This window comes from Bradyrhizobium sp. NBAIM08, assembly GCF_020193935.1.
GTDB classification, from domain to species: Bacteria; Pseudomonadota; Alphaproteobacteria; order Rhizobiales; family Xanthobacteraceae; genus Bradyrhizobium; species Bradyrhizobium yuanmingense.
Window position 1 is genome coordinate 960,956 of sequence record NZ_JADYVR010000001.1, and the last position, 55,285, is coordinate 1,016,240.

The following is a 55,285-nucleotide window of genomic DNA, read 5'->3' on the forward strand; positions in this document are numbered from 1 at the left end:
GGCCGCCGCCGTCACGGCCAGGAAGACGAAGAACCTGACGGTGCCGAAACGCCGCGCCAACGCGCTGCCGAACGGCAAGAGCCACAGCACGTTGAAGCCGAGATGGGTGAGATTGGCGTGCAGCAGCGAATAGGTGACGAAGGTCCAGACCTTCGCCCCCGCCCCGCCCGGGATCTGCAGATTGAGCAGCGAGGAATCGTAGCGCTTCGGGATGAAGCCGAAGACGTCGATGGTCCAGTTCTCGAGCTCGGGCGGTAGCAGCACGTGCAGATGGATCACCGCCAGCAGCAGGATATAGGCGGTCAGCGCCGGAGGCAGCGTCAGGATCGGCTCGCGCGGAGCCTCCACGACGGCCGGCGGGCCCGGCTCAGGACCTTGCGGCGACGAATCTTGCGGGGAATCCAAGGCAGCTTCGCTTTCGGGCGACATCGGGGCGACAGACTTGGAGATAGGCGCCTTTGCCGTCCCTGCGCAAGTGCACAAAAGGAAAAGGCAGGGCCGAAGCCCTGCCTGTCCGTGTCGGTCTTCCGGTGGCCGGAGAGATAAGGCGTATCCCCACCCCTCCCCGCGGCCCGTGACCAAACTGTTTGACGCCCTGTACAGGCCCCGCCGAGAACCTGGAGAAAAGCGGCGAGGCTTGCGACCGCGGTCACCATAGCAGGCGCGCGGCCGGCACGAAGCTCATAGTTAATTTAACGTTAACGGCGTAAAGGCCGGCCCAAGAAGCCTGAAAACGCGCCGGCGGCATGGACGCTGCAAATCCCCTCCTGCACAACAACAGAAGGGATCGCGGGTGCACTGAAGCGGGACAAGTCTGTCCCTTCGAGGTTGCACCCCGGGGCGAGCGTTCAGTCATGAAACATCCGTCGAGCCGCGCGTTCTTCGCGTATTGGGACAAGAAGCGCGGCACTGCACGGGCTCCTGACCGGGCCGACATCGACCCGGCCGCGGTCCGCGGCCTGCTCGGCGACATCTTCGTGCTGTCCTGCGAGCCGAACCTCGGCTTCCCGTTCCGCGTCGCCGGCACGCGCGTCTGCGCGCTCGCAGGAACCGACCTCAAGGACCGCAGCTTTGCGGCGCTGTTCACAGAAGCAAGCCGCAGCGAGATCGAGGAGATCACGACGATCGTCGCCGACGAGGCACTGGGCGCGATCGCCGGCGTCACCGCCGCGCGGGAGGACGGCAGCAAGGCGCATCTGGAGCTCCTGCTGCTGCCCTTCAACGCCCGCCCGCATACGCCGGTCAGCGTCACCGGCGTGCTCGCGCCGTTCGACGACGAATGCGGCACGTTGTCCGCCTTCACCCTCACTTCCTGGCGCTACCTGCACCAGCCGGAGAAACTCCTGCCGCGCGCCATCCGCAAATTGCAGATCGCGCGCGGGCTGATGGTGTATGAGGGGCTGCGATAGAGCCCTGCAGACGTGCGGCGATCCTGCGATGGATCGTCGCGCAGCGTGACCGTTTTTGCCGGATTTGCGTCATTCCTGACGTCGATGCGACCGGATAGCTTCCGCGCCGCGTGAGACGAGCGGGTGACATCATGATGAGCTGGCGCAATCTGGCGTGGACTGCCCTCGGCGGCATGACATTGCTGGCAGGGATCGGCGCGACCTGGCTGCTCCTGCTGCCAGCCGCGCCAGCCTCGGGAACCGCGCCTGCGATTTCCAGAGACGAAACCGAATCGACCCTGGCGGCGCTGAAACCGCCGAAACGCAAGCGCCCCTTGATCGCCATCGTCGGCATCAACGACATGAGCGAGACCACCGATTACCTGATGCCCTACGGCATTCTCGCCCGCGCCGATATTGCCGACGTCCTCACCTTGTCGACGCAGCCAGGGCCCGTCACGCTCTATCCCGCCCTCAAGGTGCAGCCGCATGCGACCATCGCCGAGTTCGATGCCGCGCACCCCGATGGCGCCGACTACGTCATCGTGCCGGCGATGAGCCGCGACGACGACGCAACGGTCTTGCACTGGATCAGGAGCCAAGCCGGCAAGGGCGCGATTGTGATCGGCGTGTGCGTCGGTGCCACGGTTGTTGCCAACACCGGGCTGCTCGACGGCAAGCGGGCCACGACGCATTGGTATTCCGTGGGCGATCTGAAGAAGCATTCGACGATCCGCTACGCGGCGGACCGCAGGCTGGTCGTCGACCAGGGCGTCGCGACGACCACTGGCATCACCGCATCCATGCCGATGGCCCTCACCTTGATCGAGGCGATCGCCGGCCGCGCCAAGGCCGAGGCGGTCGCCGGCGACATCGGCCTTGCGCGATGGGACGCACGCCACCGCAGCGACGCGTTCAGCTTCACACGCCCCTTCGCGCTGACGGCGATCGCAAACACGCTCGCATTCTGGAAGCGCGAGCAACTCGGCATCGCGTTGACGCCTGATGTCGACGAGGTCTCGCTCGCCCTGATCGCCGATGCGTGGTCGCGCACCTACCGCTCGCGCGCCCTCACCTTCGCCGCCACGGCAGAGGCGCGGACCAGCCGCAGCGGTCTTCGCATCCTGCCGGACCGCATTGCCGGGAGCTGGCCGGCGGAGCAGGCTGTGCCGGATTCCGGCGCCTCGCCGCCGGCGCGGGCGCTGGACGAAACGCTGCGCGCGATCGAGACGCGCTATGGAGCACGCACGGCCGACTTCGTGGCGATGCAGCTGGAATATCCGCGATAACGACCGCCAGGATCTTTCCCGCTGCGCGCATCGCCGCGGCGGAATAGATTGGAAGGACACCACGGAACGACGGATCGACATGAGCAAGCCGCATTGGCGTCCCGCGCGCGCCTCCGACCTTCCTGCGATAAGCGCGATTGCGGCACGCATCCATCCGGCGTTGCCCGAACGCGAAGAGGTGCTGGCGGAGAAGATCAGGCTTTGCCCGGAGGGCTGCGGCGTGCTCGATACGGACCAGGGCATCATCGGCTACGGACTGGCACATCCCTGGATGCGGTACCGAATTCCGCCGCTCGACGGCTTTCTGCAAGCATTGCCCGATCGCGCCGACTGTCTCTACATCCACGACGTCGCCGTATTGCCGGAGTTCCGCGGCGGCGGCGTGCGCGCTTATGTCGGTGATATCGAGAAGCTGGCGCGTGCATCACGCATCAGAACGCTCGCGCTGGTCTCGGTCTACGGCACGCCGCCGCTATGGGAACGCGTCGGCTTTCGGACCGTGACGGCGGACGCCGAGTTGCACGCAAAGCTCGCATCCTACGGCGACGGCGCGACCTACATGCTGCGCGACCTCGCCGCGACGTAAGCCCGTCGCCGGGCAAATTGATCGGATTGCTTCGCAGGACGCCGTCAGGCTGCTTCACGCCGCCCCCGCGCGGAACGACTGCCTGCCCCCGGACTTCCCGTTTCGTAGACCCAGGCCTCCTTGGCAAACCACTCGTGCGTTGCCGCACACATCCCGCAATAGGTGCGAGAGAAGAACACTGCACTGCACCGAAATCGTTCGCGGTCCATCTCGATGCCGGTCGAAATGGCTCGGCCCGTTTCCGGGCACTTGATCATCACCATACCCATCTGATTTCCTCCAGCTCGGCATCCCTTCACGGAAAGGCGTCGCCGCCATCAGCCGGACGGCGTCTCTTCTGGCGAAGACGCTCGTCCGCCGATTCACGCGGCCGATAGCCTCGATTCAAGCTGCCCTGTGCAGAACCCGGTTGAAGCTCTTCTTGATCGGCTCGGCCGTCTCGGTCGCAACCTTCTGAGCAAGGTCCCAAAGCTCCCGGTTATGCCCGGAAGCCATTTCAAAGGTCCTGCGGCTGTGGGTGGTGGAGAGGTTCACGACATCCGCAAACGACCTCGCATCGGCCAGTTGGGACAGGAATTCCAGGGTGGAGCTGGTATTGATTTTCGATATTTCGATGACCTTGGTGCCGTAGTCGGCGGCACGCGTGGCATTGGTCGCACAGGCTTCGCGGAAAGCGTCGGTGATCTCCTCGGAAGCCGCCTTCATCTGCTCGAGATTTGCCTTGGCCCGCGCGGCGCCCTGCTCGGCAAGATCACCGAAGATCTCCTGGATATTGAAAAACGGCACGTCGAACTTGAGCCTTGCACCACCATTCCCACCCGCGGGAGTGGCATTCGTCTCGGCTTTCACATTGGCATCATGCATCGTCATTCCATCCTTTCACGCGAAACCAGATGTTGGATTGAAGACTCTCAGAAGCTCCCGGGTGCGGGCCGCACCGGGAAACCAGTGCCCCTACTCTCAAAATGGAGGGATGCTGCTGATGAGCTGCTCTCGCCCCCCTGCCGATGCCAACTATGACCAACCAGGATCGGACCTTCAGTTCGCTTTCAGACTCTCGACTTGATTAAATTCGATTCAAGCGACGCCTCGCCGCAGGCGCCGCTCTTGCCGCTTTGAGCTTGCCGAAAAGGATTCTGCCAACTCGAGAAGGCGCGGGCTCGCAGGCGCGTCCGGATGGCACCATGTTACTGATTGATTGCGCCATAGCGCACCGCGCGAGCCTTCGGCGGCGTTAGTCTGGCCGGGGCCGGAAAGCGGCAGATCAGCCCCGACGCTTCTTCTTCGCATTTTTCTCGGGCGCGCCCTTCGCAGGCCACGGCGTGACCGAAGGCTCTGCATGGCCGGGCTTGTTCTTGTGCTTCTTTTTCTTTGCGAAAGAACGCGCATCACCGAATTTCGACGCGCGCTCGCCCTGAGGCTTGCTGCGCGACTTGAATCCACTCGCCTCGCGCGGGCGATCCTCGCGCCGTTCATGATGAGCGCCGGCCTCGCGCTGCGGCGCGCGGGGGCGCTCCTGAGGAGCGTCTTGCCGGTCCGGCGCATCCGTCATCGGCTCGATCCGGATGCTGTCTTCCTTGTCGGGACGCTTGATCTTTGCCGCAAAGGATTCGGCGACCCGCTGGGAGATCTCGAACTCGGTGGTGGTGTCCATGATCCTGATGGCGCCGATGTCGCGCTTGTCGATGCCGCCGCGGCGGCAGATCATCGGCAGCAGCCAGCGCGCTTCGGCGTTCTTGCGGCGCCCGATGGCGGCGCGAAACCAGACGCTGCCATCCGCCATGGCGTGCTTCGAGGATTTCCCAGCCTTCGACCGCGGCTTGGCGCGGTCCTCGCCCTGTTCGGACCTATCACGCCCGCGTTCCGGCCTGCCGCTTCGCTCGCCGGGATCGATGATGTCCTCGGGCGACGGCAGCCGCGCGCGATAAAGCCGCGCCAGCGCGGCGGCGATGTCCTCGGCCGAGCGCTCGGCCAAGAGCGCCTGCGCCAGGGCCAGATCGTCGGGAGTGGTCTCCTCCGTGAACAGCACGTCCTTCATGCGTGCGTGATCGAGCTTGCGGATGTCATCCGCCTGCGGCGCCGTGCCCCAAGCCGCGTCGATCCCAGAGAGGTCGAGCAACAGCTCGGCGCGCCGCCGCCGCGCGGGCGGCACCAACAGGACACTCGTGCCCTTCCGGCCCGCGCGCCCGGTACGGCCCGAGCGATGCTGCATGACTTCGGCGTCGTTGGGCAAATCGGCATGGATGACGAGGTCGAGGCTCGGCAGGTCGATGCCGCGGGCGGCAACGTCGGTCGCGACGCAGACGCGCGCGCGTCCGTCGCGTAGCGACTGCAGCGCCAGGGTGCGTTCGTTCTGCGTCAATTCGCCCGACAGCGCGACCACAGAGAAGCCGCGCTCCAGCAGCGCGGCTTGCAAATGCCTGACAGCATCGCGCGTGCTGCAGAACACCAGCGCGCTCGGCGCCTCGTAGAAGCGCAGCACGTTGACGACGGCATGCTCGACGTCGGCGGGCGCGATGCGGATCGCGCGGTATTCGATATCGGCGTGGCCGCCCTCGTCGCCGGCGACCTCGATCCGGAAGGCGTCGCGCTGATATTGCCGCGCCAGCGCGACGATGCCGCGCGGAAACGTCGCGGAGAACAGCAAGGTGCGGCGCGTCTGCGGCGTGGTCTCGAGGATGAATTCCATGTCCTCGCGAAAGCCGAGATTGAGCATCTCGTCGGCTTCGTCGAGCACAACCGCGGCGAGCTCGGAAATGTCGAGACGGCCGCGCCGCAGATGATCGCACAGACGCCCGGGGGTGCCGACGACGATATGCGCGCCGGCGGCGAGCTCGCGCTGCTCGCGCCGCGGATCCATGCCGCCAACGCAAGAGACGACACGCCCGCCGGCATGCCCATAGAGCCAGGCCAGCTCGCGCTGAACTTGGAGCGCGAGTTCGCGGGTCGGCGCCACGATCAAGGCGAGCGGCGCGGCCGCTGGTGCGAACTGCTCGGCGTCATCGAGGATGTTCTTTGCGATGGCCAAGCCGTAAGCGACGGTCTTGCCGGAACCGGTCTGGGCCGAGACCAGGAGGTCGCGGCTGGTGGCCTCATGGGCGAGCACCGCGAGCTGGACGGGCGTCAGTGAATCATAGTTCCGCTCGGCCAAAGCGCGGGCGAGCGGCGGGGTAAGGGCCGGAAGAGACACGAGATGGGAAACCTTGTTTGATTCAGGCGCGCAAACGGTGAACCGGCGCCCCGAGCTGCGTGCGCGGCAAACGGCCCGACCGCACGCTGATTTGATCTGGGCGCTCTTTAAGCCAAGCGCCCGGAAATCACCATAGCCGTGATGCATGGCTTGACGGCGAGCCGCGCCTGAAGCTTGCAGCGGATTTTTGCGGCCAGCTCGATTAACCTTGGCGCGGCGGGATCGGCCTATAGCCGAGCCACGCTCACGTCTGGCGATATGGGGAATAAAGATGCGATTGGCGGTCATTTCCGACATCCACGGCAATCTCGCCGCGCTGGAGGCGGTGCTGGCGGATATCAAGACGCGGGGCGTCGATCGGATAGTCAACCTCGGCGACTGCGTCACCAGCCCGTTGTGGCCGAGGGAAACGTTCGAATTCCTCCAATCGCTGGCGTTGCCGACCGTGCGCGGAAATCATGATCGCTGGATCGAGGAGTTTCCGGACGACAAGCTCTCGCCGGCAGGTCTGTTTGCGCGCAACGCACTGACTGCAGAGCAGCGTCGTGCACTTCACAACCTACCCTCCCAGCTGCGACTGGACGACGGCATCCTGGCCTGCCATGGCACGCCCGACAGCGACACGGCGTGCCTGCTGGAGGACGCACTCGACGACGGCCGCTTCGTGCCGGCACGCCGCGACGTGCTGGAAGCACGCCTTGCGAGCGAGCCGGCGGCGCGCGTGGTGCTGTGTGGCCATAGCCACCGCCCGGCCGTCGTTCACGGGCCGCGCGAATGTCTGGTCCTCAATCCCGGCAGCGTCGGATGCCCTGTTTTCGCTGACATTCCCTTTGCCGCGAAACTGGAACACCGCTCGCCTCACGCCCGCTACGCGATCCTCACCAAGGGCAAAAGGGGCTGGCAGGTCGAGCTGCTGGCCCTCGAATACGACTGGGAGGCCGCCTCGGCGCGCGCGCTCGCCAACAACCGTCCGGACTGGGCGCACGCCATGTTGTCGGGATACGTCAAATAGAATTTCTCAGATCTCGGCGTACACCTCCAGCAGATTCCCGTCGGGATCGCGGAAGAACAGCGTGCGATGGCCGAAGGGCTGGTTGGTCGGCGGTGACAGCAGCGCCACGCCTTGCCGCACGAGTTCATCGGCGCACGCGTCGACCTCTGCAGCAGAGACCTTGAAGGCCAGCTGCAGCGAGGCGCTGCCCGCTGGCGTCGGTGCATCGCTGGCGGTGCGGCTCGGCCTTGCCAGCACCAACGTGTTGCTGCCGAGGCCGTACTCGATCCAGTTCGGCGACAGCTCGCGCGAGAGCGGAAAGGCGAGGACGTCTTCGTAGAAGCGGCGCATCGGCGCCATGTCGCGCACGAAGATGACCGTGTAGTCGATCGCGCGGATGGCGTGGAAGGGGGATTGTCGGGCTGGTTCGGGTGTCTTTTCGTCGGTCATTTCGTCGCTCGTTCCAGGCTCCGACTTTTAGCCCGCATGGAGCAAAGCGGAATGCGGGACGGACGTCCCCGGATTACGCTCGGCTCCACCCGGGCTACGGATTTTGTCTATCGCAGCAGGCCGCCACCATAGCGCAGCTCATAAAGCGGTGTACCATCCTGCCGGGCAATCGTCTCCACACCGTGGAAGCGATCGATACCGCCTTCGATCTCGTTGCGGTACGCCATGCCGTCCTGCTCGAACAGGCGAGGTCCCCGGTAAGGCTCTTCGACGCCGACGCGCAGCAACGCCTGGCGCAGGAATTTGTAGATGGCGAGGAAGATCTCCCGCTCCGTGATCTCCGCACGAACGCCGCCGCTGTAGCTCATCGACCAGGTGACGCGTTCATCCCGCGACACGGTCTCCTGCCCGACGAAGAAGCCCATCCCGAAAATAGATATCGCGATAGGCATAAGGCGGCGCGTGATGCTCGAGCTGCTTGGAGCCGGTAAGCAGCGGCGCAGCAACGGTCGCATCGTCATCGAGACCCGCATAGGTGCGGCGTTTGGCTTCGACCAGGAACGCCGCGAGATCGTGAGGCGCGGACGGCATCGTCTACTCCACCAGCTCCGGCCACGGCACGATCGTCGACTTCACCGTCTTCATCGCCATTGCGTCCTGCACGGCCTGCGCGACGCCCGCTTCCGTGAACGGGTAGATCGTCTGCATTTTCAGCCACGGGTATTTGTCACGGGTGCGGTAGAGCATGTCGACGCCGAGCGGGAGGTCATTGCCGGTGAAGCCCCAGGATCCCAGCACGTTGAGGTCCTTGGTGCAGATGCGGTGCCAGGAGGTGTCGATCGAGCCGGCGTCGGTGAACTGGCCCATCTCGACATAGGTGCCGCCGTCGCGCAGCATCTCGATGCCTTCGGGGCCGGCGGTCGGATGACCCGAGCAGTCCATCACGAGATCGGCGCCGAAGCCGCCGACGATCTCGCGCACACGCGCGATGCGATCCTGCGGTGACTTCAGCTCCTCGATGTTGACGGTCGCCTCCGCGCCGAACTCGCGCGCCAGCTTGAGCCGCGGCTCCTCCGGCGCGCCGACGCAGATGATGCGCCCCGCCCCCATCTCCCTGGCGGCCGCGACCGCCAGAATGCCGATCGGGCCGGAGCCCTGGATCACCACGGTGTCGCCCCAGCTGAATCCGCCGGCGCGGGTCGCACGATTGAAGGCCCGAATGCAGGAGGTCAGCGGCTCCGACAGCGCACCCAGGCGCAACGACATGTCGTCCGGCAGCTTGTAGATCTTGGTGCCCGGCAGCATGTCGAGATCGACATAGACATATTCGGCCCAGCCGCCCCACAAATGCGGCGCCTTGTCGAAGCCGAGATAGCGGCCGTAATAGACCGGCGTCAGGCATTTGTTCGCGGTTTGCGGATAGTGGATGCAATAGTAGCAGCGGCCGCACGGCATCAAGGGCGGGATCATCACTTTCGATCCAACTTTGAGCGGCTTGCTCATGAAATCTTCGGTGAACTCGTCGCCGCATTCGACGATGACGCCGCCGAGCTCGTGTCCCAGCGTGAACGGCCAGGGCAGCGGCTTCGGCCAGTGCCCCTTGAGGATATGGAGATCGGTGCCGCAAACCCCGCAGGCGCCGACCTTGATCAGCGCAGCCTTGCGGCCGACCTTCGGCCACGGCACGGTGCGGATCACGGGCTCCGAGCCGGGACCTGCGTGGGTGCAGACGCGGATTTGTTGCATGGCTGTTTCCTCGCTGCCCGCTTGTTATGATTTGTGTGCGGGCTGAGGCGAAGCGTATGTGAGATGCGCGCTCGTGCCAAGGTGCGGCCTTGTAGCCCGTATGGAGCGTAGCGGAATACGGGGAAGCGGGCCCGGATTTCGCTACGCTCCATCCGGGCTACCGGGCTAGAGACCGCAGACGCATATCTGCCGCATGCTTTCCGCCGTCAGTGGCCCGCGATCGAAATCGCCGAAGCGCTCGATGAGGCGCAAGCCGCCCGAGGCCACGAGCAACGGCATTTCCTGCGGGAAGATGTTGCGCATCGGCAATGCGACCCGCCAAAAATCCTTCTTCGTCGCGCTTGACCAGTACCAATCCACGTGCCTGATCTGGGTGAGTGGGTCGTATCGCGCGCTTTCTTCGATGGTGAGCGCACCCAGACTGTCGTGGAGCACCCTGGCAATCAACTCGCGCTTGTCGGGATCAGAGTTGAGCATGGCAATACTGGGTAGGAACGCGTCGAATACGAGCCGACCCTGCGCCGACAGGTGTCGGCCGGCAGATTTGAAAAAGCCTTTGAAATCGTCGAGGCTATGCAGATGCAGCACCGAGTTCATCGCGACAATGATGGTGTCGAAAGTCCGGCCGCCGAGATCGAAATCGCGCATGTCCAATTCGACGAAGCCGGGCTCAACCGCGTTCGCCCTGGCGTGATCTCGCGCCCGCTCCAGCATCGCGGAAGACAGATCGCCTCCAATGACATCAAGACCCGCCTGCGCCAATGGAACGGTCAGGCGACCGCTCCCGCAGGCAAGATCGAGAATGCGGCCACCGCGTTCGCGCGCGATGTCGACATAGAAGCGTTCTAGGATCGGATCTGGCGGAGCCATCAGGTCATAGAGATCCGGCCGATCGTAGAGACTGTTCTGTTCCATGGAGACGATCGTAGCGAATAATTTCGTCACCTGCATGGGGCGACTGCTGCGGCTCGACGAGAGCAGGCCGGAAGTCGCGAGGCTCGCACCTCAGATAACGCGGGCCTCGTGGCAAGAGTGCATGGCTGCTGTTCCAGCACGCCCAATTGTCTTGAGCGCCGGCCGGCGAGCGTGTAACTCGCCACGAGTCTCACCTCAGGTCATCCCGTGAATCCCCTTCCCCAAAATCCCGTGGCCGCGTCCGGATCGTTCGCGGCGATGAGGTCCGTGCCCTACCGTCTCCAGTTCGCCTCTTACGTGCTGGCGATGATGGCCGACAATATCGAGCATGTGATCAGCTATTGGGTGGTGTTCCAGAAATTCCATTCGCCGACGCTGGGCGGGTTTGCCGTGCTGTCGCACTGGCTGCCGTTCCTGCTGTTCTCCGTCGCGGTCGGCGGCCTCGCCGACCGGTTTGATCCGCGCCGCATCATCCAGTGCGGCATGCTGCTGTTCATCGTCGCCTCCGCCGGTTGGGGCTTCTTCTTCCTGACCGATACGATCCAGATGTGGCACGCGATGCTGCTTCTGGTGATCCATGGCTGCGCCGGCGTGCTCTGGCAGACGCCGAACCAGCTCTTGCTCTACGACCTGGTCGGCCCGGCCGACCTGCCGAGCGCGGTGCGGCTGAACGCGATGGCGCGCTATCTCGGCATCCTGGTCGGACCTGCGGTGGGCGGGCTCATCATGCTGACGCTCGGTCCCTCGCACGGCATCATCTTCAACACGCTGTTCTATCTGCCGATGCTGCTGTGGCTGTTCTGGGCCCCGATCAGGGACAAGAGCGTGGCGGCGCGCCGCTTCGCGGTGCGCGGCCTCGCCGACATCGTGCTCACCATCCGCGCGATCGGCACCCAGCCCGTGCTGTCGGCGATGACGTGGCTCGCCGGCCTCACCTCCTTCATGATCGGCAACGCCTATCACGCCCAGATGCCGGGCTATGCCGGCGATCTCGGCCATGGCGATCCCGGCGTCTCCTACAGCGTGCTGCTCGCCGCGGACGCAGCCGGCGCAGTGCTTGCCGCAATCGCGCTGGAATCCTGGGGGCGGCTGAAGGGCACCCCGCGCACCGCGATCGCGTTGGCGATGCTGTGGAGCGTGGCGCTGCTCGGCTTCGCGCTCGTGCCGGTCTATCCGGTCGCGATCGCGCTATTGTTCTTCGCGGGCTTCTTCGAGCTCTCCTTCAACACCATGGCGCAGGCGCTGGTGCAGCTGAACGCCCCGCACGACATCCGCGGCCGCGTCGTCGGCCTCTACAACATGGCCGGGCTCGGCATGCGCGCCTTCAGCGGCATCACGATCGGGGTATCAGGCGCGGCGATCGGCATCCACTGGTCGCTCGGCTTGTCGGCCGCCGTGCTGCTGGCGCTGCTGTGCCTGCTTTATGGGCGCGCCGCGAGGAAGCCGAGCCCCGCCTGAAGGTGTGGCTTTTCGAGCGCATCGTGTCTGTCCGTGTCCAGCGCGCCCGATCCTAACGCGGCATTAACCCTGTGCACCTTAGGGTCGCAAGGACTCCGCCCGGGCGGGGGGTCGGGTGTTGGAAATGGCGTTGGCGAACAAAAAATTTCTTCCGGCTGCCGAGGAGCGCAGGCGCTTCCAGCGGGTGAAGGTGCACCTGCTCGGCCGCTACATGCTGCCGGACCGCCGGGAATTCCCCTGCCAGGTGATCAACATGTCGCCGGGCGGCCTCGCCTTGCTCGCCCCCGGCATCGGCAATGTCGGCGACCGCGTGGTCGCCTATCTCGACCATATCGGCCGCGTCGAGGGCAAGATCACCCGGATCATCGACAACGGCTTCGCCATGACCATCGGTGCGACGCCGCGCAAGCGCGACAAACTCGCCGCGCAGCTGACCTGGCTCGCCAACCGCGACATCCTCAATCTGCCGGAGGACCGCCGCCACGACCGTATCGTGCCGCGCAACCCGATCGCGGTGCTGACGCTCGAGGACGGCACCAAGATGACCTGCCGCATCATCGACCTCTCGCTGTCGGGCGCTGCGATCGCTGCCGAGAACCGGCCACCGCTAAAATCGACGGTTCTGCTCGGCCGGGTCCAGGGCCGCGTGGTCCGAAACCTCGAGGACGGCTTCGCGCTGGAGTTCATGCACGAGCAGCCGGCAGAGACACTCGAAGAGAGCGTTACCGCGCGGTAAAGCGCAAGGACGCGAAAACCTCCATATTTCCAGGCTCGAAGGCGGCTTCCGCGATGCGGACGCCGCCTTTTTCATGTCCCGCGGCGAATGGCCAGCGGTTAACGGAGGGGCTGCAGATGAGCGCAAACAACGCTCCTCCCAGCGCTTCCGCGTTAATAGATAAAATTTGAATCAATTGCAGTCATATCCAATTTTACGCGAATTCTATTCAAGTATAGATCGAATTCGCCGCGCCTTTTACTTGCATTCGTCTCGACTTGACTTGGTCGACTTAGCGGCAACTCAAAAGCTCCGTGCGAAATGTGGTCCCAACAAGAAACGGGGGCCGCAATGTTTGACTTCAGGGGACGGGGGAAGGGACTGGCGCTGGCCGCCATGCTCTTCGGGATCAGCGCGGCAGCGCAGGCCGGCGAAGGCCGTCTGCTCTACGCGAGCCTCGGCGACACCACGCGTGCGCCGATCGGCTGGGTCGAGTTCTGCGCGGACAATGCTGCCCAGTGCCAGGGCGCACCGCTGCAGCCGCGCGACATCGTGATGTCGCAGGCCGCATGGCGCGACCTCGTCAAGGTCAATCGCTGGGTCAACGAGACCGTCAAGCCTCTGACCGACCAGGAGCACTGGGGCGTGATCGAGAAGTGGTCGCTGCCGTCAGACGGTTACGGCGACTGTGAAGACTACGTGCTGTTGAAGCGCAAGATGCTGATGGATGCCGGCTGGCCGCGCCAGGCCCTGCTCATCACCGTGGTGCGCGACAAGAAAGGCGAAGGCCACGCGGTGCTGACGGTGAAGACCGACAAGGGCGAGTTCATTCTCGACAATCAGAACGAGAACGTCCTCGCCTGGACGGAGACCGGCTACCGCTTCGTCAAGCGCCAGTCGCAGAGCGATCCCAACGTCTGGGTCTCGCTGGGCGATACCAAGCCGGCGGTCTCCACCGCCAGCGCCAAAGATTAGTAGGAACGAGACAACAGGTTACGCGACCCGGTCACATCCCCACCCCTCCCCGTCCCAGACCGGTTCGCGCGCGCCCAGCCATCCCCCAATGGCTGGGCGCAACTTTTTGGGAAAGCGCGATCAGCTCTGCTCGCCTTGGCGCGACCAGGGCACGCGTGCGGCGGCAAAATCCCGCCAGCTATCCTGCAAGCCCTGCTGCATGCCGATCGATGCCCGCGCCTGCCAGCCGGCGATCGCGGCCGCCGCAATGGCGCTGTCGCGATCGTCAGCGCCGAGCCCATCGAGCAACGAGGTCGTCACCGCCATGTCATTGAAGATGCCGAGCTCCTCCTGCAAGCCGGCGAGCCGGCGTGCGAATTTTCGTGCGGACTTGCGATCCTCGTAGAGCGGCAGCAGGAACTCGCTGAGATAGCGCAGCCGCTTGGTGGCGAGCCGCACGCGGTGCAGTTCGTCGACCGTCAGCGATTTGAAGCGGCGGCCGCGCTTGAGCACCTTCGCGTGCTGTTCCGATAGGACGCGCTGCGCGAAATTGAGGGCGGGCTCGGCGAGCCGGCCGAGATCTTCGGGCGCGACGCCGTTGCGCCAGCCGCGCGTCTCGATCCAACCGCCAAGACCGATCAGGAAGAGCGCGCAACGGCGATCATCGAGCGCGTGGCGGGCGCTGCGATAGGCTTCCGCCTGACGCTGAGCCGCGGCCCGCCCAAGCGCATCGAAACCCGCGACCGACGGACAGGCTTTTGCGATCGCCGGCAAGGTGGCGAGCTGGAACACGTCCCAGTCGCGCGCGGCGGACAGGCCTTGCGCCAGCCATTTGGCCTCCGAACGCAGCGCCTCGAGATTGCTGAGCGCGCCGACCGAACGCATCAGGTCGAGCGCGGATCGCAGCCGGCGCAGCGAGACGCGCAGCTGATGCACGCCTTCCGGATTGCGGCCGTCCTCGGCCGCCGGCAGCGATTGCAGCAGGTGAAGGAAGCAGGTGCGCAGGATGGTCGCGAAGGCTTCGTCGAGCGTCACGGAGGGATCGAGGCGAAGCTTGCGCGGTCGGCGTGCCGACGGCGGCAGGTCCGCGGCAAGATCGAAGCCGCGCGCCGACTTGCTGCGGATGGACGGCTTCACCGTTCCGTGCTCCGCAAGGCGCAGCGCGATCTCGTAGATCGCGCTCGCGCTGCCGCTCTTCAGCTCCAGCTCGATCTCGCTGACAGGAACCGACCGGTCGCCGGCCGTCAGCTCGCCCTGGTCGCAGGCGACCTCGACCGTGCCGGACGGCAGGTCGATGATGCGCGTGTGCCGATGCACATCGGCCGTGAACACCGCTTCGAGCGGCTGCGCTTTGAGTCGCTCGCGAATCTTCTCCGGAATGAACGGCATCGCCAAAGCGAGATCGGGCGCAAGCGAAGGCACGCTTGCTTCCCATTCGCCGCGACGCAACGGATCGTCCGCAACCTCGGTCTTCACGGTCTGCACGAAACGCGTGCCGCTCTGGCGGACGCGCAAGCTCAGGCCGGCACGACGAAGCGCCCGCTCGGGCGTGTCGTAGTAGACGGACTTGAGACGTTTGCGCGTGCCCTTGTTGCGCGCGTTCGCCGCGATCACGGGCGCTGCGCCGAAATGCGCCATGCGATCGGCACCGACGAGCAGCTTGAGCTCGATTTCGCCAACGGGAGATGCGGGCTGGGTTGGGCTCGGCGCGGGCGTCACGTCCTGCGATGGCGTCTGCTCAATGGCAGTGCGCTCCTCGACCGTCGCGGGTTCCACGCTGACGTCCTCGCGTTGCCCCGGCAAGCCAGTGAGGAGCTGCGTTCTCTTGGTGTTCACAGCAGGATTGGCTTCCGGCGCGCCCGGAGTCTTGCGAGCCGGCGCAGCATCTGACTTTAGCATTTGCGGTAACATGACAGTTCAATGACAGGCGACAGGGATATAGCCTGTACAGCCTGCGAGGAATAGTCACATCAGATCGGCGCATCATGATTCACATGTAGCTCGCCAGGTAAAAGCTGCAGCCGCCGGCCCAAGCCCCCTACGACACGCCGAGAGATGCCGCTCATTCTGCCGCTTCAAGATTGGCCGGCTTTTCAGCCTCGCCGAGCGGGGAAACCGCCGGGCCGTTGAGCGCGGTGCCATCGGGTGCAAACTGCGATCCGTGACATGGGCAGTCCCAGCACTGTTCGAGTGAGTTCCAGTGCACGACGCAGCCCAAATGGGTGCAGCTCGCCGAATGCAAATGCAAATGTCCGCTTCGGTCCCGGCACGCCGCGATCTTCTTCAGGCCGCTTCGGAAGAGGCGCCCCTCGCCGGGCCGCAGTTGTTCAGCGCTCGCGATTTCACTTGCGGTGAGATACTCCGCGAAATTCTTGATAGGGGTGATGTTCTCGCTGATGAACTCGCCGATGTTCCTTTGAATCTTCCGCGACGGAGCGTAGACGTCCTCCCAGTGACTGGCGCCGCTGGTGATGAGATCCGCGATCAGCATGCCGGCCACGAGCCCGTTGGTGATCCCCTGCCCGGAGTCGCCGCTGACAACGAATACATGCTCCTCGCCGGGGCTGCGGCCGATGAAGCCGGCGAAATCGACCGGCTCCAGCACCTGACCCGACCACCGATGGGTGACCTCGCGCAAATCCGGCAATCGCTCGCGCGCCCAGCGCTCGAGCGCGTCAAGGCGCTGTGCGCCATCATTCGCCTCACCCGACTTGTGATCTTCGCCGCCGATGATCACGATATCCTCGTCGGCAGACAACGGTTGGAGGCGGACATAATGATAAGGATCGAGCGTGTCCCAATAAAGCGCATCCTCCACGGCGCCGGCCGCAATCTTCGCGGCGAGTGCATAAGTGCGGTAAGGCGCCTGCTTGGTGTGGATCGCCACCTGAACATTGACGGGCGAGTTGGTCGCAACCACCACGTCGGCGGCGTGAACCTCGTAGCCTGAGACGGTGGTGACGACCATGCGACCCTGGCGTTGCTGGATGCTCTCGACGCAGGTGTCGGCATAGAGCTGGGCGCCCCGGCGCTGCAGTGCGCTCGCCAGACCGGCGAGATATTTAGTCGGATGCAGGCGCGCCTGGCGCGGAAAGCGCAGCGAACGCATCTGACCCCGGTCATGGAATGGTGTCGGATTAATGCAATTTTCGACAGGAATCTGCAGCTTGCGACAGCAGTCCAATTCACTATCCAGCTCGGATGCGGACGTTCCGGATGCCAGTACCCAATAGCCATCGACGCGCTTAAAACCGCAATCGATGTGCTCGGCGCCTTGGATGGCCTCGACGCGATCGATCGCGGCAGCGACGCTCTGATAGTAACGCCGCGCACAGTCAGGGCCGCGGACTCGCACGAGCGCATCGTAACCATCATCAAGTGCGGTCGCCAGATGCGCCGTGGTGCGCGCCGTCATCCCGCTGCCGATGCGGCCGCGATCGATCACTGCGACCGAACGTCCATGGCAAGCAAGTTCATATGCGACCGAAAGCCCGGCTATTCCGGAGCCGACCACGGCAACGTCCACGCCGACCGTACTCGACAGCACCGGAGCTTCGGCGACAGATACGTCCATCCAGAGGGACCACGTGTGCTCATCCCGTACATTCATGGCGCTACTCCTCGGAAGAACAAACGATGCAGCAGAATGACGGTTCCTATGTGCGCTATCGAACGAAACGCCGATGAGATGGCCGCATTCATTAGGAACCTTCATCGTGCTCGCGCTTGAACCGGCATGAAAAGTCCATCACCGGGGATGCGTAGGGCGCTGCGCCAGGCGCGATTGTACGGGCACCTGCTCGTCCGCAACGACAGGCTGTATCATCCGGGCGGCAATCATCCGATCTGCTCGATACAGCTTGCACGAGAGATGGTCAGGTCAGGATGGATGACCAAGCACGACGGCGAATACGAGATCACGGCAGAGGGGCAGCTTGCCGCCGAAAGCGAACTCGGTCGCTGAGGAGCCGATGTGGCACCGTCCAATTCCCGGCCGGGGAGCCGGAGCCTGTTGACTGATCCGGCGATTGCATCATTGACTAGCGGCACGGTCCTCACAAAGAGCTGCCATGCCCTCGTTCCGTCCCGTTATCGCGTTGTCGAGAGGCCTCGAGGTCCTGCGCGTCATCAACCAGGAACGGCAATCGACCGTAGGCTCGCTGCATAAGGCGACGGGCCTCAACAAGGCAACAATCGTCCGCATGCTCGAAACGCTGGAGCATGAAGGATATGTGGTGCGGCGCGCCGAGCCGCCCAGCTATGCCCCGACCGGACGGGCGCTCCTGCTCAGCGCCGGCTACGACGAACCCAATTGGATCGGCGGTATCGCCGAACCGATGCTCAACAAGTTTCGCCAACAGATTCAGTGGCCCTCGGACGTGGCTGTGCTCGACGAGGAATCCATGGTGATCGCGCATACGACCCGGATCGGCGGTTCGCTGCTCTTCTACCGTCCGCCGGGTTTTCGCTTTCCCGTGCTGGGCACCTCGATGGGGCGCGCCTATTTGGCGTTTTGCGAACCGGCCGAGCAGGAGCGCATCGCGGCGCGCCTTGCCCTCAGCCCGGAGCCCTGGAACGACCTCGCCCGCAATCCCGCCAAACTCACCAAGGTGCTGCGCGCGATCCGGAAAGCCGGATTCGCAGTGATGGACGAGAGCTACAGCCGCCGCATCTTCGGCGGCGCCGTCTGGGCGATCGGCGTTCCCGTCGCTGTTCCGAACCGCCTGTTCGCAAGCATGAACGTGATGATGCTGCGCGAGGCCGTCAGCACCGAGGAAGGTCTCAGGCGCTTCGTGCCTCAGATGAAGAAAGTCGCCTCCGCACTGGCCGAGACGCTCAGCGCCAGGCTTGCTGCGGCAGGCCCGTCCGCGGCCGCCAAGAGCTAGCCATTTCACACCATGAAATGTTGTTTCTATTTGACTCTGCTCGTGTGACATCTCTGCCCGGCGGCCAAAGGGCGCCCAAAGACGCAACAAAACCGGAGGGGCAAGTGAGGACATTCGTCGCAATGCTGGGCGCTGCAATTGCAGGCCTGGTGCTGGCCACGGCTGACGGGGCTGCGGCCGAAGCCTGGCCGACCAAAGCAATCAAGATCGTCGTGTCGACGCCCGCTGGCGGCATCACCGATGCGTTCGCCCGCGCCTATGGCGATTACATCTCTCAGAAGCTCGGACAGCCGGTCGTCGTCGAAAACAAGACGGGAGCGAGCGGCGCGCTGGCAGCCCAATCGGTCAAGGATTCGCCGGCGGACGGCCATACGCTGATGTACACGATCTCGTCCACGCTGCTCGGAAACCGGCTGCTGCTGAAGTCGCTCGCCTACGATCCGGACAAGGATTTCACGATCGTCGCGATGACGCCATCGGGTCATCTGCCGCTGGTCGTCCATTCCGCTACCGGTGCAAAGTCCATCGAAGATTTCGTCGCCTATGCGCGCCGCAACAAGGTCACGGCCGGGTCGTATGGGATCGGTTCGTTCGCGCACATCGCGATCGCCGAGCTCAATCGCCAATACGGCCTCGACATCTCCATCGTGCATTACCGCGGCGAAGCGCCGATGTGGCAGGACCTGGCGGCCGGCGTCATCCAGGCCGCGACCGGCAGCTACCAAGCCGCGCTTCCGGTCCTTGATACCGGCGTCGGCCGTGCGATCGCTGTTCCGTCACTGGTTCGCATGAAGAAGCTGCCGGACACCAAGACGTTCACCGAGCAGGGGGTCACCGGCAAGGTCTTCCAGCTGACCAGCTTCACGACCCTGGTGGCGCCCGCTGCGACGCCGACCGACCGGATCGAGCTGCTCGCCAAGCTGATGGTCGAAGGCGGCAAGACCGAGCGTGTCCAGAAGCTGCTGGAGGCCTTCGGGGTCGATGCGCCGGCAATGGACCGCGCATCCTCGGTCGCCCTCTACGAAAAAGAAGGGCCGGTCTGGCTGGAATCGATCAAGAATCTCGGATTGGAGCCACAATAGCGTCCGGACCCGCCGATCCCGTGCGCTGGCGACGCCCTTCTCACGCCCCCAGCACGTCCGCCAGCCGCAATTCATCGGCGGCGGGATCCTTCAGGAACAGCTCCGCCTCGATCTCGTTCAGGTGCGACAGCATCAAGGCGCCGGCGCGCGCCTTGTCGCGCTTGCGGATCGCGGCGGCGATCCCGGCGTGATGATCGGTGCCGCACGCGGGCGTGTCGTGACGGCGGTACAGCAGGATGATGAGCGAGGAGCGCGCGATCAGCTCCTTCAGGAAGCCAAGATAGATGCTGTGGCCGCTCATCTCGGCGACGAGACGATGAAACTCGCCGGACAGACGGACGGAGGCGCGGGCATCGCCGCGCAACTCGGCCTCGCGTTCTTCCGTGAGATGGTGCTGCAGGCGATCGAGCCAGGCCGGCGAAACCGCGTCAATGGCGCGGTCCACGATGCTGGGCTCGATCAGGCGCCGCGCCTCGAACACCTCGCGGGCATCAGCCGGCGTCGGGCGCGCAACGAAAGCGCCGCGATTCTTCTCGATATTGACGATGCCCTCATGCGCAAGCTGCTGCAGCGCTGAGCGCACCAGCGTCCGGCTTGCGCCGTAGATGTCGCCGATCTCGTCCTCCCCGAGCTTGGTGCCGGGCAGCAGGCGATGCTCGAGGATCGCGGCAGTCACACCCTCCCGGATACGGCTGACGCGATCGCTCGCGTCTGGCGCATCGGGTTTCTGGCGGGTCTTGGCGGCCATGATTGTGAGGCTCGATCGACGAACGTTCGGCCTGCAATGTTAGTCGACGAGCTGTATCCAATCACAGGCGAAACTTTATACAATCTTCGCCCGTTTTGTGTGCAGCTGGCTGCACGGGTGACGGCCCGACATTGGGCCGGAATCGATCTAACGATCTGACTCCGCTGCACAGTTTCTGAAATTCGCATCGTCGCGGGCTGTTGGCACGGACCTTGCGGAGAGAGGCGGGACGCAACGCCCCTCCTCGGACACGCCATGGCCATTCCCGCCGCTCTCGAACTGGTCGCCGTCACCAAGCGCTACGACGCCACGCTGGCCGTTGACAACGTCAACCTGAAGATCCCGGCCGGCACCTATTGCTGCCTGCTCGGCCCCTCCGGCTGCGGCAAGACCTCGACGCTGCGCATGATCGCAGGTCACGAGGCGGTCAGCGAAGGCGACATCATCCTCGGCGCGCAGAACGTCACCGACCTCGAGCCCGCCAAGCGCGGCACCGCGATGATGTTCCAGTCCTACGCTCTGTTTCCGCACCTCTCCGTGCTCGACAACGTCGCCTTCGCCCTGAAGATGCGCGGCATCGACAAGCCGACGCGGCACAAGCGCGCCGGCGAATTGCTCGAGCTGGTCGCGATGAGCCAATATGCAGGCCGTCTTCCGGCGCAGCTCTCCGGCGGCCAGCAGCAGCGCGTCGCGCTCGCGCGCGCGCTGATCACCGAGCCGCAGATCCTCCTGCTCGACGAGCCGCTCTCGGCGCTCGATCCGTTCCTGCGCGTCAAGATGCGCGGCGAGCTGAAGCGGCTGCAGCGCGAGCTCGGCATCAGCTTCATCCAGGTTACCCACGGCCAGGAAGAGGCGATGGCCCTCGCCGACCACATCGTGGTGATGAACCACGGCAGGATCGAGCAGCAGGGCACGGCGCGCGACATCTTCCATCGTCCCCGCACCGAATTCGTGGCCCGATTCATCGGCGGACACAACGTGCTCAGCGACGCCGGCAATCTCATCGCCGTTCGCGCCGATCAGCTCGGCATCGTGCCGTTCGTCGACGGCGCCTTCGGCGCGCCGGCGCTGCTGACCCAGACCGAGTACCAGGGCTCCTACATCGCCGTCTCGCTCACGCTCGACGACGGCACCGCCCTGTTCTCCCACGTTCCCGAGGCCGCCTTCGACGTGCATCCGTTCCGTCCGGGCGATCGCGTGCTGGCGACCTGGGATCCCGCCAAGGCGCAACGCCTGCAATAGCACCCTTCACCACGGAATGCGCAACACAGAGGAGTGAGCGAAATGACCGAGACGACCAGGAAGACCGGCGTCAGCCGCCGCACGCTATTGAAGGGCACCGCGGGTCTCGCCGGCCTCGCCGCCGGCTCCGGCGCGATCACCGGCTTTCCCTACGTGAAGTCGGCCGATGCGAAGGTGCTCCGCTATCTCGGCACGGCCGTGAACGAGGGCGACGACATCGCCAAGCAATGCCTGAAGGACACTGGTATCAAGATCGAATACATCACCGCAACCACGGACGACGTCACCAAGCGCGTAATGACCCAGCCGAATTCCTTCGACGTGCTTGATACCGAATATTTCTCGCTGAAGAAGCTGGTGCCGTCGGGCAACATCCTTGCGCTCGACGCCAAGAAGATCAAGGAGTTCGGCAACATCACGCCCGTCTTCACCAAGGGCGAGACGCCCGGCGGCAAGAAGATCGGCGGCCAGGGCACCGCGCCCTGGAAGGTGCTCTATCTCGAAGGCAAGGACTCCAAGAAGTTCGCGACGTCGGCGACGGAATTCGTCACGCTGATCCCGACCGTCTACAACGCCGACACGCTCGGCATCCGCCCCGACCTGATCAAGCGTCCGATCACCACCTGGGCCGAGCTACTCAACCCCGAATTCAAGGGCAAGGCTTCAATCCTCAACATCCCCTCGATCGGCATCATGGATGCCGCCATGGTCGTGGAAGCCTCCGGCAAGTACAAATATGCCGACAAGGGCAACATGACCAAGGAAGAGATCGATCTCACTATGAAGGTGATGACCGAGGCCAAGAAGGCCGGCCAGTTCCGGGCCTTCTGGAAGGACTTCAACGAGAGCGTCAACCTGATGGCCTCGGGCGAGACCGTGATTCAGTCGATGTGGTCACCGGCGGTCACCAAGGTGCGCTCGATGGGCATCCCCTGCACCTTCCAGCCGCTGAAGGAAGGCTACCGGTCCTGGGCTTCCGGCTTCTGCGTGTCGAAGGGCGTCTCGGGTGCCAAGCTCGAATGGGCCTATGAATTCGTGAACTGGTTCCTGTCGGGCTTTGCCGGCGCCTATCTCAACCGCCAGGGCTATTACTCCGCCGTGCTCTCCACCGCGAAGGCCCACATGGAGCCCTACGAATGGGCCTACTGGATGGAAGGCAAACCGGCCGAGAAGGACATCAAGGCGCCCGACGGCTCGCTGCTTGAAAAGGCCGGCGCGGTGCGTGACGGCGGCTCCTACGAGGATCGCATGGGCGGGGTCGCGTGCTGGAACGCCGTGATGGACGAGAACGACTACATGGTCCGCAAGTGGAACGAGTTCATCGCGGCGTAACGGACATGTCGGAAGAGGTCCTGCAACAGGCAGCCCCGGGCTTGATCCCGGGGTCGGGCACAGCGCGCGCCGCAAAGCCGACGCGCCTGTCGCCGTCCTTCATCTCCTGGCTCCAGGCCGGACCGATGATGCTGGTGTTTCTCGCGTTCTTCCTCATTCCGCTCGTCTTCGTCGTCATCGTCTCGTTCTGGGACTACAACGAATACCAGCTGCTGCCGGCTTTCTCCGGCCGCGGCTACACCGACACGTTCGAAGGCTGCATCGCGCAGCTCCCTGAGCTCTGCACCATCGCCAAGACCTATCTGAAGACGCTGAAGCTCTGCTTCCTGGTCTGGGCCATCACCCTCTTCGTCGGCTTCTGGGTCGCCTACTTCCTCGCCTTCCACGTCAAGTCCAAGACCTGGCAGATGGGCTTGTCGCTGCTCTGCACGATCCCGTTCTGGACCTCCAACGTGATCCGCATGATCGCCTGGATCCCGCTGCTCGGCCGCAACGGCCTCGTGAACACCGGCCTGATGAAGACGGGCCTGATCAACCATCCCGTGGAATGGCTGCTGTTCTCCGAATTCTCAGTGGTGCTGGCACTGGTGCACCTCTTCACCTTCTTCATGGTGGTGCCGATCTTCAACTCGATGGTGCGCATCGACAAGTCGCTGATCGAGGCCGCCTATGATGCCGGCGCCAGCGGTTTCCAGACCCTCGTCAACGTCATCATTCCGCTAGCCAAGCCCGGCATCGTGATCGGCTCGATCTTCGTCATCACCATCGTGATGGGCGACTTCATCACCATCGGCGTGATGGGCGGCCAGCAGATCGCCGCCGCCGGCAAGATCATCGAGACGCGGGTCAACGCGCTGCAATTCCCCGCCGCCGCGGCCAATGCCGTGATCCTCCTCGCAATCACCTTCCTGATCATCACCATGATGTCGCGCATCGTCGACATCAAGAAGGAGCTCTAGAGCATGAAGGAAGGACGCCCGCGCTCGTTCTACGTGCTCGCGATCTTCTTCGCGGCCTATGTGCTGTTTCTCTATGGGCCGATGATCGCGATCTACGTGCTGTCGTTCCAGGGGCCGCAGGGCGGCCTCACCTTCCCGATGAACGGCGTATCGACCTTCTGGATCGCAAAATTGTTCCAGGGCACCGGCATCGTCGATCTCGGTGCCGCCTTCCGCCGCTCGCTGCTGCTCGGCATCGTCGTGATGATCGTCACCGTCGTGCTGTCGGTCGCCGCCGGCATGGCGTTCCGGCGCAAGTTCAAGGCGCAGAGCATCCTGTTCTACTCGGCGATCGCCAGCCTCATCGTGCCCTCGATCATCACCTCGCTCGGCATCTCGCTCGAGTTCCGCATCATCGACGACCTGATCAAGGCGCATTGGAACGAGAATTTCGAGACCTCGATGGGCCTGCTGACGTCCGGGCTCGGCGCGCACCTGACCTGGACGCTGCCGTTCGGGCTGCTCATCATGTTCGCGATCTTCAACCGCTTCGATCCGCGGCTGGAAGAGGCCGCGCGCGATCTCGGCGCGACACCGTGGCAGACCTTTCGTCATGTCGTGCTGCCGATCATCCTGCCCTCGGTGATCGGCATCGGCCTGTTCGGCTTCACGCTGTCCTGGGACGAGCTCGCACGCTCCAGCCAGGCGATCGGCGCCGTGAACACGTTGCCGCTGGATCTTCAAGGCCTCACCACCACCGTGACCAACCCCGACATCTACGCGCTCGGCACCGTGATCTCGGCGGTCTCGTTCACGGTCATCACGCTTGCGCTCGGCACCATTCACGTGCTCAACAAGCGGCAGGCGGCCAAGGGCTCGGACGCCGGCAAGGGACTCGTCTGAGATAAGGACTCGTCTGTTCCAATGCGGCTTCACGTCGTCAACCCCAACACAACGGCGTCGATGACGGCGAAGATCGCCGCTGCCGCGCGCAGCGTTGCCCTCGCGGGCACCGTGATCGATGCGCGTCAGCCGGCGATGGGTCCGGTCTCGATCGAGGGGTTTTACGACGAAGCTTTCGCGGTGCCCGGCATGCTCGGCTGCATTCGCGAGGCCGATCGCGACGGCGCGGACGCACACATCATCGCCTGCTTCGACGACACCGGCCTGGATGCCGCGCGCGCCGCCGCCAAAGCGCCTGTGATCGGCATCGGCGAGGCCGGCTTCCACCTCGCGAGCCTGATCGCGGCGCGCTTTGCCGTGGTGACCACGCTCGGCGTCTCCATCGTGCCGATCGAGCACAATCTGCGGAAGTACGGCCTGGCCGAACGCTGTGCCCGCGTCCGTGCCGCCGAGGTCCCCGTGCTGGCGCTGGAAGAGCGCAACATTGATGCGCTCGGCAAGATCTCAGCGGAGATCACCGCCGCCGTCCGTGACGACCGGGCAGAAGCGATCGTGCTCGGCTGCGCCGGCATGGCCGATCTCGCAGGCGAGCTCGCCGCCGCGCACGGCCTGCCCGTGATCGACGGCGTCGCGGCCGCGGTGACGCTGGCGGAATCACTGGTGCGACTTGGACTGAAGACCTCCCGGCTCGGGCCCTATGCGGCACCGCGCGCAAAGAGCTATTCCGGGCCGTTCTCGCAATTTCAGCCTTGATCCCTGCCCGCTGCGCGGCGCTCCCGGGCTGCAAGAGCCGCTGATCACTGGTTTTTTGCCGCTCAGCCTCTTTTTGGTCCCATTCCTTGCCGAAACGTAAGGCTTTCGGGACGCCCCGGTGACCCCTCTGGGTTGCCGGTCTTCGCCACTCACCAAGTTTCAATTTGGGTTTTGTCAGCGATGATCGATCTCGCCCAGGACAGGCCGTCCAACACCCTCCTTCGCCTTGGCGCCCAGCCGATCGCGCTGACTGCTGCAGCCCTCCTGCTGCTGATCGCGGGCGTGACGTCGATCGCAATCTGGCGGGCCTATACCGGTGCCGCCCCCGAGAGCGACCGGGTGGTGGCCTCGCGGCAGCTTCAGGCCCGCACCGCCCAGGCCTCCGAGCAGCTGGTCGAGAAGACCAAGGGGCTGGAGGCGACCCAGCAGGAATCGATCGACCAGCTCCAGGTGGTGCAGGACCAGCTTCAGACGATGAAGCGGCTGCTGGCGGCGCAACAGGCCGACACCAAGCGCCTGTCGGAGCAGGTTACGGCCTTGAACGAATCCATCGACGGCTTGCGGCAGTCCTTTGCCAGTGCACGGGCGACCGAGGTCGAGACTCCATCGGTTACCCGCAGGAAACCAGCGCGGCGCGTCCACGCCAGCGCCCGCAAGCGCTCGGGCGGCTGAGCCGGGCACGGTGCGGGAACTTTATTTTCGCCACTTGTGAACTGGATCACATTCGCCGGTATGATTCCGCGCGATGCTCGCCGTTACCGGATGGCGTGAGCCGATTTCAATATCCGGGGCTGGCAAGGTCGTTGACGGTATACTGCGTCAACGACCTTGTTTTTTAACAGCTATTTCGCCTCACTCGCAGACGTCGACTTGGCGGTAGCGCCATCCCGACGGGGTCATGACGCGCTTGCGCACGACGTAGCAGCCGCCATAACCGTCGTTGTAGCCGACGCCATAATAGGTGGGGCCGCCGTAATAGGGGTAGCCGTAGCCGTAATAACCGCCGTAGTAGCCGGCGCCGGCGAGACCTACCCCGATCCCGACCCCTGGCCAGAAGCCGCCGCCATGCCAATGACGGTGCCCCCAGCCATGGAAGCCGCCACCATGGAAACCACCGCCGTGAAAACCTCCACCACGTCCGAAACCGCCGCCCGCCTCGGCCTTTTGGGGCGCCGACAGCCCGACCGCCGCCACGGCCAGCGCCGTCATCATCATCCTGCGTAACATCACTCGATCCTCCGCGTGGAGGTTGCTCCACGCTTCAAAGCAGGACCAAGCTACCGTCAGTCGGTCATTCGTGACAGCCACACTGTCTCACTTCCGCGCGAGCATCGGCAGCCCGCGGCAGATGCGAGCTGCCGCCGGCCGCTATGCCGCCGCTGCCGGCCGTTCGGTCCGATCCTCGACCATGGTCACGAACATGTGGGACTCCTCACCGGCGCCCCCCACCTGGATGCGGCGGGCGCAGATGACGCGGCGCCCGCGGACGGGATTATCGATGGTATCGATGATCGGCTCGAGCTGCTGCCGCTGTGCGAGCAACTGCTGGTCGCGCCGCTCGATCAATTCGGCAGCCTCCACGGAGAACAATTCCCGCGCCGTCTTGCCGATGATCTCGCCGCGCGACATGCCGATCATCTTCTCGGCGGCCTTGTTGACAAAGACGTAGCGCAGATTGCGCGCGTCCTTGGCGATGATGCCCTCGGCCACGTTCTCGATGATAGTGGCGAGAAAGCGCTCCATCCGTTCGAGAATGCGTTCGCGGTGGCGCTGTTCCGTGACGTCCTCCTGCACCGACACCCAGCCGCCGCCGTCCATCGGGCGCTCGTAGATCTTGATGATGCGGCCGTCGTTCAGCGCGATCTCGTACGACGTCGGCTGGCGTTTGGCGATGCGGTCGAGCACCGCCGCGACGTATTTCGTGACGTCGCCGCTGAACAATCCGCTCTCGACCCTGTGCTGGAGGATCTCCTCGAGACTCGACCCGGTCTGGATCGTCTCAGGCAGATTGTAGATCCTGCGGTAATTGGCGTTCATCGCGACCACATTGGCCTTGCCGTCGAGCATGATCAGCCCCTGCGGCATGTTGTTGATCGCTGCCGAAAGCTGCCACTTCTTGGCCTGGTACTTGTCGTTGAACTTGTCGCGCTCGGTCATCGCCGCGTCGCGCGCCTGCGCAGTGCCGAGCTCGAGCTCCTCGAGCTCGAAGATGCGCGCCACCGCGTCACGGAAATTCTGCACCGCGCGCGCAAGGCGCCCGATCTCGTCGTGACGGCGCAGATGCGGCACCTCGCTCTTGACGTCGCCCTGCGCGATCCGGTCGGTCGCCTGCGTGATATCGGCGAGCGCGCCGACCACCGAGTTCCGCATGACGACGACGTTCAACGCCGCGAGCATCAGCGCCACGAGCCCCAGCGCGAACAGATAGGCGGCTGCGTAGCGGTGGCTGTCGGCGAGTTCGTCCGCCTCGCGGGCGCGCTGTTCGTAGATGCGCTCGAGCGCTTCGAGATCGCTGTTGAGCTTGCTGCGCAGGGTGCGATTGGCGTCGTTGTCGCCCCACTCGCGGGCCGCGGCCGGGCTGATCTCGACGCCGCGGCGCACCAGCTCCTGGCGGAAGTCGATGAATTGCTGGATGCGCTGGCGGAAGGAAGAGAACAGCTCGGCGTCGTCGTCGCGCACCGTACGCTCCATGCTCTTCACGGCCTCGGCGAGCTCGCGGTTGCGCCGCACCAGCCCGTCCGCGAACTGCTTCATCGCGGCACGATCGGCGGACATGTAGATGCCGCGCGATTCCATCACGACGGCGTAGATCAGGGCGTTGATGCGCCCGACGCCGACCGCCGCGTCGGCGGAGGTGGCATGCAGGTGGCGATACGTCGTCTGCAGGCGCACCGACTGGACCGACATCACCAGCAGGAAAGTGGTGACGATCGCGAGAAAGGCGGCGATGCTGTAGACCTTCTCCGCAACGGTCAGCGCGTCGGCGCCGCGCACGAAACGGACCAATTTCTTCAAGAATTTGGTTCCGGCACCGAGGCCGGATTCCAGCGCCGCAGCTCCCATGGCGCCGCTCCTCCTGGTTGAAAACGCTGGATGATAAGCGTGATCGCGCTAGCAGAGGATTAAAGCACCAACCTGTATTCTTACGGCATCGAGCCGTGGCCCGGCTGGGGCGAAGCGCGGCCGGGCGGGCCGGTCAGCCGATCCGCTTCAAGCCCTGCTTGAAGCGCGGACCGTTGGCCACGTAGAACCGGGCCGCGCTCCCCATCTTCTGCACCTGGGCGTCGTCGAGGGTGCGGATCACGCGCGCGGGCGAGCCGATGATCAGCGAGCGCTCGGGGAACTCCTTGCCCTCGGTGATGACGGAGCCCGCGCCGACGATGCTGTTGCGGCCGATCTTTGCCCCGTTCATCACGATCGAGCCCATGCCGATCAGCGCGCCCTCCTCGATGGTGCAGCCGTGCAGGATGACGTTGTGGCCGACCGTGCAATTCCTGCCGATGACAAGCGGAAAGCCGAGATCGGTGTGGCAGGTCGAGCCGTCCTGCACGTTGGCGCCCTCGCCGACCTCGATCCACTCATTGTCGCCGCGCAGCACCGCGCCGAACCAGACGCTCGCGCCCGGCTTCAAGCGCACCCGGCCGATCACGGTCGCGGTCTCGGCGATGAAATAATTGCCGTCGGCGGGAAGGTCGGGCGCCTGCCCGTCGAGCTCGTAGATGGCCATTGGCTGTCTCCTGTCGCGTTGACGATTGGCATAGCCAAACGGCAGCCGCGACGCAAAGGGCCGGCCGCGCTCGAGGCACTTCGGATCAGACCAGAAGGCCGGCGGCGCGCAGCGTCATCAGGAAGAAGGTGCCGCTCATCATGCTCCAAAAGGCAGCGATGACGGTCGCCATCATCACGAATTCCATGCGGCGGCTTTCCACCCGCACGCCGCGCAGCGTGTTGCGCATGATGATGAAGGGCGCGGCGAACACCAGGAAGGGAACTGCCGCGAAGGTTTTCGGGGCCACGCCGTCCTGCAGCAGGCCGAAGCCGGCTGGCCGCTGCGCCAGCGCCTGGTATCCGTTCACGAGCGCGCCCGCGAGCGCGAAACCGATGCCGATCGAGAAGAAGGTGTTGAGAGCTTCAGGTGTCATCGGAAGTGCTCCGCCCTTACACAACGCGCGTGCCTTCCTGTGACAAACAGAGCCCGTTAACGCTACATTATCCTTAAGGAAAGGTTAACGCGGCCGGCCGTCCCATGCAGGGGCCGTCCCGATCCAAGCGGCCGGGAACGCTGCGCGAAAGCGCCGTCGCATGGCATATTCGCGGCTGATTCGTCGGCCATCGGCCGACCTCCGGTCGACCTCGCACAATTCATGGCATTGTTCTCGGCAGCTCCCCTCAGGTCCCCCCGCACGCGCACCCGGGCGCATGTCGTGCCGATCGTGCTCGGCGGCGCGGCGGCGGTCGCAGCTGTCGCGCTCGTCGCCTATCTGCTGTGGCCGACCTGGGGCAGCCGGGGCGCGAACGCGCCGGACAAGCTGCCGGTGAGCGTCGGCGGCACGTTGTTCAACCTGCCGGTGACCGCGATCCGGATGAAGATCCAGCGGCACTCGGGGCCGCAGGAGCGCATCGATCTCGACTTCCTCTATCCCTCGCTGGAGCCGCCCGGCGCGCCCAAGCACGTCACCTCCGACACGGCGGAAGCGGCGCTGCAGTCGATCGACCGCATCTTCCTGTCGATCGCAGCCCATCACGATGCGCTCTCGCCCGAGCAGCGCACGGCCACGATCTATCCGCGCTATCTCGACCAGGCCGCGGCAAGCCCTGCGGACGGCCTGACGATGCGGATGTTCCGCACCGACACGCCCTACGGCAGCGAGGACCTCTATTCGGCTGCGAGCCCCGCGCTCACCGCGCGCTGCACGCGCGATGCCGCCACCCCCGGCATGTGCCTCGCCGAGCGCCGCATCGGCGGCGCCGACCTCACCTTCCGCTTTCCACGAAGCTGGCTGTCGCAATGGCGCGAGGTGGCGGAGGCGATGGAGAGGCTGACCGCGCAGCTGCGCGGGCCGCGGAGCTGAGCGGGGGCAGCTGGAGTCTCCAAAATAGAAAAGTCGAAAACAACCCCATGCACAGTAGCCAAGCGTGGGCAGCATCGACTCGTTTCGTTTTTTTCGAATAGCGATTGACCTGTCGGGGCAAAACAGGGCATGATGGCCGCGTTGATGTGTGACTAATGTCACTGATCATAGATTGCGTTTGGCCATCCTGCGAATAATCTGACGCTATTGCATTCGGGGGCTGGAATGCGGCTTCGGCTGTTTGTTTTGTTGATTTTTGCGATGTGGGTCGGACCGGCGCTGGCCGAGAAGCGCGTCGCGCTCGTCATGGGCAACTCGGCCTACAAGAACGTGGCGCGGCTGACGAACCCCGCGAACGATGCCGCCCTGGTCGGCGGCATGTTCAGGAAGGCCGGGTTCGACACCATCGACATCAAGCTCGACCTCAGCGCCGCCGACATGCGCAGGTCGTTGCGCGAATTTGCGGGCCGGACGCGCGATGCCGACGTCGCCGTCATCTACTATGCGGGACACGGCATCGAGCTGGACGGAACCAACTATTTGATCCCCACTGATGCCGCACTCGAAACGGACGGCGACGTGCTGGACGAGACCGTCGCACTCGACCGCGCACTCTTTGCCGTCGAGCCGGCCAAGCAACTGCGGCTCGTCATTCTGGATGCCTGCCGGGACAATCCTTTCGCCAAGACGATGAAGCGGACGGTCGCGTCCCGCGCGATCGGCCGCGGCCTTGCCAAGGTCGAGCCGACCAGCCCAAACACTATGATTGCCTTCGCCGCGAAAGCAGGCTCGACGGCGTCCGATGGCGACTCCAAGAACAGCCCGTTCGCGGCGGCTCTCGTCGAACGCCTGCCAACGCCCGGGCTCGATCTGCGCAAGGCGTTCGGCTTCGTGCGCGACGACGTGCTCAAGAATACCGGCTATAAGCAGGAGCCATTTGTGTACGGCTCGCTCGGCGGTGACGACGTGGCCCTGGTTCCGGCCAAGCCGGCCGCGACCGGGCCTCAAGCCAACCCTGATAGCGACATCCGGCGCGACTATGAATTGGCGCTCCAGCTCGGCACGCGCGACGTCTGGACCGCATTCCTCAATCGTTATCCGAGCGGCTTCTATACCGACCTCGCCAAGGCTCAACTCAACCGGATCTCCGCCGAAGACGCCCGCGCTGCAGCGGCCGAGAAGGCGCGGGCGGCGGAGGAGGAGAAGGCAAAGCTTGCCGCCGAACGGGCCAAGAAGGCCGAGCAGGAGAAAGCCGCTGCAGCGGCCAAGGCTGCCGAAGACGCTCGGATCGCCGCGGAGAAGGCCAAGCAGATCGAAGAGGCCAAGGCGGCCGCCGCCGAGCAGCGCAGGAAAGATGCAGAAGCAGCCGCCAAGGCGCTGGCCGACAAGCAGGCTGCCGAGAAGGCGCTGGCCGAAAAGATCGCCAGCGAAAAGGCAGCGGCTGAGCTAGCCGCCAAAGAGAAGGCTCAGCGTGACGCTGAGCAGAAGGTCGCGGCCTTGGCCCCTGCTCAATCGGCGCCGAGTCTGTCGCCGCAGGAGACGGCCAAACTCGTGCACTCAGAACTGCGCCGCGTCGGATGCCTCGCGAGCAATGCGGACGGCGACTGGAATGCGACCTCCCAGCGTTCGCTCAGCCTCTTCAACAAATATGCCGGCACGAAGTTCGACGCCAAATTCGCGAGCTTCGAGGCGCTCGATGCGATCAAAGCCAAGCCGGGCCGGGTCTGCCCGCTGGTGTGCAATTACGGCTTCAAGGCGGACGGCGATACCTGCGTGAAGATCACCTGCCGCACGGGCTATCGCATCAATGACGACAATGAATGCGAGAAGATGCCCGACAAAAAGCCTGTGGCAACGCGCGAAGTCGGTAAATCGCGGGACGACGAGCGCAAGAAGGTTGAGGCCACGCCCTCGAAGCCTCAGGCCACGGGACAAATCTATTGCAGCAGCGCGGGCTGTCGTCCAGTCCGGCCGGGCTGCCGACTTGAGGCGGGGACAGGAATTGGAAGGACCAACAACATCGGTGCTGGTAACGCCGAAATCTGCAATTGAGCACGTAAAGCCCAGAATCCTTCCGCGGAAAATTTCCTGGATTGCTTCGCTTCGCTCGCAATGACGGGTGTTGAGAGAGCGCGCCTCGATCTCAATGCGTGCCCTGGACGCAGCGCAGCTGCTTCGACCGTGCGCTGCTGAGTTGGGGGCCATGCTGGAGAGATGGGGTGTGTGGCTTCTGGGTCCCGGCTCTGCACTGCAACGCCATAGCGAGTCGAAAGACGCGCGTAAACGCGCTTATGGAGCGTTGCAGTGCGTCCGGGACACGAGAGCGCCGCGCGGGAGCGAAGACTCGGCTTCGCTCGCGACGACGGCATGACAACAATTATTCCTGATCCACCAAATCGTCCTCGAGTATCGCCATCTGGAACTGGAACGAGCGATCATCGTCCTCGTCGTCGACGAAGAGCACACCGATGAATTCCTCGCCGATATAGACTTCGGCGGAATCGTCCTTCTTCGGCCGCGGCACGACGCGGATCTTGGGATTGCCGAATACGCGCTTCAGATACGCATCCAACTTTCTGACTTCTTTGACGTCCACGGCAAGTCTCCGATCGAAAATGGTCGGCGGGTTTTAGGACGAGATGCGGCGAACCGCCAGCACGAATTGTCAAAGAATTTGAGGACGAAAAGGGCCGGAAAATCCGGCCCTTCGCTGCATCAAGAGCCCTATCAGAGCCCCATGGCGTTGATCATCTGATCCATGGTGCGCGACGGCTCGGCGCAGCCGGCTTCGCCGACGATCTTGGCCGGAACGCCTGCAACCGTGACGTTGTGCGGCACCGGCTTGACGACGACCGAACCGGCGGCGATGCGCGCGCAATGGCCGATCTCGATGTTGCCGAGAATTTTCGCGCCGGCGCCGATCAGCACACCGTGGCGGATCTTGGGGTGACGATCCTCGTTCTCCTTGCCGGTACCGCCGAGCGTGACGCCGTGCAGGATCGAGACGTCGTCCTCGATCACAGCCGTCTCGCCGCAGACGAAGCCGGTGGCGTGGTCGAGGAAGATGCCGCGGCCGATGCGCGCGGCGGGATTGATGTCGGTCTGGAACACCGCCGAGGATCGGCTCTGAAGGTAATAGGCGAAATCCTTGCGGCCCCTCAGATAGAGCCAGTGCGCGAGGCGATGGGTCTGGATGGCATGAAAGCCCTTGAAGTAGAGCAAGGGATCGATGAAGCGCGAGGTCGCGGGATCGCGGTCGTAAACGGCAACGAGGTCGGCGCGGAAGGCGTTGCCGAGATCGGGGTCGTCGCGCAGCGCCTCGATATAGGCCTGGCGCACGAGGTCGCCCGACAGCGCGGAATGATCGAGCCGGTCGGCGACGCGGTGGACCACCGAATCCTCCAGCCGGCCGTGATGCAGCACCGCCGAATAGATGAAGGTCGCAAGCTCCGGCTCGCGGCGGACGATGTCCTCCGCTTCGCTGCGGATCCGGTCCCAGATCGGATCGAGCGATGCGAGCTTTCCTCCCGGATTGACCTGATGCACTGCCATGGGATCTGCTCTTTCGAATTGGCTGATTTTGTTGGCTCTATAGCACAGTCTAGGCGACAAAGTCCTGACGGGCTTGCCTGAGAGTGAACAGTGCCCTGCCTCGGAGATCAAGCCAAACCATTGATAAACAAGACTTTCTTCTGACGCCCCGAGCGGCAAGGTCGGCTCAAGGTGGTCAGAGTTTCGCCAAATTCAAGCCGGGCGGCGTCAAACTATTGGTGAATTCGCCTCCAACCGTTATTGCGGGCATGATCCGAGCGGGGGCAGAGCCGATTTGACCATCACCACCGATCAACTGCGCGCGCGCGCCGCGGGCTCTTTTTGGCTGCGGCTGGCCGCAATGGCCCTGCCCCTCCTGATGATCGCGCCGGCGGTCTGGAACGGCTATCCGCTGTTGCAATGGGATACCGGCGGCTATCTCGCGCGCTGGTACGAGGGCTATCTCGTCCCCAGCCGCTCCACGGTGTTCGGCCTCTATTTGCACTATGGCGAGGGTTTCGGCTTCTGGATCAACCTCGCCGCCCAGTCGCTGGCGACGCTATGGCTGCTGCAGCTCACTCTTCGCGTGTTGAGTTTGATGCAGACCTTCCGCTTCGTCGCAATCAGCCTCTCCCTGATGCTGTCGACCGCGCTGCCCTGGCTTGCGAGCATGCTGCTCACCGACATCTTTGCCGGGCTCGCGGTGCTGTCGCTGTTCCTCCTGGTGGTCGGCGCAAACCGCACCTCGGCGATCGAGAAGATCTCGCTGTTTGTCTTCACCGCCTTTGCCGCGGCGACCCACAGCGCCACGCTCGGCGTGCTGCTCGGACTGTGCGCCGCGGGCTGGATGGCGCGGCCGTTTCTGGGCGCGCGCCTGCCGCTGGCCGGACTACTGCAGGCGAGCCTCACCATCGTCGCGGGCGGCTTGATGCTGGTGTCGGCGAATTATGCGCTGTCCGGCAAGCTGGCCTGGACGCCCGGCGGCTACGGCGTCGCCTTCGGCCGCATGATGCAGGACGGCATCGTCGCGCAATATCTCAACGACCGTTGCCCGCGCGAACGTTACAAGCTTTGTCCCTACCGCAACGAGCTGCCGGCGAGCGCCGACGAATTCCTGTGGGGCAAGAGCGTGTTCAACACGCTCGGCCGTTTCGCAGGCATGAATGAGGAGATGGGCACCATCGTCGTGCAGTCGCTGAAGGATTATCCGAGCTGGCAGGCCGGCGCGGCGCTTCGCGCGATGGGACAGCAATTGCTGCACGTGGCGACCGGCGAAGGCACCAACGGCTGGATCCCGCACACCCGCGGCATCATCGAGCGCTACATCCCCGCGCAGGCCGCAGCCATGCGCGCGGCGCGGCAGCAGAACTGGGGTGTCAATTTCGATGTCGTGAACTGGCTGCATGTCCCGGTCGCGCTGGCCTCGATGCTGGCGCTGCTCGCGCTGCTCGGCCATGCGCTGGCAAGGCGCCGGCTGGACGATCTGACGCTGCTGGCTGGGACGGTGACGCTGGCGCTGCTCGGCAACGCCTTCATCTGCGGCGTGATCTCAGGGCCCCACGACCGCTACGGCGCGCGCATGGTGTGGGTCGCGACGTTCGTGGTGCTGCTGGCCGTGGGGCGGCGGCTGGGCGAGGACGGCAAAGCAGGATGAGATCGGGGTGAAGCCTCATCGCTCCCAATCTCCTGAGGGAGTGGACGATGTGTACACATTTGCACAGTTTAATGCGGCAGCCGTCTCGGTCACGTAGGCTGTTCGCATGGACCGAGAATTCCGCCGCCTCGAACATGCCGCCCGCGAGCAAGCAGCACTGTCGGCTGACGGGCGCACCAAGGCTGCGCTGCTAGAGATCGCCGAAGAATACCGTTTGCGCGCCGACTACCTCGAAGCTCAAAAGCGCAGCCCTGCTGATTAAGTTGCAATATCGCTTGCTTGGCACTCTGACGGCATTGACTGCCAAGCCGTTGAGGAACAGTGTGTTCCATCACCGCCCGGTCCGTGGCTTCAATCGGTGACAGAGAGACCGGTTGTGCTCCCGCCCTACTCCAACAGGGAGCAGCGTCATGCCGATTCTACGGCTGATTGCGAATGTCGATCTCACCCGCGAACAGGAACATGTTCTTGAACTCGCCTTCAACCATGCCTTGCGCAAGCTCGACCTGGTGGATCGAAGCGATCCGATCTGTGATCTTCTCGCCAAGAGGATGATCGACATTCACATGCGCGGCGTGACTGACGCTGTCGCTCTGGCCGAAATCACCGTCCGGGAAATCAGAGCACCGAAACAATAGGGCCCGAGATCGGTGACGCCGTTGAGCGACGGCGCCTGGCACTTGTCGCCATAGTTTCACATCGCCTTGGCGAGCGCGAACAGCCGGAAATCCTCAAGCGCCGCGTGCCGGTGGGGCGCCACTTCGCGCCTGTAAGTCTCGGTGTCGACGATCGAGCGGAAGGTGGCAAAGTCACCGTACTCATTGAGCGCCGCTTCGTCCCAGCGTTCGCTTGGCGAGCCGACGAGGCTCGCGAGGATCGGCCCGGAAAACATCGGCGCGATCGGCTTGCCGGCCGCAAGGCGCCGGAATGCCGGCCTGTAGCGCTCATGAAAGGCTTCACGGCCCGAGCAGGGCGCGGCGTCAAAGCCGTCCTCGTAACGCGCCTGCGCGCGGTAGCGCAGCAGATTGAGCATATAAACCGGCTGGCCGGATGGAATCGCCCGCTCGGCGGCGTCGAGGGCTTGCAGCGTAATTTCGATAGGGTTCATCGGACGTCCCGCGTTTCCAGCGCCGCAGAATGCGTGCTGATACTCCCCGATTAGCCGTTCTCGAATGGGTCTTGTAGTGACCGTCTGGCCATGGCTATGTGGACTTCATGTCCACAACGACTTTGCCTCCCGACCTTTCGCGCCTCCTCGCCTTCGTCCGCGTCGTCGAGGCAGGCTCCTTCGCCGAAGCCGCGCGGCGGGCGGGGACGACCACATCGGCGATGTCCAAGGCGGTCGCCCGCTTCGAACAGGCTCACGGATTGCGACTTTTGCATCGCTCCACCCATTCGTTGGCGCTGACCGCAGAGGGCGACCGGCTGATGTCGGCGGGACGCGCGTTGGCCGAAAGCCTCGCCCGTGTCCAATCCGCGCTCGGCGAAGTCGCGCGCGACGATGGCGGACGGGTGCGCGTGACCGCCCCCGCCTCGTTCGCGCGCGCCTGCATCCTGCCGCGACTGCCCGCGTTCCTCAGGGAACGGCCGGAAATCGAGATCGAGGTCAAATTCCGCAACGAGATTCTCGATCTCGCGGCGGAAGGCGTCGACATCGCGATCCGCACAGGGTCGCTCGATCGCGCGCCCGGTCATCAGGCACGGCGGCTTTGCACCTTCTCCTGGATCGCTTGCGCCTCGCCTGCCTATCTGAAAGCGCGCGGCGCGCCGGCCACTCCCTTCGAGCTTTCCGCGCACGAGCACGTCGGCTTCCGCAATCCCGCGAGCGGTCAGATCCTGACATGGCGCTTCGCCGATCCGCGCGGCAAAGGACCCATTCGCGTCACGCCCAAGCCCAAGCACATTTGCGACGACGCGCACGCTTCGCTGGCTCTGATCGCGAATGGGTTTGGGATCGGCTGGGGGCCAGCGTGGCTGGTTGGCGAAGACCTTCGCGCCGGCCGGCTGGTCGAGGTGCTTGCGCCCTGGCGCGCGCCTGGGGAACCCCTTTGGATGCTCCGCACCTCCGGCCGCCGCCCGCCCCTGCGCACACAGCGCGTCATATCGTTCCTCAACACGCTTCCCGCCGCGTTCAGCGACAAGGCGGTGTGAAGCAGCGGTCGTCACCGACATTCGGTCGCCAGGAAAATGAGCTCCAGGCGGCGGCTGCCGGTGAGGTGTGGATTATGCGATCCCGTCTTGCATCAACCAAGGGTTTGAGATGTCCCGATTACATTGGATCGAGATTCAAGCGGCTGGACGAATAGCGATTATGGCGCGTCCTCGCGCCGACGAGTGGTTGGAGATGGAAGTCATTGAGTGGAAGGACGCCCGAGTCGATCTGGTAGTGAGCCTTCTCGAGCGCGAGGAGGTTTCAGAGCTTGGGTTACAGCGTGAAGACGAGGTTTGTCGTTCTAACGGAATCGACTTCATCTCTTTTCCGATTCCGGATCGGGGATTGCCAGAATCGCGACCGGAGGCATCGCAGATCGCTCGCTTGTTAGCCAGCGGCTTGCGAGATGGTCGTTCTATGGCGATCCATTGTCGCGCGGGGATCGGCCGATCTTCGGTAATTGCAGCTTGCGCACTGATCTGTTCCGGAATCCAAGCGAAGGAAGCTCTTGAGCTGATTGGAGCTTCGCGGGGCTTGATCGTGCCGGACACGGATGAGCAGCGCGATTGGGTGATGACCTTTGGCCAGGCGGAGCGCGGCGATGCGCCACGTACCCGATAGGCCATGCAATGTCGCCTCAGCCGCGGCGTGACAGGAAATCGAGCACGCCGGTCTTGTAAACCTTGTCGCCGACTGCACGCATGTGGTCGCGATTGGGAATATCGAGCACTTCGGAACCCGGTATGATCGCGCCGAGCGCGCTGGCACTTCCTGCGACATCGTCGGCGCTGCCAACTGCGATCAGCACGGGCACCTCGATGCGCGCGGCCTCTTGCCTCGTCATGAGATCGCGCGTGCCGCGCAGGCACGCGGCGAGCGCGCGGCGGTCGGAGCGGGTCTGATCGGCAAAGGCGCGGAAGGTGCGGCCGACGGGATCGGTGACGTCGTCGAGCGCGGGCGCCTCCAGCGCCTTGGCGACGTTCTCGCCGGGGCCGCTGCCCTCGATCAGGCCGCCGATGCCGATGCCGCCGAGGATCGCCGAGCGCAGGCGCTGCGGCTCGTTGAGGGAGAGCCAGGCCGTCATCCGCCCGCCCATCGAATAGCCCATGATGTCGGCCTGCGGGATGGCGAGGTGATCCATCAGTGCGAGCACGTCGCCGGCCATTACGGGTATAGAATATTGCGCGGGCTCGTAGAGCTTTGCGCTCTCGCCATGGCCGCGATTGTCGAGCGCGATGACGCGGCGTCCGTTCTTGCGCAGCTCCGACACCCAGGTCGGATAGACCCAGTTCACGTTCTTGCTGGAGGCAAAGCCGTGCACCAGGATGATCGGATCGCCCTCGCCTTCGTCGAGATAGGCAATTTCAACGGCGCCGTTGTGAAAGCTCGGCATCAGCAGTTCCGTGGGATCTTGTGGGGGACAGCTCGATCTTAGAGCACGATCCGGCAAAGTGTGCAGCGGTTTTCCGGCAACATCATGCTCAAACAATAGCCCGAAGCGGATCGCGGCCTCAGGCCGTCGCGGCCGCGTTAGCCAAAGCAGCGTCGGCCGCCATCTGCGCGCGGCGCAGCCGCCGCGCCCGCCTGCGATCGCACCAGGCCTGGGTCAGGCGCTCGGTCGTCGCCTTGATGGAGGAGAGCAGGCCGAACAGCGTCACGACCGCGCCAAACAGCCACATCGCCAGATCGAACGCGCCGCCGACGAGCAGCAGCGCGCCGCGGCCGAGCAGCTTGATGATCGCGCGCGTCTTGCCGCCTTGCGCTTCCGCAAGCCGCACGGCGCGCGCGACGTCCTTGGGACCCTCGGCGATGCGGAGCGTATCCATCGCCCCGCGCGTGCCGGTCTTTCCGGCGACGCGCGTGACGTCCTTGCCGAGCCGGACCAGCGCACCGGCCTTCTCGGCCCGGAACGCGGCCTTGATCGCGCTCACGGTCTGGCCAGGGCGCAGCACCGAGCCCGATGCCACCGCGTTCCGCAGCATCGGCGCGTCGACCACCTCGCGCGCGGACCGGCCGGCCCATGCGGCGAGCCCCTCGCCGAGCCGACCGAGCTTGCGCGCATCCTTCACCAGCGTCAGTCCTGCGCGCACCGGCGCGGCACCGCCGACGGAGACATAGGTTGCCGCCGTCACCGCAAGGCCGGCCGCCGCAAGGGAGAGCACGAGGCGGTCGGTGTCCTCGCCCATGGCGAGGTGCTTGCCTTCGCGCACCACGTCCCTGATGTCGCCGAACACGAAGAGATCGCCGGCCACGGTCCCGGACAAGCTGGCGACATCGTCCGCGTTGCCGGTGACGAGACCCGTGGCGAAGCGCTTGGCGAAATGCGCGGTGGAATTCTCCGCTTTCACGGCATCAGCGACGCGGCTCAAGAGGTCGTCGGGAAGCGCGATGTTGCGCTCGCGCGCCAGCGTGACGAAACTGTCGGCGAGATCGGCATCGCCGGCGGCGAGCGCGGCCTCGATATTGTCCTGAACCAGACGGTCGTTGTGCCGGAGCAGTGCATCGAGCTTCAGCTCGGAGAGCGCGACCGGATCGTCCTGGGCAGCCAGGATCGCGCCGGCCTCGCGGGCATGCGGCGCCACCTGCGCGAGCACGAAGCCGCACACGGCCATTCCCGCCAACGCCGTACTGATTCGCAGCCACTTCATGTGGAAAAGCCCGGATGCCCTGAGATCGCTTGCGCGGAACACTACGTCTTTCGTCCCGGTTTCACGCAACCACAGAGATAGTATGCCAAAATTGCGACACAACGTCCCCGACGAAAGAAGGGCTTCTCTAGGGGCGCAAGATTGTGTCGAATTTGCATGAGCAAATGAGCATGGGGCGCTTGCGAAGCTTTTCGGTTCCGCTGGACTAGCAATCACCTGTACCCGCCAGTATGGTCCGCAGCGCCTCAAAGATGCCGCGTCAGTTCGTGATTGTGTCTGCCGCCATTGCCACTCCAGGATGAACTTCGATGTCCGACCATGTCGTCCCGCACTTCCATAACGATGCCGGTGTCCCCGTCATCGAGATCGGCTCGCAAGAGTTCATGTGCGTGGGCGCCAATCCTCCGTTCGACCATCCGCACGTCTTCCTCGACCTCGGCAACGACAACGAGATCATCTGCCCCTATTGCTCGACGCTGTACCGCTTCGCGGCCGACCTGAAGCCGGGCGAAGCCCGCCCGCCGGAATGTGTGCTGAAGGACAAGGTGGCCTGACCGCGTCCATCGGTTAAGGGGTGGCGCTCTCCCGAACGATCGTCGTCGCCGGTGCCGGCATCGGTGGCCTGACGGCCGCGCTCGCGCTCGCCGCCCGCGGCTTCCGCATCGTCGTGCTGGAGAAGGCCGAACGCCTCGAGGAGGTCGGCGCCGGCCTGCAGCTCTCGCCCAATGCCAGCCGCGTGCTGGTCGAGCTCGGCCTCACCGAACGCCTCAAGCTGCGCGCCGTCACCCCGGAAGCGCTCTCGATCATGAGCGCGCGCGCCGGCGGCGAGCTGCTGCGCATGCCGCTCGGCGAAGCCGCCTCGCTTCGCGCCGGAGCGCCCTATTGGGTGGTGCACCGTGCCGACCTGCAAGCGGCCCTCGCCGGCGCCGTCGCCGACCATCCCGACATCGACCTGAAGCTGGGCGCGACCTTCGAGGACGTCGCGCCTCACGCCAAGGGCCTGACCGTGGTCCATCGCAGCGGCACGATCCGCCGCAGCGATCTCGCCAGCGCGCTGATCGGCGCCGACGGCATCTGGTCGACGGTGCGCCAGCATCTGTTTCCCGAGGTGCAGCCGCGCTTTTCCGGCCTGATCGCCTGGCGCGGCACGCTCGATGCCACGCAATTGCCGAAGGACTATACCGCGCGCCGGGTGCAGCTCTGGATGGGGCCGAACGCCCATCTGGTCGCCTATCCCATTGCGGGCGGGCGCCAGATCAACGTGGTCGCGGTGCTGCCGGGCACCTGGAACCGGCCGGGCTGGAGCACGCCCGGCGATATCAGCGAGGTGATGGACGCCTTTGCCGGCCCGCGCTGGCCGCCGGCGGCGCGGATGCTGCTCGCCGCGGTCGACAGCTGGCGCAAATGGGCGCTGTTCGGCGTGCCGGACGGCTGCCCCTGGAGCAAGGGTTCGGTGGCGCTGCTCGGCGATGCCGTGCACGCGATGCTGCCGTTCGCAGCCCAAGGGGCCGGCATGGCGATCGAGGATGCCGCCGTGCTCGCCCGGCATTTGAGCCTGGAGGCCGCCGAGAGCAGCAAAGCGGTTGCCGCCGCGCTGACGCAATACGGCCGTGCCCGCCAGGCGCGGGTGCGGCGGGTGCAGCGGACCGCGCGGCAGCAGGGCCGCATCTATCATCTCAGCGGGCCGCTCGCGCTCGCACGCGATCTTGCGATCCGCGCGCTCGGCCCAGAGCGCATGCTGGCGCGACAGGACTGGATCTACGGCTGGCGGCCCTGATGCGGCGCGCCGCCGGCAGCATGCCTCAGTGGGCCGCTTTGCCGGATTTCGACGCGGATTTGGCGCTGGCCGCGGGCGATGCCGGAGGCGGCGGCGCCTCGGGCGGCGTCTCCCGGCATCTGTTGCGGCGCCAGGCATCCTCGGCCAATTGGACCTGCCCGCGCACGGCGATATAATCGTTGCGATAAGCGAGTTCGGACACGACGGCGCCGCCGGCCCCGGTCTCGGCCTTCTCCATCAGCCTCTGCAGATCGGCGGTGCGCTTGGCGAGGTCCTTGCGCTCGGTCTCGAGCTGCTTGCAATCGTACAATTCGTATTTGGCGGGATCGGCAAAGGCCGGTGCGATCGTCTCGCTCACGCCGGCGCAGCCGGACAGCGCGAGGCCAGCCGCAAGCAGCGCGAACAGCGCGCCAAAGCCGCGCAGCGAAAAGGAAAACGAAGCAGCCATGCCGGATGAATAGCCCCCGTGGATTGAGAATGCCTAAAGCAGCAACAGATGTCCGGATTGAGGCTTTGCCTTGTGCCCCCGGCTCGCTTAAGGAAGAACCGTCCCTCCGGCGGCGAACGCGCCAATTCCAGACCGCCGGAACGGACTTAAGTGTTTGATCTCGTTGGATCAAGCGGGCATGGCGGAATTGGTAGACGCAAGGGACTTAAAATCCCTCGGTGCGCAAGCGCTGTGCCGGTTCGACCCCGGCTGCCCGCACCACCAGCTTTTATCACCCTTGCTCGAGGCGCTCGGGCTCTGCGCGGAAATCGAGCAGCACGATCCAGAAGCAGATCAGCGCGATGACGAGGAGGATGAAGGTGCCCTCGATCGGCGCGCCCAGAAGCGAGACCAGTGCCGGAAAGGCGAGGCCGATGCCGAGGATGGCGGCGAGCGCCAGGGACGGAAGATCGACGATGAGGATCGCGGCAAGAAGCGCGAGCTCGAAGAAGGCATATTCCTTCAGACGCGGCGAGCTGAGATAGAGCGCGAACATGGCAAGCACCGTGATGCGCATGCCCGTGCGCGGGTGATCCATCAGCCAGCGATCGAGCTGCGTCAGGAGCGATGCCCCTTCGCGCACCGGTCCGCTCGCGGCCGCGCGCAGGACGGACAGCGCGAACGGCACGAGCACGAGCGCGAGTGCCGCGAACGCGTAGGCCGCCAACATCGCCGGCTTGCCGTCACCGAAGCCGGCCTGGGCCATGAGGTCGCGCGCCAGCAGCAACAGCGACGGATTGGTCTCCACGAGACCGACGGCATGCTGGCCGGGAATTTGTCCTGCGATCGCGAGCAGCCAGCTCGCGAACAGATCTGGATAGAGTAACCGCGACAGCGCGAGCGGCAACGCGAAGGCGAACGCGGCCACCGCGATCAAGGCCAGCTTGCGGCCACGCGGCAGCGGCAGGAAATAGAGCGCCGCCAACACCGGGACGAACACCAGCTTGAACGAGGTCACGAGGCCGAGCAGCGCAGCGCCGGCGATGCGCCAGGAAAAGTTCGAATTCTGTTCGGATGCGAGCGGGCGTAGCAGGAGCTTCAGCGCGATCGCGGTCAGCACTCCGCTCAGCAGCGCAAAATTCCCCGACGCCACCACGAATTCGAAACCGACGAACGCGCCGAGCGCGCAGAGCACCTTCAAGCCAGCATCGCGCGCGCTGGCACGCGTCCGGCCAAGGCCGGGCAGAAGCAGCGCGCAGAGCACGGCGAGGACGAGAAAGATGCTTCGGTAATGATCGAGCAGAACGCCGCCCGCGCAGAGGGGACGGAAGACGTCCAGCGTCACCGGCAGATAGGGATAAGAATAGGTGGTGCCCTTCAGGTTCTTGACGAAGTAGGGATCGAGCCCGTCGGCATGCGCATCGACCGCCGCGCAATTGACCCGGACGTCCCAGCCATAGGGCAGGTCGAGCGAGGCATCGTTGGCGAGATTACCGAGCACCAGCAGCGCGGTCAGCGTGACCACGCCGGCAAGCCAGACGTTGCGCCTGGCAGCCTTGGCCGCAGGCGCCAACCATCGTGCTGCACCTGATATGTCGGACACGGGCGATACCCTGTTTGGCTTCTCGCGGCGCCGTTGCGGCAGCCGGTCCAGCCACAATGGACAGGACGGGTTGCCGATTCATCTCCCCGGCGTGCCGCGCCCGATCTTATGGTGAATCCCTGGTTGCAGGCCCAGCCCTCCGGCGACGCGGCTTCGGAAAACGCTTCGATGTGCGCGGCGACGCGGCGGATGGCCATCGCGGGCCCTCACCCGTTTTTGACCGCTCCTGCTCCGCCTGCCAGCCATCCCGAAACATGGGTTGTGCAACGCAGCATCGGGGCTAGATAACTCGCTTGATTGCAGGGGTAAGCTTCTTGTCCGACGTCAATGCCGACGGTTGGGTGTCCTCGGGACACCGCCCAATGGGTTTTCCGGAATTCGTCATCGTGATCGCGTCCATCATGGCGCTGAACCCGCTCGCGATGGACATGATGCTGCCGGCGCTGCCCAATATCGGCGCCGCCTTCAAGATTCCCGTCGAGAACCATCTGCAACTGGTGCTGTCGACCTTCCTGATCGGCTTCGGCGCCGGTCAGTTCGTCATGGGTCCGCTGTCGGACCGCTTCGGGCGCCGACCGGTGCTGCTCGGCGGCATGGCGGTCTATGCGGTGGCGAGCGTGCTGGCGGTCATTGCCCCCTCGTTCGAGACGCTGCTGCTGGCGCGTGCGCTCCAGGGGCTCGGCACCGCGGCGACGCGCGTGATCGCGACCTCGATCGTGCGCGACTGCTATGTCGGCCGCCGCATGGCGAGCGTGATGTCGCTCGCCATGATGATCTTCATCGCGGTGCCCGTGGTCGCGCCCTCGTTCGGACAGGCGGTGCTGCTGGTGACGGCGTGGCGCGGCATCTTCGTCGTGCTGATGCTCTACGGCCTGCTCGCGCTCGCATGGTGCGTGCTGCGGCTGCCCGAGACGCTTCCCGAGTCGAAGCGCAGGTCGCTGGCGCCCTCCGACGTGCTCTCGGCATTCCGGCAGACCCTGACCCATCGCCAGACCGTCGGCTATGCCACCGCCGCCGGCAGCGTCATCGGCGCGCTGTTCGCCTATGTCTTCTGCGCCCAGCAGGTCTTCACCGGCATCTATCATCTCGGCCAATATTTCCCGCTGGCTTTCGCCGCGATTGCCGCCGGCACAGCCATCGCCGGCTTCCTCAATGCGAGGCTGGTCGGCCGGCTCGGCATGCGCGTGATCTCGCACGGCGCGCTGACGCTCTACACGGCCGTGGCCGGCGTGATGCTGCTGACGGAAAGCCTCGGCGTGCTGCCGCTCGCCTTGTTCATGGTGCTCTCGGCCCTGATGATGTTCTCGTTCGGCATGATGGTCGCCAACTTCACCGCGCTGGCGATGGAACCGCAGGGCCACATCGCCGGCACCGCCTCCTCGCTGTACGGCTCGATCACCACGCTGATCGGGATCGTGGTCGGCATGGCAATCGGGCAGAGCTTCGACGGCACGCTGCTGCCGTTCTCGATCGGCTTTTTCCTATCCACCCTCGCCGCGCTCGCGATCGTGCTGGTGGTGGAGAAAGGGCGGCTGTTCAGGCCGCATCATCGCCCGATCAGCTAGGAACTTCCCGCCCCTCGCGATGTTGTACTGCAGCAATTCAGAGGATTGGCGAGATGGAACAAGAGAACAGATCGGATCAGCCCGCGTCCGAGATCGAACAGCCGATTTCGCAGCCTCGTTCCGATGAACGAATGGACTCGAGCTTGGCATTCGTGAGTGAAGGGCTCGAGCAGCTGCGCGACAGCCACTGCTAGACGAGCGCGATCACAGACCGCCTCATAGAAAACGGCGCCGCAGGAAACTGCGGCGCCGTTCGTATTCACATGCAAGGCGCGCGGCGCGTAAAGCGCGATGAGATTCGGATGATCGTCATCGCGCTTTAGGTTGTTGTTTGCGCATGATCTTTCCGGAAAACCGCTTCGCACTTTTCCGGATCATGCTTTATTCCTTCTTGTCGATGTTCCAGAACACCGGCGTCGCGGGGCCGTCGAGCACGCCCGTCAGCGATTTGCGCCAGCCGCTCGGGATGAGATACTGCCCCAGCGGAATGTAGATCACCTGCTCATAGGCCTGCTTCTGGATGTCGGCGGCGATCTTCTTCTGATCGTCGACCGAGGCCGCGCGGACGAAAGCGTCCTTGAGCTGCTCGATCTTGGCGTCCTCCGCCCAGCCGAACCAGCCCTTCTTGCCCTGGCCGCCGATCGAGAGATTGGCGATCGGGTTGGACACGTCGGCCGCGACCCAGTTGGTGAAGAACATGTTCCAGCCACCTTCCTTCGGCGGCTTCTGGCTGGCGCGGCGGCTCACCACCGTCTGCCAGTCGGTCGCCTGAAGATCGACCTTGAAGCCGGCCTCGCGCAGCAGCTGGGCCGAAACGATCGGCTGCGCCTTCAGCGTCGTGACGTCGCCAGGGGCCATGATCACGATCGGCGTGCCGTCATAGCCGGACTCGGCGAGCGCCTTCTTGGCTTGCGCCATGCCGTTCCCCTTGACCAGGGTCTCGGAGCCCGCATCGGTTGCGAGCGGCGTGTCGCAAATGAAGAACGCGCCGCAGATCTTCTGATATTTGGCGTTGCCGACCAGCGCGTCGAGCACGTCCTTCTGGTTCAGGGCCAGCAAGGCAGCACGCCGCACCTTCACGTTGTCGAACGGCGGATGCAGGAAGTTCATCCGGCCGAGCGTCTGGAAGCCGAACTTGTTCAGGACCTCGATGGTGAGCTCCTTGTTGCCTTCCAGCACCGGCAGCATGTCGAACGGCAGGTTCTCCATGAAATCGATGTCGCCCGACTGCAGCGCGTTCACCGCGGTCTGCGAGTCCGGCATGGTGATCCACTCGACGCGGTCCACCTTCACCACCTTGCCGCCGGAGGTCCAGCTCGCCGGCTCCTTGCGCGGCACGTAGTCAGTGTTCTTGACGTAGACCGCCTTCACGCCGGGCTGGAATTCGCCCTGCACGAACTTGAACGGACCAGAGCCGATCTGCTCGGGGATCTGCTTGTCCGGCGGCGTCTCCGCAAGGCGCTTCGGCATCATGAAGGCGACGCGCGAGGACGGCTTGCCGATGGAGTCGAGCACCAGGCCGTAGGGCTCCTTCAGCTTCAGCGTGATGGTCTTGGGGTCGGTCGCCTCGATGCTGGCGGTGAAGTCCATGAGCTTCTGTCCCATGCCGTCGACCGCAGCCCAGCGCTTCAGCGAAGCGACGCAGTCCTCCGCCGTCACCGGCGCACCGTCATGCCACTTCAGGCCGTCGCGCAGCGTGAACGTGTAGGTGAGCTTGTCGTCGGAGACCTTCCAGTCCGCCATCTGCGGCTGGACCTTGAAATTCGAGTCGGTGGCCACCAGCGTGTCGTAAACCATGTAGCCGTGGTCACGCGTGATGTAGGCCGTGGTGAAGATCGGATCGATGATGCGCAAATCCGAATGCAGCACCGCCGTGAGAGTCTTGCCGGCCGCGAGCACCGGCGAGGCCAGCGCAGTCGAAAGCGCGACGACCGACAGCGCAAGTGTGGAGGCGAACGCGCGAGGCCCCCGGCGCATGAAGTGGAACATAGAAAGTTCTCCTGACGTGAAACTGTTCAAAGGCAGGTTATTGGTTGAGCATGAGGTTCGTTCGTTGGGCGAACTAACCTCATGCAATGCCTTCGTCTTTCGAGACTTGCAGACAGGGTGAAGCGCGTCAATCCGGTTTCGGTGCAAGCCCTTGCGGCGCGCGCACGGGCTCCACAAAGATCGGTTTGGCTCTACAACACCCTCCGCTTGTCCCGTCCGCGCCAATGCAATGCGCGTTCCATCTTTCCAAGCTTGAGAGACATTGAGATGAATCCTGCCAATCTTCCCTTTGATTCCGAGGCCATGCTCGAAGGCCTGCGCGGCTGGATCGAATGCGAAAGCCCCACCTGGGATGCCGGTGCCGTGGACCGCATGCTCGATATCGCAGCGCGAGATATGGCGATCATGGGTGCGACGATCGAGCGCATCGCCGGCCGCCAGGGCTTCGGCGGGGTCATCCGCGCGCGTTTCCCCCATCCGAAGCAGGGCGAGCCCGGCATCCTGATCGCCGGGCACATGGATACCGTCCACCCGGTCGGCACCATCGCGAAGCTGAAATGGCGGCGCGAGGGCAACAAGTGCTATGGCCCCGGCATCTACGACATGAAGGGCGGCAACTACCTCTCGCTGGAAGCCATCCGCCAGCTGGCACGCGCCTCGTTCACGACCCCATTGCCGATCACCGTGCTGTTCACGCCGGATGAGGAAGTCGGCACGCCCTCCACGCGCGACATCATCGAGGCGGAAGCCGCGCGCAACAAATACGTGCTGGTGCCGGAGCCCGGCCGCGCCGACAACGGCGTCACCACCGGACGTTACGCCATCGCACGCTTCAACCTCGAAGCGACGGGCCGGCCGAGCCACGCCGGCGCGACGCTGTCCTCGGGACGCTCGGCGATCCGCGAGATGGCGCGACAGATCCTCGCGATCGACGCCATGACGACGGAGGACTGCACCTTCTCGGTCGGCGTCGTGCATGGCGGCCAATGGGTCAATTGCGTTGCTACCACGGCGACGGGCGAGGCGCTCTCCATGGCCAAGCGCCAGGCCGATCTCGACCGCGGCGTCGAGCGGATGCTGGCGTTGTCCGGCACCAGCAACGACGTCAGCTTCAAGGTCACGCGCGGCGTGACGCGGCCGGTCTGGGAGCCCAATGCCGGCACCATGGCGCTGTACGAGAAGGCCCGCGGCATTGCCAAATCTCTCGGCATGGAATTACCGCATGCAAGCTCCGGCGGCGGCTCGGACGGCAACTTCACCGGCGCGATGGGAATCCCCACGCTCGACGGCCTCGGTGTGCGCGGCGGCAATGTCCACACGCTCGAAGAGTATATCGAAGTCGAGAGTCTCGCTGAGCGAGGACGGCTGATGGCGGGGCTGCTGGCGACGCTGGAGTGATCGCGAAGCGATCCCGTAGGTGGGCAAAAGGCGCAAAGCGCCGTGCCCACCGTTTTCCCGACCGAAAGCAGGTGGGCACGCTCCGCTTTGCCCACCCTACGAAGATTGGCTGCACCGCAAAAACTGTGGCCCTCGTGGCACGGGAATTGCTGAAATGTTAGGCTGATGGCAGGCTGGCCGAAGAGCCCTGCCCAATTTGACTCTAAACTGACGGATCCAACTTGCTCGGATATCTCCTTCGCCGAATTCTCGCCGCCGTGCCCGTGATGGGCGTGGTCGCGCTGTTCGTTTTCCTCCTGCTCCGCCTCACCCCCGGCGATCCCGCCGCGATCCTCGCCGGCGACAACGCGACCCCGGAACGGCTGGAGCGCATCCGCGAATCGCTCGGCCTCAACGAGCCGCTGATCGTGCAGTTCGTCACCTGGGTGAACAAGCTGCTGCACGGCGACCTCGGGACGTCGCTGATCTCCAATTTGCCGGTGATGAAGATGATCGGCCAGCGCGTCGAGCCCTCGATCTCGATCGCGTTGTGCACCATCATCCTCGCCGTCGTCGTCGCAGTTCCCTTGGGGGTGATCGCGGCGTGGAAGCACGGCACCTGGATCGACCGTTTCGTGATGGGTCTGTCCGTGCTCGGCTTCTCGGTGCCGGTGTTCGTGGTCGGCTATGTCCTCATCCAGGTCTTCGCGATCGAGCTGCGCTGGGTGCCGGTGCAGGGCTTCCGTAGCATCTTCAACGGCTTCGGTCCGTTCTTCGAGCGCATGATCCTGCCGACCTGCGCGCTGTCCTTCATCTACGTCGCACTGATCGCGCGCATGACGCGTGCGGCGATGCTCGACGTGCTCGGCGAAGACTACGTGCGAACGGCGCGCGCGAAGGGCATCAACGAGGTTGCGGTGATGATGCGCCATGCTCTGCGCAACGCCGCCGTGCCCGTGATCACCGTGATCGGCACCGGCTTTGCGCTCTTGATCTCCGGCGTCGTCGTCACCGAGAGCGTGTTCAACATCCCCGGCATCGGGCGTCTCACCGTCGACGCGGTGCTGGCGCGCGACTATCCGGTGATCCAGGCGATGATCCTGCTGACCTCGCTGATCTACGTCGTCGTCAATCTTCTCATCGACGTCGCCTACACCCTGCTCGATCCCCGGATCCGGTACTGAGGCAAGGACAAGAACAAAATGTCGGTCGATACCCTTCCCCAGTCCTCCATTCCGATCACGTCGCCGCTGCGGCCGCGATTCGGATTCCTCACCTCGACCCCGATCATCGCCACCGCGACGTGCCTGCTCGCCTTGATCGTGGTGGTCTCGATCCTCGCGCCGCTGATCGCGCCGCATGATCCGATCCAGCTCGCCCCGTCGCAGCGGCTCAAGCCATCTTCCGCACAGTTCCTGCTCGGCACCGACGCCTACGGCCGCGACGTGTTGTCGCGCGTGATCTATGGCGGCCGCATCTCGCTTCTGATCGGCATCGGTGCGGCGATCCTGTCGATCGCCATCGGGCTGGCGATCGGCCTCGTCTCCGGCTTCTTCAAGCTGGTCGATTCCGTGATGATGCGCGTCATGGACGGCCTGATGGCAATGCCGAGCATCCTGCTCGCGATCGCCGTGGTGTCGCTGTCCGGCGCCAGCCTCTGGACCGTGCTGATCGCGATCACGATCCCCGAGATTCCGCGCGTTGCACGCCTGGTCCGCTCGGTCGTGCTGTCGGCGCGCGAGGAGCCTTACGTCGAGGCCGCGATCTCGGTCGGCTCGAGCCTGCCGAAGATCATGTGGCGCCACCTGATGCCGAACACGATCGCGCCGCTGATCGTCCAGGGCACCTATATCTGCGCCAGCGCCATCCTGACCGAGGCGATCCTCTCCTTCCTCGGCGCCGGCATCTCGCCGGAGACGCCGACCTGGGGCAACATCATGGCCGAGGGCCGCCAGTACTTCCAGATCAAGCCGTCGCTGATCTTCTGGCCGGGCCTGCTGCTCTCCATCGCCATCCTCAGCATCAACCTGATCGGCGACGCCGCCCGCGACGCCCTCGATCCGCGCATGAAGCAGCGGGAGGGGAAGTGAAACAAGTAGCGTTGTCATTCCGGGGCGCGCGTAGCGCGAGCCCGGAATCCATTTCACCACGCGTGCTGCGGCCCGATGGATTCCGGGCTCGCGACTTTGTCGCGCCCCGGAATGACGGAGAGAATTGACGTGACCGACACCATCCTCGACATCAACAACCTCGTCGTCTCCATCGGCAAGCAGCCGAAAGGCGCCAACATCATCGACGGCATCTCGATCCAGGTGCGCGAGCGCGAGACGCTGTGCCTCGTCGGCGAGAGCGGCTCGGGCAAGTCGGTGACCTCGCTCACCACCATGGGCCTGTTGCCGAAGGGCACGCTGGTGCCAACCGGCGGCAGCGTGAAGCTGGTCGGCGAGGAACTGCTCACCGCCACCGACCGCCGCCTGCGCCAGCTGCGCGCGACCAAGATGGCGATGATCTTCCAGGAGCCGATGACCGCGCTCAATCCGGTGGTGCCGGTCGGCCGCCAGATCGACGAGGTGCTCCGCGCCCACACCAAACTCGATGCCAAAGCGCGCAGGAAGCGCATTCTCGACATGATGGAGCAGGTCCACCTGCCCCAGGTCGAGCGCATCTTCGCCTCCTACCCGCACCGTCTCTCCGGCGGCCAGCGCCAGCGCATCATGATCGCGATGGCGCTGGTGCTGGAGCCGAAGCTGCTCATTGCCGACGAGCCGACCACCGCGCTCGACGTCACCACGCAGAAGCAGATCCTGTCGCTGATCCGCGAGCTCCAGCGCGATCACGGCACCGCCGTGCTGTTCATCACGCACGACATGGGCGTGGTCGCCGAGATCGCCGACCGCGTCGCGGTGATGCGGCAGGGCCGGCTGGTCGAGACCGGTCCGCTCGAGACCGTGCTGCGCAATCCGACCATGGAATACACCCGCAACCTGCTCTCCTCGGTGCCGAGCCTGGTGCCGCGCCCGCCGCGCGAGGAAACCCGCGAGCCCGTGGTGCTGGAGGCCAACGAGCTCAGCAAGGTCTACAAGGAGCGCGCCTTTTTCGGCAAAGGCCGCGAGGTCGTCGCTGCCGACAAGGTCACCTTGACCCTGCGCAAGGGCCGCACGCTCGGCATCGTCGGCGAAAGCGGCTCGGGCAAGTCGACGGTTGCGCGCTGCATCGTGCGCCTGATCGATCCGACCTCCGGCGGCGTGCGCCTCGCCGGCCGCGAGATCGCCGACATCTCGCGCCGCCTGTTGCAGCCGCATCGGCAGAAGATCCAGATCGTATTCCAGGATCCCTATCGTTCGCTCAATCCGCGCGTCACCGTCGGCGAGAGCATCGCCGAAGGCCCGGTCAATTACGGCGTGGCGCACGCCGACGCGATGAAGCGGGCGCGCGAGTTGCTCGAGCTGGTCGGCCTGCCGCCGGATGCGGTGTCGCGCTATCCGCACCAATTCTCCGGCGGCCAGCGCCAGCGCATCGCGATCGCCCGGGCACTCGCGCTCGATCCGGACGTGCTGGTCGCGGATGAAGCGGTCTCCGCGCTCGACGTCTCGGTGCAGGCGCAGGTGCTGGAGCTGCTCGACGAGATCCAGAAGCGGCTCGGCATCGCCATCCTGTTCATCACCCACGACCTCCGCGTCGCAGCCCAGATCTGCGACGAGGTCGTGGTGATGCAGCACGGCCGCGTCGTCGAACAGGGACCGGCCGCCGAAGTGCTGACGCATCCTAAGGAGGCCTACACCAAGGCGCTGCTGGATGCGGCGCCCGGGCGGGGTTGGGATTTTGCGAACTTCAGGCCGGTGGCGGAAGGCGTGGGGGCCACGGCTTAACTCTCTCCGCCGTCATTCCGGGGCATCGCGAAGCGATGAGCCCGGAATCCATCAGGCTGCGAACTCTGTCGCACGATGGATTCCGGGCTCGCGCTACGCGCGACCCGGAATGACGGCGGAGCAGCATTCCCAAATCGATCTGACCCTATGCGTGGCACGATGGCCTCTCACCTTGCCCTCTCCTCAGAGCCAAGGCTAACGTCGCGCACTTTCAATCGGGACTGAACTGAATGACACGCATCGCCGTCGGCGGCTTCCTGCACGAGACCAACACCTTCGCTCCGACCAAGGCGACATTCGCCGACTTCCAGCATGGCGGCGGCTGGCCGGCGATGACTGAAGGTGCCGACGTGTTGAAGGTGATGCGCCGCATCAATGTCGGGCTCGCCGGTTTCGTCGACAGCGCCGAGGCGAACGGCTGGGAACTCGTTCCGACCATCGCCTGCGGGGCGAGCCCGTCGGCGCATGTCACCGAAGACGCATTCGAGCGCATCGTGAAGGTCATGGTCGACGGCATCGCCGCCGCCGGCCCGATCGACGCCGTCTATCTCGACCTGCACGGCGCGATGGTGACCGAGCATCTCGACGACGGCGAAGGCGAGATCTTGGCGCGCGTGCGCCGCGTCATCGGTAAGGATGTTCCGCTGGTCACCAGCCTCGATCTCCACGCCAACGTCACGCCCGAGATGATGGAGCATGCCGACGCGCTGATCGCCTACCGCACCTATCCGCATGTCGACATGGCCGAGACCGGCCGCGCCTGCGCGCGCCATCTCGCGCTGCTGCTGCAGACGAAGCAGCGCTTCGCAAAGGCCTTCCGGCAATTGCCATTCCTGATCCCGATCAGCTGGCAATGCACCAACGACCAGCCCACCAAAGGCATCTACGAAAGACTCGCCGCGCTGGAGAGCGATGCCGTTCCCACCCTCTCTTTCGCGCCCGGCTTTCCCGCCGCCGATTTCCGCGACTGCGGCCCCAGCGTGTTCGCCTACGGCAGGACGCAAGACGACGCCGATCGTGCGGCGGACGCGCTTTTGAAGCTGATCGAAAGTCACGAGAACGATTTCGACGGCAAGATCTGGACGCCCGACGACGGCGTGCGCCACGCCATGGAACTTGCCAAGAGCGCGCGCAAGCCGATCATCATCGCCGACACCCAGGACAATCCGGGCGCCGGCGGCGATTCCGATACGACGGGCATGCTCCGTGCGCTGGTGCGCAACAAGGCGAGTGCCGCAACCGGCGCGATCTACGATCCGGAATCGGCCAAGGCCGCGCACGCAGCCGGCATCGGCGCCACCGTGACGCTGTCGCTCGGCGGCAAGTCCGGCATCCCCGGCGACGAGCCCTATCGCGAGACCTTCGTGGTCGAGCAGCTCTCCGACGGCCGCTTCATCGCGCCCGGTCCCTATTACGGCGGCCGCGAGATGGAGATGGGCCCGTCCGCAGCCTTGCGGATCGGCGATGTCCGCGTCGTCGTCTCCTCGCACAAGGCCCAGCTCGCCGACCAGGCGATGTACCGCTATGTCGGCATCGAGCCGACCGAACAGAAGATCCTGGTCAACAAGAGCTCGGTGCATTTCCGCGCCGATTTCGAGCCGATCGCCGAGAAGCTGATGATCTGTGCCGCGCCCGGTGCGATGCCGGCCGACACCGCTTCGCTACCCTGGACGCGCCTGCGCCCGGGCATCCGCATCAAGCCGAACGGCCCCGTATTCACGCCTCCCTCACGCTAACCGGACAGGACCACATGCCCACGATCGATCGCATCGACGGCTACGCCGACGAGCTCACCGCAATCAGGCGCGACCTCCACGCCCATCCCGAGATCGGCTTCGAGGAAGTGCGCACCTCCGGCATCGTCGCCGACAAGCTGAAGAGCTGGGGCATCGAGGTGCATCGCGGCCTCGGCGGCACCGGCGTGATCGGCGTCATCAAGGGCAAGGGTACGGGCAGCAAGCGCATCGGGCTTCGCGCCGACATGGACGCGCTGCCGATGGAAGAGAACACCAATCTGAAGTGGAGCTCGAAGATCCCCGGCCGCTTCCACGGCTG

At 64.8% G+C, this 55,285-nt stretch carries 56 protein-coding genes and 1 tRNA gene (2 of these 57 cut by a window edge); 33 read left to right on the forward strand and 24 right to left on the reverse strand.

Features of this window, described 5'->3' with window-relative positions; translation table 11 throughout:
• Positions 1-405 carry the beginning of a rhomboid family intramembrane serine protease gene (locus tag I6F37_RS04705; RefSeq protein ID WP_036015285.1) on the reverse strand. It extends 414 nt beyond the left edge of the window, so the window shows 405 of its 819 coding nt (coding positions 1-405); it begins with the start codon at positions 403-405; its stop codon lies off the left edge, out of view.
• A gap of 449 nt (positions 406-854) precedes the next feature.
• Between I6F37_RS04705 and I6F37_RS04710 the strand changes: the two genes are divergently transcribed.
• From I6F37_RS04710 to I6F37_RS04720, 3 genes are all read left to right on the forward strand, one after another.
• Positions 855-1,409, forward strand: coding sequence for a PAS domain-containing protein (locus tag I6F37_RS04710; protein WP_036015243.1), 555 nt, complete (start codon positions 855-857; stop codon positions 1,407-1,409).
• 134 nt (positions 1,410-1,543) lie between these two features.
• Positions 1,544-2,677 carry a DJ-1/PfpI family protein gene (locus I6F37_RS04715; protein ID WP_036015286.1) on the forward strand — a complete coding sequence of 378 codons (1,134 nt, stop codon included), beginning with the start codon at positions 1,544-1,546 and terminating at the stop codon, positions 2,675-2,677.
• Positions 2,678-2,756: 79 nt separating this feature from the next.
• On the forward strand, positions 2,757-3,263 hold the full coding sequence (locus I6F37_RS04720; RefSeq protein WP_036015246.1) for a GNAT family N-acetyltransferase: 507 nt from the start codon (positions 2,757-2,759) through the stop codon (positions 3,261-3,263).
• Between the two features lie 44 nt (positions 3,264-3,307).
• Here the strand turns inward: I6F37_RS04720 and I6F37_RS04725 are convergent, their stop codons facing one another.
• The 3 genes from I6F37_RS04725 to I6F37_RS04735 form a co-directional block, all read right to left on the reverse strand.
• Positions 3,308-3,532, reverse strand: coding sequence for a hypothetical protein (locus tag I6F37_RS04725; RefSeq protein WP_081494642.1), 225 nt, complete (start codon positions 3,530-3,532; stop codon positions 3,308-3,310).
• A 115-nt stretch (positions 3,533-3,647) separates the two neighbouring features.
• Positions 3,648-4,133 (reverse strand): phasin, encoded by a 486-nt coding sequence (locus I6F37_RS04730; RefSeq protein WP_225150468.1) that lies wholly within the window; start codon positions 4,131-4,133, stop codon positions 3,648-3,650.
• A 394-nt stretch (positions 4,134-4,527) separates the two neighbouring features.
• Positions 4,528-6,453 carry a DEAD/DEAH box helicase gene (locus I6F37_RS04735; protein WP_036015249.1) on the reverse strand — a complete coding sequence of 642 codons (1,926 nt, stop codon included), beginning with the start codon at positions 6,451-6,453 and terminating at the stop codon, positions 4,528-4,530.
• A 271-nt stretch (positions 6,454-6,724) separates the two neighbouring features.
• Between I6F37_RS04735 and I6F37_RS04740 the strand changes: the two genes are divergently transcribed.
• Positions 6,725-7,465 (forward strand): metallophosphoesterase, encoded by a 741-nt coding sequence (locus tag I6F37_RS04740; protein ID WP_036015251.1) that lies wholly within the window; start codon positions 6,725-6,727, stop codon positions 7,463-7,465.
• Positions 7,466-7,471: 6 nt separating this feature from the next.
• Here the strand turns inward: I6F37_RS04740 and I6F37_RS04745 are convergent, their stop codons facing one another.
• From I6F37_RS04745 to I6F37_RS04765, 5 genes are all read right to left on the reverse strand, one after another.
• Positions 7,472-7,894: a VOC family protein gene (locus I6F37_RS04745; protein ID WP_036015254.1), complete on the reverse strand. Its 423-nt coding sequence runs from the start codon at positions 7,892-7,894 to the stop codon at positions 7,472-7,474.
• Positions 7,895-8,001: 107 nt separating this feature from the next.
• Complete coding sequence (locus tag I6F37_RS04750) at positions 8,002-8,319, reverse strand: DUF5680 domain-containing protein (RefSeq protein WP_249795195.1); 318 nt, start codon at positions 8,317-8,319, stop codon at positions 8,002-8,004.
• Positions 8,279-8,485, reverse strand: a complete 207-nt coding sequence (locus I6F37_RS04755; RefSeq protein ID WP_225150473.1) for a hypothetical protein — start codon at positions 8,483-8,485, stop codon at positions 8,279-8,281. The genes I6F37_RS04750 and I6F37_RS04755 overlap by 41 nt, the downstream gene beginning before the upstream one ends.
• Positions 8,486-8,488: 3 nt before the next feature.
• The gene (locus tag I6F37_RS04760; RefSeq protein ID WP_225150475.1) at positions 8,489-9,640 is read right to left on the reverse strand and encodes a zinc-binding dehydrogenase; all 1,152 of its coding nucleotides are present in this window, start codon (positions 9,638-9,640) and stop codon (positions 8,489-8,491) included.
• A 165-nt stretch (positions 9,641-9,805) separates the two neighbouring features.
• Positions 9,806-10,591, reverse strand: coding sequence for a bifunctional 2-polyprenyl-6-hydroxyphenol methylase/3-demethylubiquinol 3-O-methyltransferase UbiG (locus I6F37_RS04765; RefSeq protein ID WP_225150477.1), 786 nt, complete (start codon positions 10,589-10,591; stop codon positions 9,806-9,808).
• 171 nt (positions 10,592-10,762) lie between these two features.
• Between I6F37_RS04765 and I6F37_RS04770 the strand changes: the two genes are divergently transcribed.
• The 3 genes from I6F37_RS04770 to I6F37_RS04780 all read left to right on the forward strand — a co-directional run bounded on the left by I6F37_RS04770 (position 10,763) and on the right by I6F37_RS04780 (position 13,703).
• Positions 10,763-12,013, forward strand: coding sequence for an MFS transporter (locus tag I6F37_RS04770; protein ID WP_368736716.1), 1,251 nt, complete (start codon positions 10,763-10,765; stop codon positions 12,011-12,013).
• Between the two features lie 124 nt (positions 12,014-12,137).
• Complete coding sequence (locus I6F37_RS04775; protein WP_026312634.1) at positions 12,138-12,749, forward strand: PilZ domain-containing protein; 612 nt, start codon at positions 12,138-12,140, stop codon at positions 12,747-12,749.
• A gap of 330 nt (positions 12,750-13,079) precedes the next feature.
• Entirely contained in the window at positions 13,080-13,703 is a 624-nt protein-coding gene (locus I6F37_RS04780; protein ID WP_036029667.1) for a transglutaminase-like cysteine peptidase, read from the forward strand.
• 120 nt (positions 13,704-13,823) lie between these two features.
• Here I6F37_RS04780 and I6F37_RS04785 read toward each other — a convergent pair whose 3' ends face one another.
• Positions 13,824-15,581: a CYTH and CHAD domain-containing protein gene (locus I6F37_RS04785; RefSeq protein WP_225150480.1), complete on the reverse strand. Its 1,758-nt coding sequence runs from the start codon at positions 15,579-15,581 to the stop codon at positions 13,824-13,826.
• 163 nt (positions 15,582-15,744) lie between these two features.
• Complete coding sequence (locus I6F37_RS04790) at positions 15,745-17,292, reverse strand: FAD-dependent oxidoreductase (RefSeq protein WP_225150481.1); 1,548 nt, start codon at positions 17,290-17,292, stop codon at positions 15,745-15,747.
• 174 nt (positions 17,293-17,466) lie between these two features.
• Here I6F37_RS04790 and I6F37_RS04795 point away from each other — a divergent pair, with 174 nt between their 5' ends.
• From I6F37_RS04795 to I6F37_RS04805, 3 genes are all read left to right on the forward strand, one after another.
• Positions 17,467-17,646, forward strand: coding sequence for a hypothetical protein (locus tag I6F37_RS04795; RefSeq protein ID WP_225150482.1), 180 nt, complete (start codon positions 17,467-17,469; stop codon positions 17,644-17,646).
• A gap of 106 nt (positions 17,647-17,752) precedes the next feature.
• Positions 17,753-18,568 carry a helix-turn-helix domain-containing protein gene (locus I6F37_RS04800; RefSeq protein WP_036015272.1) on the forward strand — a complete coding sequence of 272 codons (816 nt, stop codon included), beginning with the start codon at positions 17,753-17,755 and terminating at the stop codon, positions 18,566-18,568.
• A gap of 104 nt (positions 18,569-18,672) precedes the next feature.
• Positions 18,673-19,650, forward strand: a complete 978-nt coding sequence (locus I6F37_RS04805; RefSeq protein WP_036029677.1) for a tripartite tricarboxylate transporter substrate binding protein — start codon at positions 18,673-18,675, stop codon at positions 19,648-19,650.
• Between the two features lie 40 nt (positions 19,651-19,690).
• On the opposite strand, the gene I6F37_RS04810 is transcribed toward I6F37_RS04805, so the two are convergent.
• Positions 19,691-20,398: a GntR family transcriptional regulator gene (locus I6F37_RS04810; protein ID WP_036029681.1), complete on the reverse strand. Its 708-nt coding sequence runs from the start codon at positions 20,396-20,398 to the stop codon at positions 19,691-19,693.
• 255 nt (positions 20,399-20,653) lie between these two features.
• Between I6F37_RS04810 and I6F37_RS04815 the strand changes: the two genes are divergently transcribed.
• From I6F37_RS04815 to I6F37_RS04840, 6 genes are all read left to right on the forward strand, one after another.
• Positions 20,654-21,640 carry an ABC transporter ATP-binding protein gene (locus tag I6F37_RS04815; RefSeq protein WP_036015276.1) on the forward strand — a complete coding sequence of 329 codons (987 nt, stop codon included), beginning with the start codon at positions 20,654-20,656 and terminating at the stop codon, positions 21,638-21,640.
• Between the two features lie 42 nt (positions 21,641-21,682).
• Positions 21,683-22,972: a PotD/PotF family extracellular solute-binding protein gene (locus I6F37_RS04820; RefSeq protein WP_036029687.1), complete on the forward strand. Its 1,290-nt coding sequence runs from the start codon at positions 21,683-21,685 to the stop codon at positions 22,970-22,972.
• Between the two features lie 5 nt (positions 22,973-22,977).
• Positions 22,978-23,931, forward strand: coding sequence for an ABC transporter permease (locus I6F37_RS04825; protein WP_036015279.1), 954 nt, complete (start codon positions 22,978-22,980; stop codon positions 23,929-23,931).
• A gap of 3 nt (positions 23,932-23,934) precedes the next feature.
• A complete protein-coding gene (locus I6F37_RS04830; protein ID WP_025037151.1) occupies positions 23,935-24,813 on the forward strand; it encodes an ABC transporter permease in 879 nt (292 codons plus the stop codon).
• Between the two features lie 21 nt (positions 24,814-24,834).
• The gene (locus tag I6F37_RS04835; RefSeq protein WP_225139821.1) at positions 24,835-25,566 is read left to right on the forward strand and encodes an aspartate/glutamate racemase family protein; all 732 of its coding nucleotides are present in this window, start codon (positions 24,835-24,837) and stop codon (positions 25,564-25,566) included.
• Positions 25,567-25,746: 180 nt separating this feature from the next.
• Positions 25,747-26,238 carry a hypothetical protein gene (locus I6F37_RS04840; protein ID WP_057029563.1) on the forward strand — a complete coding sequence of 164 codons (492 nt, stop codon included), beginning with the start codon at positions 25,747-25,749 and terminating at the stop codon, positions 26,236-26,238.
• A gap of 180 nt (positions 26,239-26,418) precedes the next feature.
• Here I6F37_RS04840 and I6F37_RS04845 read toward each other — a convergent pair whose 3' ends face one another.
• The 4 genes from I6F37_RS04845 to I6F37_RS04860 form a co-directional block, all read right to left on the reverse strand.
• Positions 26,419-26,793 (reverse strand): hypothetical protein, encoded by a 375-nt coding sequence (locus tag I6F37_RS04845; protein WP_036044002.1) that lies wholly within the window; start codon positions 26,791-26,793, stop codon positions 26,419-26,421.
• 141 nt (positions 26,794-26,934) lie between these two features.
• Entirely contained in the window at positions 26,935-28,629 is a 1,695-nt protein-coding gene (locus tag I6F37_RS04850; RefSeq protein WP_081494643.1) for a PAS-domain containing protein, read from the reverse strand.
• Between the two features lie 133 nt (positions 28,630-28,762).
• Positions 28,763-29,293, reverse strand: a complete 531-nt coding sequence (locus tag I6F37_RS04855) for a gamma carbonic anhydrase family protein (RefSeq protein WP_036044000.1) — start codon at positions 29,291-29,293, stop codon at positions 28,763-28,765.
• An 85-nt stretch (positions 29,294-29,378) separates the two neighbouring features.
• Complete coding sequence (locus I6F37_RS04860) at positions 29,379-29,708, reverse strand: hypothetical protein (RefSeq protein ID WP_036015295.1); 330 nt, start codon at positions 29,706-29,708, stop codon at positions 29,379-29,381.
• A gap of 222 nt (positions 29,709-29,930) precedes the next feature.
• Between I6F37_RS04860 and I6F37_RS04865 the strand changes: the two genes are divergently transcribed.
• Both I6F37_RS04865 and I6F37_RS04870 read left to right on the forward strand, forming a co-directional pair.
• On the forward strand, positions 29,931-30,638 hold the full coding sequence (locus I6F37_RS04865) for a hypothetical protein (protein ID WP_225150483.1): 708 nt from the start codon (positions 29,931-29,933) through the stop codon (positions 30,636-30,638).
• Positions 30,639-30,863: 225 nt separating this feature from the next.
• On the forward strand, positions 30,864-32,690 hold the full coding sequence (locus tag I6F37_RS04870) for a caspase family protein (RefSeq protein ID WP_225150484.1): 1,827 nt from the start codon (positions 30,864-30,866) through the stop codon (positions 32,688-32,690).
• Between the two features lie 325 nt (positions 32,691-33,015).
• On the opposite strand, the gene I6F37_RS04875 is transcribed toward I6F37_RS04870, so the two are convergent.
• Together I6F37_RS04875 and cysE are read right to left on the reverse strand one after the other, a co-directional pair.
• A complete protein-coding gene (locus tag I6F37_RS04875; RefSeq protein ID WP_007602550.1) occupies positions 33,016-33,234 on the reverse strand; it encodes a DUF3126 family protein in 219 nt (72 codons plus the stop codon).
• Positions 33,235-33,365: 131 nt separating this feature from the next.
• Positions 33,366-34,190: a serine O-acetyltransferase gene (cysE, locus tag I6F37_RS04880; RefSeq protein WP_036015299.1), complete on the reverse strand. Its 825-nt coding sequence runs from the start codon at positions 34,188-34,190 to the stop codon at positions 33,366-33,368.
• Positions 34,191-34,464: 274 nt separating this feature from the next.
• Between cysE and I6F37_RS04885 the strand changes: the two genes are divergently transcribed.
• The 3 genes from I6F37_RS04885 to I6F37_RS04895 all read left to right on the forward strand — a co-directional run bounded on the left by I6F37_RS04885 (position 34,465) and on the right by I6F37_RS04895 (position 36,461).
• Positions 34,465-35,823, forward strand: a complete 1,359-nt coding sequence (locus I6F37_RS04885; protein WP_225150485.1) for a hypothetical protein — start codon at positions 34,465-34,467, stop codon at positions 35,821-35,823.
• A 106-nt stretch (positions 35,824-35,929) separates the two neighbouring features.
• Positions 35,930-36,085 (forward strand): hypothetical protein, encoded by a 156-nt coding sequence (locus tag I6F37_RS04890; protein WP_156447197.1) that lies wholly within the window; start codon positions 35,930-35,932, stop codon positions 36,083-36,085.
• A 148-nt stretch (positions 36,086-36,233) separates the two neighbouring features.
• Positions 36,234-36,461 (forward strand): hypothetical protein, encoded by a 228-nt coding sequence (locus I6F37_RS04895; protein ID WP_146207712.1) that lies wholly within the window; start codon positions 36,234-36,236, stop codon positions 36,459-36,461.
• Between the two features lie 56 nt (positions 36,462-36,517).
• Here the strand turns inward: I6F37_RS04895 and I6F37_RS04900 are convergent, their stop codons facing one another.
• Positions 36,518-36,856 carry a hypothetical protein gene (locus I6F37_RS04900; RefSeq protein ID WP_225142679.1) on the reverse strand — a complete coding sequence of 113 codons (339 nt, stop codon included), beginning with the start codon at positions 36,854-36,856 and terminating at the stop codon, positions 36,518-36,520.
• A gap of 182 nt (positions 36,857-37,038) precedes the next feature.
• Here I6F37_RS04900 and I6F37_RS04905 point away from each other — a divergent pair, with 182 nt between their 5' ends.
• Entirely contained in the window at positions 37,039-37,974 is a 936-nt protein-coding gene (locus I6F37_RS04905; protein WP_225150486.1) for a LysR family transcriptional regulator, read from the forward strand.
• Positions 37,975-38,041: 67 nt separating this feature from the next.
• On the forward strand, positions 38,042-38,596 hold the full coding sequence (locus I6F37_RS04910) for a protein-tyrosine phosphatase family protein (protein WP_141697681.1): 555 nt from the start codon (positions 38,042-38,044) through the stop codon (positions 38,594-38,596).
• A 16-nt stretch (positions 38,597-38,612) separates the two neighbouring features.
• Here I6F37_RS04910 and I6F37_RS04915 read toward each other — a convergent pair whose 3' ends face one another.
• Positions 38,613-39,368, reverse strand: coding sequence for an alpha/beta fold hydrolase (locus tag I6F37_RS04915; protein WP_036015305.1), 756 nt, complete (start codon positions 39,366-39,368; stop codon positions 38,613-38,615).
• 118 nt (positions 39,369-39,486) lie between these two features.
• A complete protein-coding gene (locus I6F37_RS04920) occupies positions 39,487-40,623 on the reverse strand; it encodes a hypothetical protein (protein WP_225150487.1) in 1,137 nt (378 codons plus the stop codon).
• Positions 40,624-40,931: 308 nt separating this feature from the next.
• On the opposite strand from I6F37_RS04920, the gene I6F37_RS04925 reads away from it, so the two are divergent.
• Both I6F37_RS04925 and I6F37_RS04930 read left to right on the forward strand, forming a co-directional pair.
• On the forward strand, positions 40,932-41,177 hold the full coding sequence (locus I6F37_RS04925) for a zinc-finger domain-containing protein (RefSeq protein ID WP_008562814.1): 246 nt from the start codon (positions 40,932-40,934) through the stop codon (positions 41,175-41,177).
• Positions 41,178-41,197: 20 nt separating this feature from the next.
• Entirely contained in the window at positions 41,198-42,400 is a 1,203-nt protein-coding gene (locus tag I6F37_RS04930) for an FAD-dependent monooxygenase (protein WP_225150489.1), read from the forward strand.
• A 25-nt stretch (positions 42,401-42,425) separates the two neighbouring features.
• On the opposite strand, the gene I6F37_RS04935 is transcribed toward I6F37_RS04930, so the two are convergent.
• Positions 42,426-42,848 carry a hypothetical protein gene (locus I6F37_RS04935; RefSeq protein WP_036045885.1) on the reverse strand — a complete coding sequence of 141 codons (423 nt, stop codon included), beginning with the start codon at positions 42,846-42,848 and terminating at the stop codon, positions 42,426-42,428.
• A 172-nt stretch (positions 42,849-43,020) separates the two neighbouring features.
• Here I6F37_RS04935 and I6F37_RS04940 point away from each other — a divergent pair.
• A tRNA-Leu gene (locus I6F37_RS04940) sits at positions 43,021-43,109 on the forward strand.
• A 10-nt stretch (positions 43,110-43,119) separates the two neighbouring features.
• On the opposite strand, the gene I6F37_RS04945 is transcribed toward I6F37_RS04940, so the two are convergent.
• On the reverse strand, positions 43,120-44,430 hold the full coding sequence (locus I6F37_RS04945) for a hypothetical protein (protein WP_225132673.1): 1,311 nt from the start codon (positions 44,428-44,430) through the stop codon (positions 43,120-43,122).
• Between the two features lie 314 nt (positions 44,431-44,744).
• Here I6F37_RS04945 and I6F37_RS04950 point away from each other — a divergent pair, with 314 nt between their 5' ends.
• Positions 44,745-45,995: a multidrug effflux MFS transporter gene (locus I6F37_RS04950; protein WP_225124820.1), complete on the forward strand. Its 1,251-nt coding sequence runs from the start codon at positions 44,745-44,747 to the stop codon at positions 45,993-45,995.
• Positions 45,996-46,376: 381 nt separating this feature from the next.
• On the opposite strand, the gene I6F37_RS04955 is transcribed toward I6F37_RS04950, so the two are convergent.
• Complete coding sequence (locus I6F37_RS04955; protein WP_036015319.1) at positions 46,377-47,984, reverse strand: ABC transporter substrate-binding protein; 1,608 nt, start codon at positions 47,982-47,984, stop codon at positions 46,377-46,379.
• Positions 47,985-48,251: 267 nt separating this feature from the next.
• Between I6F37_RS04955 and I6F37_RS04960 the strand changes: the two genes are divergently transcribed.
• From I6F37_RS04960 to I6F37_RS04985, 6 genes are all read left to right on the forward strand, one after another.
• Entirely contained in the window at positions 48,252-49,382 is a 1,131-nt protein-coding gene (locus I6F37_RS04960) for a M20/M25/M40 family metallo-hydrolase (protein WP_225150490.1), read from the forward strand.
• 221 nt (positions 49,383-49,603) lie between these two features.
• Positions 49,604-50,545, forward strand: coding sequence for an ABC transporter permease (locus tag I6F37_RS04965; RefSeq protein ID WP_225114725.1), 942 nt, complete (start codon positions 49,604-49,606; stop codon positions 50,543-50,545).
• 18 nt (positions 50,546-50,563) lie between these two features.
• Positions 50,564-51,451, forward strand: coding sequence for an ABC transporter permease (locus I6F37_RS04970; protein WP_036029754.1), 888 nt, complete (start codon positions 50,564-50,566; stop codon positions 51,449-51,451).
• A gap of 129 nt (positions 51,452-51,580) precedes the next feature.
• Positions 51,581-53,230 (forward strand): dipeptide ABC transporter ATP-binding protein, encoded by a 1,650-nt coding sequence (locus I6F37_RS04975; RefSeq protein WP_225132675.1) that lies wholly within the window; start codon positions 51,581-51,583, stop codon positions 53,228-53,230.
• Positions 53,231-53,460: 230 nt separating this feature from the next.
• Positions 53,461-54,966, forward strand: a complete 1,506-nt coding sequence (locus I6F37_RS04980) for a M81 family metallopeptidase (protein WP_225150491.1) — start codon at positions 53,461-53,463, stop codon at positions 54,964-54,966.
• Between the two features lie 14 nt (positions 54,967-54,980).
• A protein-coding gene (locus I6F37_RS04985; protein WP_225150492.1) for a M20 aminoacylase family protein crosses the window boundary here: on the forward strand, positions 54,981-55,285 show its 5' end (the start). 868 nt of this gene lie beyond the right edge of the window; only the first 305 of its 1,173 coding nucleotides appear in the window; its start codon is at positions 54,981-54,983; its stop codon lies off the right edge, out of view.

Bases quoted from the DNA above. Each gene is read 5' to 3' on its own strand.
- I6F37_RS04765 (WP_225150477.1), bottom strand. From the start codon at position 10,591: ATGCAGGTGACGAAATTATTCGCTACGATCGTCTCCATGGAACAGAAC.
- I6F37_RS04790 (WP_225150481.1), bottom strand. From the start codon at position 17,292: ATGAATGTACGGGATGAGCACACGTGGTCCCTCTGGATGGACGTATCT.
- I6F37_RS04980 (WP_225150491.1), top strand. From the start codon at position 53,461: ATGACACGCATCGCCGTCGGCGGCTTCCTGCACGAGACCAACACCTTC.
- I6F37_RS04905 (WP_225150486.1), top strand. From the start codon at position 37,039: ATGTCCACAACGACTTTGCCTCCCGACCTTTCGCGCCTCCTCGCCTTC.
- I6F37_RS04890 (WP_156447197.1), top strand. From the start codon at position 35,930: ATGGACCGAGAATTCCGCCGCCTCGAACATGCCGCCCGCGAGCAAGCA.
- I6F37_RS04960 (WP_225150490.1), top strand. From the start codon at position 48,252: ATGAATCCTGCCAATCTTCCCTTTGATTCCGAGGCCATGCTCGAAGGC.
- I6F37_RS04915 (WP_036015305.1), bottom strand. From the start codon at position 39,368: ATGCCGAGCTTTCACAACGGCGCCGTTGAAATTGCCTATCTCGACGAA.
- I6F37_RS04755 (WP_225150473.1), bottom strand. From the start codon at position 8,485: ATGCCGTCCGCGCCTCACGATCTCGCGGCGTTCCTGGTCGAAGCCAAA.
- I6F37_RS04720 (WP_036015246.1), top strand. From the start codon at position 2,757: ATGAGCAAGCCGCATTGGCGTCCCGCGCGCGCCTCCGACCTTCCTGCG.
- I6F37_RS04900 (WP_225142679.1), bottom strand. From the start codon at position 36,856: ATGCTCAATCTGCTGCGCTACCGCGCGCAGGCGCGTTACGAGGACGGC.
- I6F37_RS04835 (WP_225139821.1), top strand. From the start codon at position 24,835: ATGCGGCTTCACGTCGTCAACCCCAACACAACGGCGTCGATGACGGCG.
- I6F37_RS04895 (WP_146207712.1), top strand. From the start codon at position 36,234: ATGCCGATTCTACGGCTGATTGCGAATGTCGATCTCACCCGCGAACAG.
- I6F37_RS04850 (WP_081494643.1), bottom strand. From the start codon at position 28,629: ATGGGAGCTGCGGCGCTGGAATCCGGCCTCGGTGCCGGAACCAAATTC.
- I6F37_RS04815 (WP_036015276.1), top strand. From the start codon at position 20,654: ATGGCCATTCCCGCCGCTCTCGAACTGGTCGCCGTCACCAAGCGCTAC.
- I6F37_RS04840 (WP_057029563.1), top strand. From the start codon at position 25,747: ATGATCGATCTCGCCCAGGACAGGCCGTCCAACACCCTCCTTCGCCTT.
- I6F37_RS04920 (WP_225150487.1), bottom strand. From the start codon at position 40,623: ATGAAGTGGCTGCGAATCAGTACGGCGTTGGCGGGAATGGCCGTGTGC.
- I6F37_RS04970 (WP_036029754.1), top strand. From the start codon at position 50,564: ATGTCGGTCGATACCCTTCCCCAGTCCTCCATTCCGATCACGTCGCCG.
- I6F37_RS04955 (WP_036015319.1), bottom strand. From the start codon at position 47,984: ATGTTCCACTTCATGCGCCGGGGGCCTCGCGCGTTCGCCTCCACACTT.
- I6F37_RS04800 (WP_036015272.1), top strand. From the start codon at position 17,753: ATGCCCTCGTTCCGTCCCGTTATCGCGTTGTCGAGAGGCCTCGAGGTC.
- I6F37_RS04780 (WP_036029667.1), top strand. From the start codon at position 13,080: ATGTTTGACTTCAGGGGACGGGGGAAGGGACTGGCGCTGGCCGCCATG.
- I6F37_RS04870 (WP_225150484.1), top strand. From the start codon at position 30,864: ATGCGGCTTCGGCTGTTTGTTTTGTTGATTTTTGCGATGTGGGTCGGA.
- I6F37_RS04810 (WP_036029681.1), bottom strand. From the start codon at position 20,398: ATGGCCGCCAAGACCCGCCAGAAACCCGATGCGCCAGACGCGAGCGAT.
- I6F37_RS04820 (WP_036029687.1), top strand. From the start codon at position 21,683: ATGACCGAGACGACCAGGAAGACCGGCGTCAGCCGCCGCACGCTATTG.
- I6F37_RS04845 (WP_036044002.1), bottom strand. From the start codon at position 26,793: ATGTTACGCAGGATGATGATGACGGCGCTGGCCGTGGCGGCGGTCGGG.
- I6F37_RS04925 (WP_008562814.1), top strand. From the start codon at position 40,932: ATGTCCGACCATGTCGTCCCGCACTTCCATAACGATGCCGGTGTCCCC.
- I6F37_RS04865 (WP_225150483.1), top strand. From the start codon at position 29,931: ATGGCATTGTTCTCGGCAGCTCCCCTCAGGTCCCCCCGCACGCGCACC.
- I6F37_RS04855 (WP_036044000.1), bottom strand. From the start codon at position 29,293: ATGGCCATCTACGAGCTCGACGGGCAGGCGCCCGACCTTCCCGCCGAC.
- I6F37_RS04725 (WP_081494642.1), bottom strand. From the start codon at position 3,532: ATGGGTATGGTGATGATCAAGTGCCCGGAAACGGGCCGAGCCATTTCG.
- I6F37_RS04830 (WP_025037151.1), top strand. From the start codon at position 23,935: ATGAAGGAAGGACGCCCGCGCTCGTTCTACGTGCTCGCGATCTTCTTC.
- I6F37_RS04715 (WP_036015286.1), top strand. From the start codon at position 1,544: ATGAGCTGGCGCAATCTGGCGTGGACTGCCCTCGGCGGCATGACATTG.
- I6F37_RS04760 (WP_225150475.1), bottom strand. From the start codon at position 9,640: ATGCAACAAATCCGCGTCTGCACCCACGCAGGTCCCGGCTCGGAGCCC.
- I6F37_RS04785 (WP_225150480.1), bottom strand. From the start codon at position 15,581: ATGCTAAAGTCAGATGCTGCGCCGGCTCGCAAGACTCCGGGCGCGCCG.
- I6F37_RS04740 (WP_036015251.1), top strand. From the start codon at position 6,725: ATGCGATTGGCGGTCATTTCCGACATCCACGGCAATCTCGCCGCGCTG.
- I6F37_RS04935 (WP_036045885.1), bottom strand. From the start codon at position 42,848: ATGGCTGCTTCGTTTTCCTTTTCGCTGCGCGGCTTTGGCGCGCTGTTC.
- cysE (WP_036015299.1), bottom strand. From the start codon at position 34,190: ATGGCAGTGCATCAGGTCAATCCGGGAGGAAAGCTCGCATCGCTCGAT.
- I6F37_RS04730 (WP_225150468.1), bottom strand. From the start codon at position 4,133: ATGACGATGCATGATGCCAATGTGAAAGCCGAGACGAATGCCACTCCC.
- I6F37_RS04750 (WP_249795195.1), bottom strand. From the start codon at position 8,319: ATGGGCTTCTTCGTCGGGCAGGAGACCGTGTCGCGGGATGAACGCGTC.
- I6F37_RS04775 (WP_026312634.1), top strand. From the start codon at position 12,138: ATGGCGTTGGCGAACAAAAAATTTCTTCCGGCTGCCGAGGAGCGCAGG.
- I6F37_RS04825 (WP_036015279.1), top strand. From the start codon at position 22,978: ATGTCGGAAGAGGTCCTGCAACAGGCAGCCCCGGGCTTGATCCCGGGG.
- I6F37_RS04710 (WP_036015243.1), top strand. From the start codon at position 855: ATGAAACATCCGTCGAGCCGCGCGTTCTTCGCGTATTGGGACAAGAAG.
- I6F37_RS04745 (WP_036015254.1), bottom strand. From the start codon at position 7,894: ATGACCGACGAAAAGACACCCGAACCAGCCCGACAATCCCCCTTCCAC.
- I6F37_RS04860 (WP_036015295.1), bottom strand. From the start codon at position 29,708: ATGACACCTGAAGCTCTCAACACCTTCTTCTCGATCGGCATCGGTTTC.